Origin of the sequence: Pseudoalteromonas sp. MMG022 (assembly GCF_021654245.1) — a bacterium.
Taxonomy (GTDB): Bacteria; Pseudomonadota; Gammaproteobacteria; order Enterobacterales; family Alteromonadaceae; genus Pseudoalteromonas; species Pseudoalteromonas amylolytica.
The window spans coordinates 1-57,671 of the sequence record NZ_JAKFZQ010000025.1; the positions used below are offsets into that span (position 1 = coordinate 1).

Annotated in this window: 54 protein-coding genes (1 of these 54 running past the window's edge); 15 read left to right on the forward strand and 39 right to left on the reverse strand. The window is 44.0% G+C overall.

Going from position 1 to position 57,671, the window contains the following annotated elements:
• Window positions 1-323: 323 nt before the first annotated feature.
• On the forward strand, window positions 324-794 hold the full coding sequence (locus tag L1070_RS17725) for an RNA-binding protein (RefSeq protein ID WP_070987969.1): 471 nt from the start codon (window positions 324-326) through the stop codon (window positions 792-794).
• Here L1070_RS17725 and murI read toward each other — a convergent pair.
• Both murI and L1070_RS17735 read right to left on the reverse strand, forming a co-directional pair.
• Window positions 784-1,560: a glutamate racemase gene (gene murI, locus L1070_RS17730; RefSeq protein WP_237126566.1), complete on the reverse strand. Its 777-nt coding sequence runs from the start codon at window positions 1,558-1,560 to the stop codon at window positions 784-786. The genes L1070_RS17725 and murI overlap by 11 nt on opposite strands.
• 69 nt (window positions 1,561-1,629) lie before the next feature.
• A complete protein-coding gene (locus L1070_RS17735; RefSeq protein ID WP_070987965.1) occupies window positions 1,630-2,724 on the reverse strand; it encodes a DUF5610 domain-containing protein in 1,095 nt (364 codons plus the stop codon).
• A gap of 187 nt (window positions 2,725-2,911) precedes the next feature.
• Between L1070_RS17735 and trmA the strand changes: the two genes are divergently transcribed.
• Window positions 2,912-4,009, forward strand: coding sequence for a tRNA (uridine(54)-C5)-methyltransferase TrmA (gene trmA, locus L1070_RS17740; RefSeq protein ID WP_237126567.1), 1,098 nt, complete (start codon window positions 2,912-2,914; stop codon window positions 4,007-4,009).
• A 61-nt stretch (window positions 4,010-4,070) separates the two neighbouring features.
• Here trmA and L1070_RS17745 read toward each other — a convergent pair whose 3' ends face one another.
• The 4 genes from L1070_RS17745 to ccoG all read right to left on the reverse strand — a co-directional run bounded on the left by L1070_RS17745 (window position 4,071) and on the right by ccoG (window position 7,835).
• The gene (locus tag L1070_RS17745; RefSeq protein ID WP_070987961.1) at window positions 4,071-4,700 is read right to left on the reverse strand and encodes a thiol:disulfide interchange protein DsbA/DsbL; all 630 of its coding nucleotides are present in this window, start codon (window positions 4,698-4,700) and stop codon (window positions 4,071-4,073) included.
• Window positions 4,701-4,715: 15 nt separating this feature from the next.
• Window positions 4,716-5,348, reverse strand: coding sequence for a thiol:disulfide interchange protein DsbA/DsbL (locus tag L1070_RS17750; protein WP_070987959.1), 633 nt, complete (start codon window positions 5,346-5,348; stop codon window positions 4,716-4,718).
• Window positions 5,349-5,366: 18 nt separating this feature from the next.
• On the reverse strand, window positions 5,367-6,341 hold the full coding sequence (locus L1070_RS17755; RefSeq protein ID WP_070987957.1) for a serine/threonine protein kinase: 975 nt from the start codon (window positions 6,339-6,341) through the stop codon (window positions 5,367-5,369).
• Window positions 6,342-6,407: 66 nt separating this feature from the next.
• Window positions 6,408-7,835: a cytochrome c oxidase accessory protein CcoG gene (ccoG, locus tag L1070_RS17760; RefSeq protein WP_237126568.1), complete on the reverse strand. Its 1,428-nt coding sequence runs from the start codon at window positions 7,833-7,835 to the stop codon at window positions 6,408-6,410.
• A 260-nt stretch (window positions 7,836-8,095) separates the two neighbouring features.
• Between ccoG and L1070_RS17765 the strand changes: the two genes are divergently transcribed.
• Both L1070_RS17765 and L1070_RS17770 read left to right on the forward strand, forming a co-directional pair.
• A complete protein-coding gene (locus L1070_RS17765; protein ID WP_237126569.1) occupies window positions 8,096-8,455 on the forward strand; it encodes a hypothetical protein in 360 nt (119 codons plus the stop codon).
• Window positions 8,455-8,658, forward strand: a complete 204-nt coding sequence (locus L1070_RS17770; RefSeq protein WP_070987953.1) for a hypothetical protein — start codon at window positions 8,455-8,457, stop codon at window positions 8,656-8,658. Before L1070_RS17765 ends, L1070_RS17770 begins: the two co-directional genes overlap by 1 nt.
• Here the strand turns inward: L1070_RS17770 and L1070_RS17775 are convergent.
• From L1070_RS17775 to gspC, 13 genes are all read right to left on the reverse strand, one after another.
• Entirely contained in the window at window positions 8,655-9,242 is a 588-nt protein-coding gene (locus tag L1070_RS17775; RefSeq protein ID WP_237126570.1) for a UPF0149 family protein, read from the reverse strand. The two genes, L1070_RS17770 and L1070_RS17775, sit on opposite strands and share 4 nt — an antisense overlap.
• Window positions 9,243-9,250: 8 nt before the next feature.
• Window positions 9,251-10,009, reverse strand: a complete 759-nt coding sequence (locus tag L1070_RS17780; protein WP_237126571.1) for a type II secretion system protein N — start codon at window positions 10,007-10,009, stop codon at window positions 9,251-9,253.
• 1 nt (window position 10,010) lies between these two features.
• Window positions 10,011-10,487, reverse strand: coding sequence for a type II secretion system protein M (locus L1070_RS17785; protein ID WP_237126572.1), 477 nt, complete (start codon window positions 10,485-10,487; stop codon window positions 10,011-10,013).
• Window positions 10,484-11,692, reverse strand: coding sequence for a type II secretion system protein GspL (gspL, locus tag L1070_RS17790; RefSeq protein ID WP_237126573.1), 1,209 nt, complete (start codon window positions 11,690-11,692; stop codon window positions 10,484-10,486). Before gspL ends, L1070_RS17785 begins: the two co-directional genes overlap by 4 nt.
• Window positions 11,689-12,669 (reverse strand): type II secretion system minor pseudopilin GspK, encoded by a 981-nt coding sequence (gspK, locus tag L1070_RS17795; protein ID WP_237126574.1) that lies wholly within the window; start codon window positions 12,667-12,669, stop codon window positions 11,689-11,691. Before gspK ends, gspL begins: the two co-directional genes overlap by 4 nt.
• Entirely contained in the window at window positions 12,666-13,370 is a 705-nt protein-coding gene (gspJ, locus tag L1070_RS17800) for a type II secretion system minor pseudopilin GspJ (protein ID WP_237126604.1), read from the reverse strand. Before gspJ ends, gspK begins: the two co-directional genes overlap by 4 nt.
• The gene (gene gspI / locus L1070_RS17805) at window positions 13,370-13,777 is read right to left on the reverse strand and encodes a type II secretion system minor pseudopilin GspI (protein ID WP_096348972.1); all 408 of its coding nucleotides are present in this window, start codon (window positions 13,775-13,777) and stop codon (window positions 13,370-13,372) included. The genes gspJ and gspI overlap by 1 nt, the downstream gene beginning before the upstream one ends.
• Entirely contained in the window at window positions 13,777-14,373 is a 597-nt protein-coding gene (locus L1070_RS17810; protein ID WP_237126575.1) for a prepilin-type N-terminal cleavage/methylation domain-containing protein, read from the reverse strand. The genes gspI and L1070_RS17810 overlap by 1 nt, the downstream gene beginning before the upstream one ends.
• A gap of 6 nt (window positions 14,374-14,379) precedes the next feature.
• The gene (gspG, locus tag L1070_RS17815; RefSeq protein WP_070987940.1) at window positions 14,380-14,805 is read right to left on the reverse strand and encodes a type II secretion system major pseudopilin GspG; all 426 of its coding nucleotides are present in this window, start codon (window positions 14,803-14,805) and stop codon (window positions 14,380-14,382) included.
• Window positions 14,806-14,873: 68 nt separating this feature from the next.
• Window positions 14,874-16,100 carry a type II secretion system inner membrane protein GspF gene (gspF, locus tag L1070_RS17820; protein ID WP_070987938.1) on the reverse strand — a complete coding sequence of 409 codons (1,227 nt, stop codon included), beginning with the start codon at window positions 16,098-16,100 and terminating at the stop codon, window positions 14,874-14,876.
• Between the two features lie 2 nt (window positions 16,101-16,102).
• Entirely contained in the window at window positions 16,103-17,614 is a 1,512-nt protein-coding gene (gspE, locus tag L1070_RS17825; RefSeq protein WP_237126605.1) for a type II secretion system ATPase GspE, read from the reverse strand.
• A gap of 55 nt (window positions 17,615-17,669) precedes the next feature.
• Complete coding sequence (gspD, locus tag L1070_RS17830) at window positions 17,670-19,739, reverse strand: type II secretion system secretin GspD (protein WP_237126576.1); 2,070 nt, start codon at window positions 19,737-19,739, stop codon at window positions 17,670-17,672.
• A 27-nt stretch (window positions 19,740-19,766) separates the two neighbouring features.
• Window positions 19,767-20,675 (reverse strand): type II secretion system protein GspC, encoded by a 909-nt coding sequence (gene gspC, locus L1070_RS17835; RefSeq protein ID WP_237126577.1) that lies wholly within the window; start codon window positions 20,673-20,675, stop codon window positions 19,767-19,769.
• Window positions 20,676-20,884: 209 nt separating this feature from the next.
• On the opposite strand from gspC, the gene hslR reads away from it, so the two are divergent.
• The 5 genes from hslR to hemN all read left to right on the forward strand — a co-directional run bounded on the left by hslR (window position 20,885) and on the right by hemN (window position 27,721).
• Window positions 20,885-21,295, forward strand: coding sequence for a ribosome-associated heat shock protein Hsp15 (hslR, locus tag L1070_RS17840; RefSeq protein WP_237126578.1), 411 nt, complete (start codon window positions 20,885-20,887; stop codon window positions 21,293-21,295).
• 11 nt (window positions 21,296-21,306) lie between these two features.
• Window positions 21,307-22,152 (forward strand): Hsp33 family molecular chaperone HslO, encoded by an 846-nt coding sequence (hslO, locus tag L1070_RS17845; RefSeq protein WP_237126579.1) that lies wholly within the window; start codon window positions 21,307-21,309, stop codon window positions 22,150-22,152.
• A gap of 252 nt (window positions 22,153-22,404) precedes the next feature.
• Window positions 22,405-23,943 carry a phosphoenolpyruvate carboxykinase gene (locus L1070_RS17850; protein WP_070987929.1) on the forward strand — a complete coding sequence of 513 codons (1,539 nt, stop codon included), beginning with the start codon at window positions 22,405-22,407 and terminating at the stop codon, window positions 23,941-23,943.
• 258 nt (window positions 23,944-24,201) lie between these two features.
• Window positions 24,202-26,232, forward strand: coding sequence for a methyl-accepting chemotaxis protein (locus L1070_RS17855; protein WP_070987926.1), 2,031 nt, complete (start codon window positions 24,202-24,204; stop codon window positions 26,230-26,232).
• A 118-nt stretch (window positions 26,233-26,350) separates the two neighbouring features.
• Window positions 26,351-27,721, forward strand: coding sequence for an oxygen-independent coproporphyrinogen III oxidase (hemN, locus tag L1070_RS17860; RefSeq protein WP_237126606.1), 1,371 nt, complete (start codon window positions 26,351-26,353; stop codon window positions 27,719-27,721).
• A gap of 39 nt (window positions 27,722-27,760) precedes the next feature.
• Here hemN and L1070_RS17865 read toward each other — a convergent pair whose 3' ends face one another.
• Window positions 27,761-28,213, reverse strand: a complete 453-nt coding sequence (locus L1070_RS17865) for a TerB family tellurite resistance protein (protein WP_237126580.1) — start codon at window positions 28,211-28,213, stop codon at window positions 27,761-27,763.
• Between the two features lie 60 nt (window positions 28,214-28,273).
• On the opposite strand from L1070_RS17865, the gene L1070_RS17870 reads away from it, so the two are divergent.
• Window positions 28,274-28,654 (forward strand): hypothetical protein, encoded by a 381-nt coding sequence (locus tag L1070_RS17870; RefSeq protein ID WP_237126581.1) that lies wholly within the window; start codon window positions 28,274-28,276, stop codon window positions 28,652-28,654.
• A 31-nt stretch (window positions 28,655-28,685) separates the two neighbouring features.
• On the opposite strand, the gene L1070_RS17875 is transcribed toward L1070_RS17870, so the two are convergent.
• The 14 genes from L1070_RS17875 to fabR all read right to left on the reverse strand — a co-directional run bounded on the left by L1070_RS17875 (window position 28,686) and on the right by fabR (window position 46,711).
• Window positions 28,686-29,105: a globin family protein gene (locus L1070_RS17875; RefSeq protein ID WP_070987918.1), complete on the reverse strand. Its 420-nt coding sequence runs from the start codon at window positions 29,103-29,105 to the stop codon at window positions 28,686-28,688.
• A 239-nt stretch (window positions 29,106-29,344) separates the two neighbouring features.
• Complete coding sequence (locus L1070_RS17880; RefSeq protein WP_237126582.1) at window positions 29,345-29,941, reverse strand: hypothetical protein; 597 nt, start codon at window positions 29,939-29,941, stop codon at window positions 29,345-29,347.
• 92 nt (window positions 29,942-30,033) lie between these two features.
• The gene (leuD, locus tag L1070_RS17885) at window positions 30,034-30,633 is read right to left on the reverse strand and encodes a 3-isopropylmalate dehydratase small subunit (RefSeq protein ID WP_237126583.1); all 600 of its coding nucleotides are present in this window, start codon (window positions 30,631-30,633) and stop codon (window positions 30,034-30,036) included.
• A gap of 5 nt (window positions 30,634-30,638) precedes the next feature.
• Complete coding sequence (leuC, locus tag L1070_RS17890) at window positions 30,639-32,033, reverse strand: 3-isopropylmalate dehydratase large subunit (protein WP_237126584.1); 1,395 nt, start codon at window positions 32,031-32,033, stop codon at window positions 30,639-30,641.
• A gap of 57 nt (window positions 32,034-32,090) precedes the next feature.
• Window positions 32,091-33,167 carry a 3-isopropylmalate dehydrogenase gene (leuB, locus tag L1070_RS17895; RefSeq protein ID WP_070987911.1) on the reverse strand — a complete coding sequence of 359 codons (1,077 nt, stop codon included), beginning with the start codon at window positions 33,165-33,167 and terminating at the stop codon, window positions 32,091-32,093.
• Complete coding sequence (gene leuA, locus L1070_RS17900) at window positions 33,164-34,711, reverse strand: 2-isopropylmalate synthase (RefSeq protein ID WP_070987909.1); 1,548 nt, start codon at window positions 34,709-34,711, stop codon at window positions 33,164-33,166. The genes leuB and leuA overlap by 4 nt, the downstream gene beginning before the upstream one ends.
• Before the next feature lie 337 nt (window positions 34,712-35,048).
• Window positions 35,049-35,681: a PKD domain-containing protein gene (locus L1070_RS17905; protein ID WP_237126585.1), complete on the reverse strand. Its 633-nt coding sequence runs from the start codon at window positions 35,679-35,681 to the stop codon at window positions 35,049-35,051.
• Between the two features lie 14 nt (window positions 35,682-35,695).
• Complete coding sequence (locus L1070_RS17910; protein ID WP_237126586.1) at window positions 35,696-36,754, reverse strand: hypothetical protein; 1,059 nt, start codon at window positions 36,752-36,754, stop codon at window positions 35,696-35,698.
• A gap of 53 nt (window positions 36,755-36,807) precedes the next feature.
• Entirely contained in the window at window positions 36,808-38,274 is a 1,467-nt protein-coding gene (locus L1070_RS17915; RefSeq protein WP_070987903.1) for an internalin, read from the reverse strand.
• A gap of 10 nt (window positions 38,275-38,284) precedes the next feature.
• On the reverse strand, window positions 38,285-39,115 hold the full coding sequence (locus tag L1070_RS17920) for a GEVED domain-containing protein (RefSeq protein ID WP_237126587.1): 831 nt from the start codon (window positions 39,113-39,115) through the stop codon (window positions 38,285-38,287).
• A gap of 10 nt (window positions 39,116-39,125) precedes the next feature.
• Window positions 39,126-40,385, reverse strand: coding sequence for a hypothetical protein (locus L1070_RS17925; protein ID WP_237126588.1), 1,260 nt, complete (start codon window positions 40,383-40,385; stop codon window positions 39,126-39,128).
• Window positions 40,386-40,425: 40 nt separating this feature from the next.
• Complete coding sequence (locus L1070_RS17930; protein ID WP_237126589.1) at window positions 40,426-42,450, reverse strand: Hint domain-containing protein; 2,025 nt, start codon at window positions 42,448-42,450, stop codon at window positions 40,426-40,428.
• A gap of 105 nt (window positions 42,451-42,555) precedes the next feature.
• Complete coding sequence (locus L1070_RS17935) at window positions 42,556-45,813, reverse strand: GEVED domain-containing protein (RefSeq protein ID WP_237126590.1); 3,258 nt, start codon at window positions 45,811-45,813, stop codon at window positions 42,556-42,558.
• Window positions 45,814-46,105: 292 nt separating this feature from the next.
• Window positions 46,106-46,711: an HTH-type transcriptional repressor FabR gene (fabR, locus tag L1070_RS17940; protein WP_070987893.1), complete on the reverse strand. Its 606-nt coding sequence runs from the start codon at window positions 46,709-46,711 to the stop codon at window positions 46,106-46,108.
• Between the two features lie 107 nt (window positions 46,712-46,818).
• Here fabR and L1070_RS17945 point away from each other — a divergent pair, with 107 nt between their 5' ends.
• Both L1070_RS17945 and sthA read left to right on the forward strand, forming a co-directional pair.
• Complete coding sequence (locus L1070_RS17945; RefSeq protein WP_070987891.1) at window positions 46,819-47,964, forward strand: fatty acid desaturase; 1,146 nt, start codon at window positions 46,819-46,821, stop codon at window positions 47,962-47,964.
• A 35-nt stretch (window positions 47,965-47,999) separates the two neighbouring features.
• Window positions 48,000-49,445 carry a Si-specific NAD(P)(+) transhydrogenase gene (gene sthA / locus L1070_RS17950; protein WP_237126591.1) on the forward strand — a complete coding sequence of 482 codons (1,446 nt, stop codon included), beginning with the start codon at window positions 48,000-48,002 and terminating at the stop codon, window positions 49,443-49,445.
• Between the two features lie 33 nt (window positions 49,446-49,478).
• Here sthA and L1070_RS17955 read toward each other — a convergent pair whose 3' ends face one another.
• A complete protein-coding gene (locus tag L1070_RS17955) occupies window positions 49,479-50,714 on the reverse strand; it encodes a hypothetical protein (protein WP_237126592.1) in 1,236 nt (411 codons plus the stop codon).
• On the reverse strand, window positions 50,701-51,339 hold the full coding sequence (locus L1070_RS17960) for a methylamine utilization protein (protein ID WP_237126593.1): 639 nt from the start codon (window positions 51,337-51,339) through the stop codon (window positions 50,701-50,703). Before L1070_RS17960 ends, L1070_RS17955 begins: the two co-directional genes overlap by 14 nt.
• A 185-nt stretch (window positions 51,340-51,524) precedes the next feature.
• On the opposite strand from L1070_RS17960, the gene L1070_RS17965 reads away from it, so the two are divergent.
• Window positions 51,525-53,567 (forward strand): glycoside hydrolase family 97 protein, encoded by a 2,043-nt coding sequence (locus L1070_RS17965; RefSeq protein ID WP_237126594.1) that lies wholly within the window; start codon window positions 51,525-51,527, stop codon window positions 53,565-53,567.
• 230 nt (window positions 53,568-53,797) lie between these two features.
• Complete coding sequence (locus L1070_RS17970) at window positions 53,798-54,469, forward strand: LiaF domain-containing protein (protein WP_237126595.1); 672 nt, start codon at window positions 53,798-53,800, stop codon at window positions 54,467-54,469.
• A gap of 40 nt (window positions 54,470-54,509) precedes the next feature.
• Here the strand turns inward: L1070_RS17970 and L1070_RS17975 are convergent, their stop codons facing one another.
• Complete coding sequence (locus tag L1070_RS17975; protein ID WP_237126596.1) at window positions 54,510-55,031, reverse strand: GNAT family N-acetyltransferase; 522 nt, start codon at window positions 55,029-55,031, stop codon at window positions 54,510-54,512.
• Entirely contained in the window at window positions 55,031-56,221 is a 1,191-nt protein-coding gene (locus L1070_RS17980; RefSeq protein WP_237126597.1) for an MFS transporter, read from the reverse strand. The genes L1070_RS17975 and L1070_RS17980 overlap by 1 nt, the downstream gene beginning before the upstream one ends.
• Before the next feature lie 100 nt (window positions 56,222-56,321).
• On the opposite strand from L1070_RS17980, the gene L1070_RS17985 reads away from it, so the two are divergent.
• Window positions 56,322-57,215: a LysR family transcriptional regulator gene (locus L1070_RS17985; protein WP_237126598.1), complete on the forward strand. Its 894-nt coding sequence runs from the start codon at window positions 56,322-56,324 to the stop codon at window positions 57,213-57,215.
• 24 nt (window positions 57,216-57,239) lie between these two features.
• On the opposite strand, the gene L1070_RS17990 is transcribed toward L1070_RS17985, so the two are convergent.
• On the reverse strand, window positions 57,240-57,671 hold the 3' end of the coding sequence (locus L1070_RS17990) for an MFS transporter (RefSeq protein ID WP_239032332.1). 753 nt of this gene lie beyond the right edge of the window; 432 of the gene's 1,185 nt are visible here — the last part of the coding sequence; the start codon falls outside the window, past its right edge; it ends in the stop codon at window positions 57,240-57,242.

A 57,671-nucleotide genomic window follows, 5' to 3' on the forward strand; every position in this document is an offset into this window, starting at 1 on the left:
TAAGTTTTTCTTGGTAAGAAAGAAGCAAAATTAAGTTTTACTCGACGCTGACTCGTTGTTGCTTTGCTTATTCAGCGTAGCGCTCCGTGTCAGTGGGGTCGCATTATAGGGCGATCCTTTTTTTGATCAAGCTTTTTTTTTAAAAACCAACTCGTTTGCTCACTTTACACCCAAAACCATCAAAAAAGCGATTTTTTGCTTATTTTTAGTGCAATTTCCTACTCTATATCTATTTTTATTATTGCGAAGTTTATTAATCTCGTTAAGATAGCTTCTTTATTTGTTAAATTAATGTATATCCTCTGTTTATTGGTAACTCTATTATGAAATCATCGTCCCAAAAGTCTTTTCTTATTACAGCGGCACTCGCAATTGTAGGGTTTGTCGTGATGCAATTTTTGCTTTCAAGCATCCAGATTAGCGCACCACTATTACTTGCCCTTGGTATTGTTATAGGTGGCTTAGCGGTTATCCTTACAAGCCCTAAACAAGCACAAGACGACACACTAGAAGTAGCAACAAAAACGCTTTATGTTGGTAATTTGCCTTATAAAGCAAATGAAGGCGTTGTCCGCGATCTTTTTGCAGAACAAGGACAAGTTTTTAGCGTCAGACTATTGAAAGATAAAAATACAGGGAAACGACGTGGCTTTGGCTTCGTCGAAATGGCCGAAAAGGATGCTGACCACGCTATTGCTCAGCTGAATGATAAAGAATTTCAACAGCGCACTCTGAAAGTGCGTGCTGCAAAACAAAAGCAATTTGATAACGAAGAAGAAACGACTAACAGTTAAGGTCAATTGCTCTGCAAGTAACACCTTCTTTATTGGTCATTCCACTTGGTGCCGTTGCAAAAAATTGCAGCGGCATTTTTACACCACTACGATTGGATTGTTTACCTTCGAGTAAAAACTGTACTCGCTTAGCAATCGCATGACCCGAGTCAATGAGATCTACGTGGGAGCCATAAAATTTTTCTAGTTGTGTCCTAAGAATTGGGAAATGAGTACACCCCAAGACAATACAATCAACTTCTTTATCTATATTAATGTATTCCAGTTCATGCGTTAATTTGTCGAGATCTAATGTTTGCTGCCAGTAATAATGTTCAGCCAAAGCCACCAGTCTGGTTGATTTATGTAAATCGACTCGACACCCCTTAGCATGTTCAGCAATCAAACTATTTGTATACGCATTATTTGAAGTAGCCGGTGTGGCAAGCAGCGCTATACGTCGGCTCTTACTCTGTGCTGCCGCAGGTTTAATTGCGGGAACCACACCTACAATCGGAATGGATGTCAACTTTCTCGTCGCGGCAAGTGCTTGTGTAGACGCGGTATTGCAAGCGATCACGATAAGATCAACCACGTGTTCAAAATCGTTAATCCTTTTTATCAAACAGGCTAGTCTAGATTGAATCGTTTGTTCTGATTGTAAACCATAAGGAAGCAGTGCATTGTCCATTACATAGCTATATTGGGCAGTGGGAAGTAAAGACTGAATGTGGCTCAGGACACTGGTACCACCTACCCCTGAATCAAAGACCAAAATATGTGGCAAAACACCGCGACCCTTCTAATAAACATGAGTCGCAGTGTGCCATGGTGAACATGAAAAATAAATTAATTATTAGCTGCCTTCATCACTATTTAGCTTGCCAAAGAACCCTTGGATATAATCCATAAACTCATTAAGACGAGCCTGGCCATCGTTTATCCACGCCATAATATCGGGTAACTGCTTTTCAATACCTAACTTCTTACCTTGCTCATGGATATTCTCCAACTGCTTATCCAATGGCTGCAAAGATTTTTCTATCTCTTTTAAAGGATTTGATTGTTGATACTGGCTAATCGCAGCTGATGTTTTTGTTTGACGTAGATCCATAGTGAAGTTAGCTATCTGATCATTGTCTATGTTCAGCTCTTTAGCCTTTTCAAACGCGTCATCATACTCTCCTGCAAAAAAGCTATCACTCACATTGCGAACATCTGCCATCATTTCGTTGATCGCTTGTTGTTCCTCTTGGTTTAACTCACCATTTACCACGATGGCAAAGCTTACTTCGTGCCGAGTTTGTTGGCCAACAGCCAAGCCATGATCGTTACCCTTTTGGCTGTAGCTTGCAGCATTAGTTTGTGAACGTGCATCACTAAATGTAATTTTAACTTCATCACCTTCTGCGGTTGTGAAACTATATTCAGCCTGATTAGACAAACTGGCAAACTGAGCCTCACTCACCTGTACTGACTCAGGCTTGGGATCAAACAAAGACTCTTCAAATTCATCGAGTCCTTTGAAAATGCCTTCTTTGGCTTTCTCTATGCCCTGCTCAATATCATCATTAAAGGCATTAACACCTTTAAGTTCCTCAGTGGCCTCGTCTATTCCCATTTGCACACCTTTACGAGCAGCGCCAAGCATCTCTTTTAAGGTATCATCGTCTTTGCCGTTCACTTTCGCTTTGTTGACCGCTGCCGTTACAAAGTCCAACACATTTTTTGTGATAGCCTCGAAATCAAACAAAGGTTTCTCTTTGTCTTGCTTTTTTTCTATGCCCAAAGCCTGTGCAAGTTTATCGTCAAGTACCATTGCAGCAAGCTTACCCTTGTCACCAGAGTAACTGTCTACGTTAAATTTTGCACTTGGGAGTAACATCCCATGTTTACTCGCTTTATTAATCATTCCAGGATTAAGTAGTTGATGTATTTGTCCAATTTTCATGTTCTGGCTCCAAATATCGCGTTCAGCCGGCTGTTAATACAGCTATTCGTTCCTTGTTATCGGCTAAAACTCACGAAGCTATAGTGTATTTAGTATAAAAAAGAAACAATTTTTATGCGATAAACTGGACAAATCCACAATGCTCCCTAAAATAGCGCGTCTCTATTTTGCAAGGTACTTTCTAATTATGGCTGTCATTCACATCGATACTTCCACTTATACACAGCAACTGAACGAAAAACAGTTGCGCATCAGCGAGCAATTTGCCCGCTTTAACGCACCTAAGCTTGAAGTATATGATTCGCCAAAAACACAGTACCGCCAAAGAGCTGAGTTTAGAGTGTGGCATGAGGGAGAAGACTTATTCCACATTATGTTTGATCAACAAACCAAACAAAAGATCCGCGTTGATACATTTGATCCTGCTGCGCCACTCATTTCAGAAATCATGCAAGTCATGATGGATAAGTTACGCCACAATGAAGTGTTGCGTCGCAAGTTATTCCAAATAGATTACCTTTCTACACTTAGCGGTGAAATCTTAGTAAGCCTGCTTTATCACAAAGCACTTGATGACAACTGGCAAGCCGCTATGGAACAACTGCGCACTGAGCTACAACAGATCTATAAAATAGATTTTATTGGCCGAGCACGTAAGCAGAAAGTAGTTTTTGGCAGTGACTTTGTCACCGAAGTGTTAAACGTCAATGGTAAAGAATATACCTATCAACAAGTAGAGAACAGCTTTACTCAGCCCAATGCTAAGGTCAATGAGAAAATGCTCGCTTGGACACAATCAATTTGTGAACCTTTGCAAAATGATCTATTAGAACTGTATTGCGGCAATGGTAATTTTTCTATCGCCTTAGCAAGTTCGTTTGATAAAGTGCTGGCTACTGAGATATCTAAGTCCTCTGTGCACTCTGCACAATACAATATCGCCGCAAACAATGTAGAGAACCTTGATATCATTCGTATGTCGAGCGAAGAGTTTACACAGGCCATGAAAGGTGAGCGCAGTTTTTCAAGACTCAACGGTATCAACTTAGAAGATTATAACTGTCAGACCATTCTAGTCGATCCGCCTCGTGCAGGTATGGATGAGTTGACCTGTCGCCTAGTAGCAAACTACGACAATATTATCTATATCTCTTGCAACCCAGATACGTTAGAGCGCGACTTGGAGTTGTTATGTGAAACGCACAGCATTTCTCGTATCGCTATTTTCGATCAATTTCCATACACACATCATGTTGAATCTGGTGTATTTTTAAAGCGCAAGTAAGTTAAACAATCAGTAATAAAAAAGCCCCGTAGTAACGAGGCTTTTTTATCTAACCAGAAACTTACTTAGCTGCTAAGTAGTTGATCAATGCACTGATCTGTTCAGGCGACGTGGTATTTGACTCACGAAGTAACAGTTTATATTTACCATTTACGATAAATGTTGGTACGCCTGTCAATGCGCCCTTTTCCTGCATCTGCTCTTGCATACGTGACATCTTCGACGCTTTAGTACGAACAGAGAAGCTCTTGTAAAGCTTATCAAACTTTTCGGCATCAACGCCCTGAGAAACAAAGATGTCTTTCAGATCAGCCACTTCATTAATTTTTCCACGTTTAGTATGGATATGTGTGAACAATGCAGAAATGATCGCGTCTTTTTGTGGTAATACTTCAGCTGTTGCCAAAGCATTTGCCATCATCTTCTGCACTTCTGGATCGCGCGACCCTACAAAGTCCACATGGCTCTTTTTGAACTTAACATCTTCATCTAGCTTAGATTTAAACTGAGCTATTAGCGGTTCAAAGGCATTACATGCAGGACAATAAAATGAAAAATACTCTGTCACTTCTGGTTTTTTAGTCCCTCTCTCTGAGACTACCTCATAGTGTACACCTTCTTCATACTGTGCCGCATTGGCAAGCATTGGTAACATTAAGGCAACTACCGCTGCTTTTACTAACTTCAACATATAATTCTCCAATTCTTATTTTTGTAGCAGATACTGAACTAATTCTTCTAACTCAGCTTGGCTTTTAAGCTCTTTCATATTCACTTTATATTTGTCATTGACAATAAAAGTCGGAACGCCTCTTAATGCACCTAGCTTGCTAAATAACTCTTGTTGGTCCTGCATCTGCTTCTCTTGTGCAATAACCAGCATACTACTCAAACCGTCATCAAACTCTTTTTCACTGATACCATTAAGTGCAAGTAGCTGCTTTACATCTTTAATATCGTGCAAATTCGCTTTTTTAATATGAATGCTTTCAAATATTTGTGCTGCAACCTCTTTCTCTTTGCCCGCTTGCTTTGCAATGATGTATGCGTAGCTCAGGTTGCTTTGTATCTGCGCCGATGCACCGCGTAAAAAGTTTACATGGCTTTTTTCAAACACAGCACCTTCTGGAAGGCTGGCTTCCAGTGATAATGCGACTGGTTCAAATTGGTAACAGTGAGGGCAATAGAAAGAGAAAAACTCTGTAACTTTAGGTGTTTCACTTTTTTTATTTTCTATGGTTTGGTAGTGCTTGCCGTCCGAGAAATCAGCTGCATTTGCAGCAAACGCCAGTAAGGGAAGACACATTATCAATAAAGTTTGTTTTATCGTTTTAAACATGGATATCTCTCAATTTTTTTATGGAATTAATCTAAGCGCAGGTTCATGTAATGTCGCAAACTGTTCTTTTAAAGCCAAAATCTGTTGTTCCCAGTATTTGTCAGTCGCAAACCACGAAAAGTTCCGTGGAAAAGCAGGATCTTGCCACCTTGTTGCCAACCACCCCATATAATGAACCATGCGCATCGCCCGCAACGGCTCAATCAAATTAAGCTGTCGCTGCTCGAACGAATTAAACTCTTCATAACCTGACAACAAAGTATCAAGCTGTATTACCTGCTCCTGCCTATCGCCATTTAACATCATCCATAAGTCTTGGATCATAGGCCCTTGTCGACAGTCATCTAAATCAACAAGCATTAAGCTATCACCGGCCCACAGAATATTGCCAGCATGACAGTCTCCATGCAAACGGATCTGATCAACTTGATAATAATCTTGCTCTGTTTTTTTGATTAGCTGCTCCAAAATAGTCATGAATGCGGTTTCAAGGTGCATAGGAACCATCTGGCTTTCTACTAGCGCGGCTTTAGCATTGTGCAAATAATCTTGACAGTTAACAGTAGGCCGATAGCTGAATGAAGTCGCACCCGCAACACTATGCATACGTCCAATATACCGCCCTAGAACCTCCAATTGATCGAGGTTATCCATTTCGAACTGTCTACCACCAACACTTGGAAACAGCGCGAAACGGTAGCCTTGAAAGTGAAATAGGCTTTCACCGTCTATTTTAATTGGCGCAACAACCGGCACTTCTGCAGCCTCTAGGCTAAATGCAAATTGATGTTCTTCTCGTATTTGCTCATCACTCCAGCGCTCTGGCCGATAAAATTTCACCACATACCGGCGATTGTCTTCAGCTTTAAACTGATACACTCGATTTTCATAACTGTTTAAAGCCAACAATCCTGACTCGGGATATATCGATATACTTTCAACCGCATCCAAAATAAAGTCTGGTGTTAAATTAGCAAAACTGAATTCGCTCATAAATTTTCTCTGTTATAAAAAAAGCGGGAAACCCCGCTTTTAAGTAATAAGCCTTAGTGTACTTAACTATTTGCCTTTAAAAAAGTTTGTGGCTTGCGTCAGCTTTGATTGCGGCTGATCTATCGGGTAGATAGCAAACTCAAATTCTGTTATTGGCTTTTTAAGCTCATAGGGGTCAATAATTAAGGACAGTGGCACATCCAATGCGCGACCGGCCCCAACCGTTACTTGCTGCTTACCTAGATACTCAAAATGCGTTAAACCAAGCACTTCAATATGAAATGTTTGTTCTTTTTGTGCCTTGTTGATAATTTTTAAGGTATAGGTATTTTCAACCAACCCTTCGAAGTTGACCCGATAAAGCTGGTTTCTATCACGAATTATATCCAACTCCATAGGTTTGCGCATGGCAACATTCGCGACCAGAGCACCAGTTAAGACCAGCAAAATACACACATAACCAACCAATTTTCCGCGTATTGGCTTAGTTTTTTCAGCTGATGCTTCAAGGTTGCGCTCCGTGGTATATGAAATAAGACCGCGAGGATAGTTCATTTTGTCCATCACACCATCACAAGCGTCAATACAAGCACCACAATTGATACATTCATACTGCAAACCGTTACGAATATCGATACCTGTGGGGCAGACCTGCACGCACAAGTTGCAATCAATGCAATCACCCAGCTCTAACTCATTACGATCCTGCTTACGCGAGCGAGGGCCACGCTCCTCACCACGTTTAGCATCATAACTGACCGTAAAGGTGTCTTTATCAAACATGGCTGACTGGAATCGTGAATAAGGGCAAATATGCAAACACATGATTTCCCTCATCCACCCTGCGTTACCATACGTACACACAGCAAACACCAAAATACTCACCGTTGCATAGCCACTTGCAGAAAAAGTGAGTAGATCAGGTAACAGCGTTCGGATTGGAGTGAAATACCCTACAAAGGTAATTGCGGTGTACAAAGAAAATAGTATCCAGCTACTATGCTTTGCGGTTTTGCGCCAAAGCTTGTCGAAATCCATTGCACGTTGATCAAGTTTCTTCCGCTGATTTGCTGAGCCTTCAAACTTTTCTTCAAACCAAATAAAGATAAAAGTCCAAACGGTTTGAGGACACGTATATCCGCACCACACTCGACCATAGAAGGTTGTCACCAGAAATAAAGCAAAGGCAGCTATCATTAAAATAAATGCCAGAATCGTTAAGTCTTGCGGCAATAATGTCAGCCCAAAAATATTAAACTTCTGTTCAAACAAGTCAAATAGTACCGCTTGCTGTCCGTTAAAACTCAGCCAAGGCAGCAACATAAATGCAAGCATACCGACGAAACCAATCTGCTTTCGTAACAATTGATGCAGCCCTTGAACAGCACGCACATATATTCGATTTCGGGGGTTAAACCTATCAGGTTGCAACTGTTCAGGTGGTTGAATTTTAACTTCTGTAGGTATGTTTTTGACTTTAATTTGATTGTCCATCGAAGCTCCTTAGGCCGCTATGATCGACAGGTACTTGCTCAAGTAACCTTAACTAGAATAGGGATATTATACGCAAGCTTGCCAGTTGATTGATACCAACAAATGCCACATTTAAGTCATTAAACAACGAGCAATTCAAAACAACGCCAATCTCTGGAGTTGCTTATTACAGCAAAAAACTGCCAGACTTGCTTTTCACTATGCTATTTTATTACACTCCAAGCGACATTATATTTATTGAGATCAAAGTAGCTGCAATTATGAAAAAATTCCTAATTTTTGTAGTGGTTATTGTCGCACTGTGCACAACAGAAATTGAGCTGATTAAACAACCCAGAGAGCAGTTTATTACAAATTTGATCTCAATGCTAAGCAAGTCAACCAAGGTACAACGTCCAACGGCTGCATCGCTCGCCCGTGCAAACATAGATACACAAGTATCACTTAGTGAAGAGCAAGCTGCTCATCTAGACGAAGAATTGGCTAATGACCTAGCTATGAGACAATTTTTTAAACAATATTGTTTAGAAAGAGAGATGAGCCTTTATTTTTTCACGGACAAGCTCGAAAATATCTGCGATATTGTAGAAAATGCGATGAAAAAAACAGGAACTTTGTAATGGATTTTAGTCAACTTAATAAGCAGCGTGCTGCTTCGTTTAACAAACAAAAGCAGCTACTTAAGAAACTGAGTGCAGGGCAAACCATTTGCTGTGAGCAGTGCCAAAAACCACTCAAACTCAACCTTGCTGTTGATGCCGCGCAAAAAGGTCACGTCTGTTGTGATAAGGGTTGCACCTATATCGAACTAGAAATTGCTTAGAAAGCGTCCTCATCATCATACAAGCCGCTGTCCACTGCAACCACTTCTATTAACTGTGCAAAGCCTTTGGCAAACTCACCTGCCAGTTCACTTTGCTGAGTCAAAAACTCCGTTTCATCGCAATTGATTTGTTGGCAGTACTCACTTACCTGAGACTGAGACAGAGAGAAAAAGGCCAGTTGTTCTGTTGCAACTTGCAACGCTTCTTTGAGTTCGTTACTTAGTTTTTCAGCCGTCAAAATAGCCTCAAAGTAAGGCTGTGCCGCTGTTATAAAACCAACACTCCACTGGTGACGTGACTGGTAGTCACTGTGCGCCGTCCATGGTAATTGATAATTACCAGCAAAAACCTGCTCGCTGATCTGATGATGCAAAGCCATAAATGCAAACACTACAGACTCGTCCATGTTGTCATCAGCCGCGCTGATATCATGCAACCATTGCTCAACCTCAACCGCGTTTGGACCACAGATTAATGCAAATAAGTATCCTTTGGTCATCGCCAGCGACATAGCCTCGCTACGCGCAGCCAAATAATCCGCTAGCAATTGTTCATGTTCAACTGTAAAACTAAAATCAAGCATAGTTATCTTTATAAATTAACCGGATAACGACCGTCAGCATCTGGACGACCCAAGAACTTAACCGCATCATGAACTTCTTTGGGTAGTGAGGCATCAGGCTTAATGTTACCCGCTACGCGAAACTGGAAGTTCTCTGCCAATACAGCATCTGCTTGTAACCCTAAACGATTTTCAGGGTCTACTAACACAGAGATATCACCTGACTTGCAGCTCAAGCCTCCGGCTAACTGGCCAATATCAAACCAGCCCGTTATCCCTTCAACGGTAATACCTGGACTGCGGATCTCTCCCACTAAGGATTCACAGTACGGCATACCACTTTGGTACTGGTCGATATCGAGTAGTACGCGTCCCTTAGCGTTCACGGGAAGCGGCAGAGTAACCTGTGACATAGCCTGCTCAACACTAAAACGAATAGACGCATCAGACAGGTTCACTGAATGATCAAATAGCCCTAATGTGAAATCTCCCATGCCTGATATCTCAGTTTTTTCACGCGCATTACCAAAGCGAACATTACCTTGCATATCCCCCATCAGCAAAGCCGGCGCATCAATGCGCCAACGCACGTTGTTCAATTGTAAATTACTGACTCGTACTTCACTCACTTGCCCTTGCCACAAAGTGCCCGACACCGCACCTATCTGTAGACTCGGTGGAATTTGCTTATTTGCTAGCTGTAAGGCAACTGAAGCGGGCATGTTATACAAAGTAAACAGGCTAAAAGCGATGATAAAAATAAGTATTAAGCTAACTGTCTTTTTCATATTAATTCTCTAACAACAAGCGGCTAACGCGTACGTATCCAGGTGAACTATCTTGCGCCAGATCGAGGCTCTCAATTTTTACACCATATTTATTAGTCAACTCGTCCAACCAAGCAACCAACTTATTAAACTCTACTGAATCTATGGTCAATCTAAGTGCTTGGTCACTTGGTTGCATTTTGCTTATATTAATCTGATATTGATTGCGAGTACGGTTTACTAACGCTGATAAGTTGCCAGATTGCATAGGCTTAGCACCGGATGCACTACTTTTTAGTTTACCCACACTACTGCTAACCCAAGCGGCAAGCTCTTGCTGGCGCAATTTGTCACGCTCTGCTTTTTCTACCGCCGCATTAAGTGGTCTGAAAACCCCCATCACTAATACAAATATGGCGAATATGACCGCAGCAACAATCAGTAGTTTCTGTTCTTGCTCCTTAAGCGAGTGCCAGTATTTTAATGCTTGCTGCTTCATGCATCACCTCTTAGTCGGATCTCACCGATCACCACATCACCATCGTTATTTAATGAACCTTGCTGTACACTCAAGCCTCTTTGTTCAAGAATTGCTTTCACTTGGCCGAACACTTGGAACCCATCCGCTCTTGCACGAATGCGAAGTTCGTTACGGCGGCGGTCATAACGTAGCGTCTCTGGTGTAAAGTTTTCGACCTCACTGTATACCGCCACAAGATGGTTGGTCAGCTCCAAAAAGCCACCGTGCTCTGTACCGCTTAGACTGTCCAGTTCACTCTTGATCTGATTTCTTAGAAGGTGTGGGCGAACAACCTTACCTGGGAATGCCTGTTGGTAAGTAGCCACCGCTTGAGCTTTAAAATCATCAGCTTGTTTTTGTAACATGACCAGCTGAGTGCCTTTGACTAGCACAAAGCACCCTACCGCAATGCTTGCTGCCAACAGGCCACTGCGCCAATCTTTCCACCACTGAGGCTGCTTCTTCTTCGCCGCAAAGATACCTTGTCTTAAGTTAAACGACACTTTATCTAGCTGTTTTGCAAACAGCGCCAGTGGTAAATCGTACTCTGCTTGTTTAGCTTCTTTTGGCGCTATCTCTGGTAATGCATCCGCAGGGCTGTAATGAACAATTTTGCTCGGCTGTAACGCATAAAGGTAATCCGCGCCCCAGGTTTTTTCGATGGCACTGATATGCCATTGTCCAAAACGGCACAACCACTGTTGACCTAACTCAATTACCGATAACTCTTTTTCCTGCTGCTCTGGTAGCAACAGCGCATCAGGCAACACTCGAGCAGGTTCAATATCATGTTCATTAAACAAGGCTAACCAATCTTGTAGCCACTGCTTATTACAAATGGCTACTTCAATACTGTGTTGCTCACCTTGTAGCCCCGGTTGGCCAACCGCGATAAATAATTCATCAATATCACAAGCGACCTGCTCTTCGAGCATAAACGGCAAAGCTTGCTCTAGCTTGCGATTCCATTTTGCTGGAAGTAGCACATTCTTTAATTGCACTTGAGATGCGCTCAGTAGCAGCGTCACTTCTCTATTAACTGCCTTTTCAGCTAACTGTGGCAACTGCTCTGCGCTGTCTAATTCTCCACTGGCAATAATTTGCTCATCTGTTGATGAGAAAATCAGCCAATGTATTGGGTTATTATGTGACTGACCCACTCGGATCATTAATTTTTCTGTCACTGTACGCCTCCAAATTTTCGCGCCAGTATGGTTGCTTGACCTTGATTTATTTGAATAATTGAGGTCATTGAAAAGCGTCTTTCATCAAACAATGCTTTTGCGCGTAACTTAAAATAATTACTATCTACGGTAAATAATTCTTCACTGGTTTTATCTACTTTTGCACCTTGGTTTCTCGCCTCAATGAAAAAGTCTTCAACACTATCAAACCCCTTTTCTGGACGAGCGGAAATTACTGCTTGTGCACCAGACTCACTCAGTCCATCCAATAAAGCACTGAGCAACAAGGCTTGATCGGCTATAACTGTATTGACGTTAACCTTAAGCTCGGTATTTCCTGGGATCACACACACATAAGGCTTTATCTTTTCCATCACTAAGGGATTAAAGCCCTTTATCACCCGTAACTCAGACTCTGACGCAAACAGGTTATTAGCACTGAGATAAGGAGTTGTACGCGACATATATTCATCTTCTTCCGCACCTGAACGAAAGGTAATGCTGTCCTCGTCGAGCCAGTCGTACACGCTATCAGCCAGTGCTTCTTCGCTTTCGTCCAGCGGTAAGTCTTCAATATTTGTTAGCAACGACAACAACGCTTTATGCGCGGGATTCGTATCAGTACTTGAAGCCCCTTGTTTTTTGGGCGCTCTTAATGCGTTCAAATTGAGGCAAGCCTGTAAGTCACTCACTTCGCCACTTAAAGTACCATGATCAACAGGGTAAGGGACCTCACTCAGCGCCCAAGGCTGATCAAGGTGGACCTTTTCTGGCTCATCTTTTTTACTCTCAAGCAGTACTTTTTTCACTAACTCTTCAGCGCCGTAGCTATACCACTTGGCTTGCTGGTGAGTTTGAATATTCTGCGCTCTTTGTACTTGTACCATCAAATCGGCTGCCATCTGTGCAGCCAATGTCGCAGCCAGTGCGACAATGAATAGAACGATGATAAGCGCTGCACCACGCTGTTGGCTCATCCTCGCCCTCCCCTATTTCTCTCATTTTGAGTGCTATCTTGCTCTCGTCGTTGGCTTTGCCCCGTTGAGTTACTATTTCGACTGCTCGATGCTTGCTGCTCTTTACCATCTCCCGGCGTTAAAAACAAACGTCTGATTGAGGGCGTATCTTTTAGTTGCAAGGTAACCGCAACAGCCAACGGCAGCGCCTTTTTATTCCACTCTTCTTGCCATTTTTGCTTATCATCAAGAAACTCAAACTTAAGCTCCTCAACATTTTTTATTACCACTTGTGAGCGAGGCTCTGCACCGTCCAGCTCATCAACGTAAATTCGATAAATTCGTTCTAAATTGTCATCAATTACACGATAACCAACCGCTTGTAGCTCTGAACGTGGTAACAAGCTGATTGGATTCGTCCAACCATCTCGTACGAAGGCAATACCATCATATTGACTTTGCAATTCGAAGCGGCCATGCAGCACATAGCTTGGGTTGGTATCGCCCGCCTCATTACGCACTTCGCGCTTGGTCATTTGGCTAAAATCTTGGTCCATCAATCGAAACGTGGTCTGCAAAGATTCCAGCTCTGCAATGGTTTCTTCAGATGCTTCTTTTGCTTTGATGGTTGAATCTAGGATCTGATGTGTTGCCATCACGACAAAAGCCAGTATTCCCAGTGCAACCATTACTTCAAGCAACGTAAAACCACGCTGGCGCATCATGACTTATCCTTGAGCATGAAAGTTGTTAGGTCATACACTGAGTATTTAAGACCTTCATCACTAAAAATCTCTATATTAACTTTCACAAAACTGGGATCCGCAGTTGCCGTTACCTTTTGCTGCCAATACCAGACTCGCTCTGCTAATTCTTCTTCGCCTTTGAGGCCATTTTTACCTTGCCAGTCGCTGCCTCCGGAGCGCATTTCGACCAGTCGGTTCTCTGCAACCCAAGAAGCATATGTTTGCTCCTCAAGTGTTGAGATATGAGTAATGTGCTCCCCCGTCACCTGCATCGCTGCGATTCCGGCCATGGCGCAGATGCTCATTGCCACCATCACTTCCAGTAACGTAAACCCTTTCGCTGCGTTACCCGCTATATTTTTTACCAGCCCAGTTACGCGCATCATTCTTCAGGTTCCTTGCGCAGCTTAACCGGCGCCATAAACTCGCCTTCAATGAAATAAACCGGTTCGCTTTGCTGTGCCAACTCTATTGTCAATTGAAACGCACTTACTTCACCAGAAGATAAAATAAGCACTTGAGGCACTTTGAGTTTTTTCAGTTCCAGTAAACTTTCCTCGTCACTGGTCCCCATTAACTCGCGCCAATTTGATTGCTCTAATAAGTTATCTTGCGCCCACGCTAAATCTTCAATGTTGAGGGCAACTCGGTATTCTTCGCCGAATTCTATTGGTTTGTATAATTCTTCAGCTTCAAACGTTGCCCATTTATCACCATCAAATACCAACATCTCAAGTACATTTTTATCAAGATGAAAACCCAGCTCTACCTGATTCAAAACTGCAAACTCCGATGCCATATTGATCACACCATGCGTTCTGAGTGCTTGTTTTTCCAGCTCTTCCTCGATATCGCCACCAAAGCTATAGGTCACCATTTTGGTAGCAAATGCGATGATCACGATCACCACGAGAATTTCTATTAAGCTAAACCCTCGTGGTTGAACCAAAGCGGTATGTCGACGTGATAAAGACTTCATATAGGTTTAACGCTGTGTCTCGTCGTCCCAGTTACCAATGTCGTCATCGGTACCTACTTCGCCGTCTGGACCCATTGAGAAGATGTCGATTTTACCCATTTCTCCTGGGCTCACTAGTTGGTATGGATTGCCCCATGGATCTTCCGGAAGCTTAGAGATAAAGCCACCATCAGGGAAACGTTTTGGTACTGGGTCAATGGTTGTCTGATTGACCAGTGCTTCTAACCCCTGCTCAGTAGTTGGGAAGGCCTTGTTTTTTAGCTTGTACATATTCATTGCATCTTCTAATTGCTGAATATCTAACTTAGCTTTATCCAAAGCTGCTTCTTCTTGTTGGCCCATAATGTTTGGTGCCACGATAGACATGATCATACCAATGATCACCAGTACTACCATTACTTCTAGTAATGAAAAACCTGCTTGCTTTTTCACGATATTTTCCCTCAAAAGTTAAACTCTGTGCAGCATGAGTGAGACATGCTGAAATGTTTGTTAGGGGCTTATAAGCCCACTGCTTTATTCATCGCCATGATTGGCTGTAATATTGCCATTACAATGAACAACACGATTACCGCCATGCTTGCTATCATAGCGGGTTCCAGTAACTTTAACGATACGTTGACCATGCTTTCAAACTCACGATCTTGGTTATTGGCGGCACGCTCTAGCATTTGTTCCAATTCACCCGATTTTTCACCACTGGCTATCATGTGCAGCATCATAGGTGGAAACAACTTGGTTTGATGCAACGCGGCTCGTAAACTTGCCCCTTCACTGACTCGTGTTGCAGCCTCAGCGACAGCGGCTTTGATTTTTTCATTCTCAAGCACCTGCCCTGAGATTTTCATCCCTTCAAGTAATGGCACTGAACTGGAGGATAGGATACTCAATGTGCGCGCAAACCTCGCAGTATTAATGCCTCGGCTGACTTTACCAATGCCAGGTAGCATCAACATTTTGCTATCAAACCAAAAACGGAATTTCGGTTGCGTTAACGCACGTTTGAACAGCACCATACTGCTGGTTAACACCACTAAGGTGATCAACCAATAGTCCTGCACAAAATTACTCGCAGCCATCACCCACTCTGTGGTCCATGGCAAAACCTGCTTTGATTTCTCAAATGTTTTCAATATCTTTGGCACAACCGTGCCGAGCAAAACCGATACGATTGCAATCGCAAAAATTACCAAAATGGTGGGATAAACCATCGCCTGCGTAATTTGGCTACGCATATGCTGGCGCTGCTCGGTGTAATCGGCAAGTCGGTTCAGTACCTCATCAAGGTGTCCAGACTTTTCACCCGCCGCCACCATTGAGCGATACAAGTTATCGAAAACATGTGGAAACTCAGACATACCGTCGGCTAGGGTATAACCTTCTACAACCTTTGAGCGCACCGACATCAGCATTCGCTTCAGTCTTGGCTTTTCGCACTGCTCCGCAACGGCCATCACTGCCGCTTCTACAGGTAAAGAAGACTGGATCAAAGTCGCCAATTGACGTGTGATCAAAGCAAGATCTGCCACCGACGGCTTGTAGCCTTGAAACAACTTAAAGCCCCCACCACTTTGCTGCTTGTCTTTTTCAGCAGCAGGCGAGACTTCCAGCGGCATCATCGCCTTTTCACGCAGCATTTGCCTGACTTGCTTGGCGGTATCAGCTTCTAAAATCCCTGATTTTTCTTTGCCTTTTCCATCTAAGGCTCGATACTCAAACGCCGCCATAACTAACCTTCCTCACGTGTTACACGCAATACTTCTTCCAAGGTAGTTTGACCTTTGAGTACCCTTGCAATACCGTCTTGGCGAATGCTTGGGCTGTTTTTGCGAATGTACTTTTCTACTGCCTGTTCACCTTTACCGTTGTGAATAAGCTCACGAATGGTTTCATCCACCACCAGTAGTTCATGAATACCTGTACGGCCTTTATAACCATTAAAGTTACACTCTTCACAACCTACCGCGCGATAAATCATGACCGGTTCGTCTTGCGATACGCCAAGCAACTCGCACTCACGTGCATCAGCCTGATGTGCTTCTTTACAGCTTGGGCATAATGTTCTCACTAAGCGCTGTGATAACACACCCAATAGTGATGATGACAATAAGAATGGCTCAACACCCATGTCTTCCATCCGCGTAATGGCACCCGCTGCCGTGTTGGTATGCAGGGTAGACATTACCAAGTGACCAGTTAGTGATGCTTGTACCGCAATTTGTCCGGTTTCTAAATCTCGGATCTCACCGACCATCACCACATCCGGATCCTGACGTAAAATCGCACGTAAACCTCGTGCAAATGTCATGTCGACCTTAGTGTTTACCTGAGTTTGACCGATACCTGGGATCTCATATTCAATCGGGTCTTCAACCGTCAAAATGTTGCGATCTTTTGAGTTGATCTGGCTCATGCCCGCGTACAAGGTGGTACTTTTACCTGAACCTGTTGGACCTGTCACAAGAATAATACCATGAGGCTTGTTGATGATGTCTGCGAACAACTCACGGTTGCGCTCCGTCATACCTAAGTCTTCTAGGTTTAGACGAGCATTGTTTTTATCAAGTAGACGCAGCACCACACGCTCACCAAAGCTTGAAGGCATGGTTGATACACGCACATCAACCGCACGTCCCGCAATACGTAGGCTAATACGGCCATCTTGCGGAATACGCTTTTCCGCGATATCCAGTTTTGCCATAACCTTGATACGAGAGACCAATAGTGATGCCAGTTTTCGATTTGGTTTGAGAACTTCTTTTAGCACACCATCAACACGGAAACGGATCACCAAAGATTGCTCAAAGGTCTCAATGTGAATATCCGACGCCCCTTCTTTGATGGCTTCGCTGAGCATGGCGTTGATCAGCTTAATAATTGGCGCATCGTCATCCGCCGCCAACAAGTCTTCGGTTTGGGGCAACTCTTCAGCAAGCGAGAATAAATCTACCTCGTTGCCGATGTCTTCCATCATCTGTTGGGTTTCAGAGCTATCTCTTTGATATGACGCCTCAAGTAATAACTCAAACTTATCGTCATCTAGTTGCTCTAAAGTAAATGCTTCGCCCGCAACGCGTCGCACCTCAAGTAAGGTGGCCACATTCAGTTCACCGCGATAGTAAACAACCAGACCATCCGGTTGTTTACTCAATAGCATTCCTTCTCGACGTGCATACGCAAATGGCAGTCGCAGAGGCGAGTGCGCCACATGCTCAGAGTGCTCTAGCACGTCCGCTGGCATTTCTTGTGTAGATAACTCACTAACAGGCACTTCAGTAACTGCCTCTACCTTGCTATCAGTCATCATTGCTACGCTCATTATTATTTTGCTTGTCTAGGTACTCTTCGTAAGTAGGTGGCAATACCAGCTCATCATTCCACTCAGGTAGCACAGGTGTTTGCTCAAATGGCATAAGCTCGATGCCATCCTCTTGCTGGATCTGCTGCTCAGTACGAATAAAGTTGTACTTAGAGTGGCTTAGCTTGTTCATACTGCGGCTATCACGAATGATAGTCGGACGAATGAACACCAATAAGTTACGCTTACGTTTGGTGGTACCCGTTGATTTGAACAAGTGACCTAATACTGGAATATCACCAAGTAGTGGTACCTTAGAAACACTTTCTTGTACGTCTTCATCAATCAAACCACCTAAAATTACCATGCCGCCATCGTCGGCAATTACCGTGGTATTAATCGCACGTTTGTTTACTGCAATATCCACCGCCGTGGCACCACTGACGCTTGACACTTCTTGTTCAATGGTAAGCTGTACCGCCGAACCATCGTTAATTTGTGGCGTGACTTTTAATTTAATACCCACTTCTTGACGGTCTACCGTTTGGAATGGGTTAGAGTTGTTATCACCTGAAGTAGAGCCAGTGATCACCGGTACTTCCTGACCGACAATCATAGACGCTTCTTCATTGTCCATGGTGGTTACAGAAGGCGTAGCAAGAATGTTTGATTTGGTATCACTAGAGATGGCTTGAACAATCGCGCCCCAGTCGTTTTTGATAATCCCCATGGCCAAACCATTTACGCCGCCGAGTAACTGGCCGAGAGGCCCTAGGTCACCTTCAACAGTTTCAGTATATGCCGTTGCCTTGCCACTTTCTTGACCAATGACATTTTTAGTAATTTCTTTGTCTCTCGCCTGCTCCGCAGCAACCGCCAATGAGCCAATAGGTACAGCACTGCCGTTGTTAAACTGCAACATGCCACCCTTTTCTGAGATCCATTGCAAACCAAAGTTAATACCATCGCTTTCCAGTACTTCCACCACGATGGCCTCAACCAATACCTGTGCACGACGAATATCAAGCTGTTCAATGACCTGTGATAGCGAACGCATGGTGTCAGGCTGGGCGGTAATCACTAATGAGTTTGAATCTTGATGCGCTTCGATGCTGGTTTCATTTTTATTGGTGCTTCTGCGGGTATTATTGGCGCCACCCTGTGCATCTTCTTGTAGGGTTTTGCTCACACCTTGTAGAACTTTTACCAAATCTTCTGCTTTGGCGTAATTAAGGTAGAAGACCTTGGTGTTACCTTGGTTTTCCAACTCATTATCAAGGCGTTTGATTAAATCTGTTGCACGACTACGCGCCTGAGACTCACCACTGACGATGACACTGTTGGTACGGCTATCAGCCACCACTTTGGGGATCAAAAAGTCAGGAATAGCCCCCTTGCCGCTATCTTTATAGATATTTTCAACAACCGATACCACGTCATCGGCGGTCGCATGGTTAAGTTTTACGATATCAACACGCTTATCGCCGGCTTGGTCAACCGACTTGATGATATCGACTAAGCGGTTTACTGACGCTGCGTGCCCCGTCAACATCATCACGTTTGCTGAGTTTAAGTTAGTAACATGACCACCGTCTTTTTGGTCACTGAATTGGCGAATAAGCGGACCAAGTTCTTGTACGCTTACATTCTTAACGCGTACCACTCGGGTGATCATCACATCTCCGTTGCCCATTTCTTCGCCTTCAACCAGCGGTACGTTACCTTTTTTGCCGTCAGAGCTACGTACAACCTTAAGCACGCCACTTTGCATCTCAGTAACCGAGTAGCCATAGACTTCAAGAACGTTTAAAAAGAACTGGTAATACAGCGACTCATCCATCAACTCGTAACTACGCACATTAATGTTGCCACGCACGTTCGGGTCAATAATGATGGTTTTATTCAAGTTCTTGCCAACGATATTAATAAACTCGTTAATATCGGTTCCTTTGAAGTTGGCAGCATACTCAACAGCAGATACAGAAAGCGACAATCCAGCTGCTAACATCAGAGCCGCATATCTAGCTAACCCTTTTTTGATTTTTGTGAGGTGTAGCTTTTTACCCATTATTTTTAAACTCCAAATTTACTATTGTTACAGGCTAAATTGTACGCTCATGACTTGGCCATCACGCTCTATGGTAATGGTTGCATCTGTGCTGTTTCTTAGCTCATTCATGGCTGACATAGCCTGTTTCATATCCGTGAGTTGATAGCCATTGATAGCAACAGCTAAATCATTATTTTTTAGACCCATTTTGCTGAACAAGGCAGGGTCTTTGCCAGGGCTCAAGCGGTAGCCTAATAACTGGCCTGCGCTGCGATGTGGCGTGATGCGAATATAATCGAGTAGTTTGCCTGGGTCTTTCAACAGCTCATCTTTTTTCTGTTCTAGTTCACTTGGAACCTCACGACGAACTAATTGAGAACCGCCACTTCGAGATGGACGCTCCTGCGCTGAAGATTTAGGCGCCACAGGCATCGCTACATTCGTGGAGTATTCAAGCCCATCGAGCATGAGCGTTTCAAAACGGCCACTCACATCTAGAATAACGCGATCCGGTAGCACTTGGGCCAATTTAGCACGCGTGCCTTCAATCGCTTCTTGAACTTCGTAAGTGGTTTGTCGACCTTGAGATTCAATAATGGCAAGGCCTGCTCTGTCATTTAAACTCACTGCGACTATCCCCGTTAAACGCACATTGAGTGCAGTTTGAGGCGCATCAGAAACAATAGCTTTGGGTTGTTCTTTAGGCTTACTACCAGCATCACCAAATAAGTTTTGTTGAATGATTGATTGGCTATTCACAGCTGAACTGGTTGAGGCATAAACCGAAGACATTGAAGGTAATGGCTGCGTGACAGGCTGAGGCCAAACCAACCAAAAAAGCTGAGACATTAAATAAGCGATATAAACAACAGCTAAATAAACCACTAAACGACTGAGTTTTGCATGGGGTAGCCCAAGCAATACTTTTTGTAACTGTTGTATTTGTAATTCCATATCCGTCTTTTCTTATTCTATTGAGCGTCCCAGTGTACCTTTTCAGTGTAAATTCAACAAGCGCACTAATATGACAGTTTGTCTGCACTGAGTGGTCAGCGGGCATCCCTTTGAACACAATACATCGCGAGAGTTCCACGACCTTTTTTTGAACATTGAAATATGCTAAATTTGTCGCATTATTCCACATTCTTTATGGTTAATAAATTGTGACTAAAAAAACCCTTGAACAACCACAGCAAAATGGTGCCGTCAGGCTAGACAAATGGCTATGGGCTGCACGATTTTACAAGACTCGAGCGATCGCTCGAGAAATGGTCCAAGGGGGTAAAGTACACTATAACGGGCAACGCTGTAAACCCAGTAAGTTAGTTGAACTTGGTGCCACCATTAAGCTAGCACAAGGGTTTGATGAAAAAGAAGTGACTGTTTTGGTGTTACTCGACAAACGTCAAGCAGCGCCAATTGCCCAGCAATCTTACCGAGAATCGGAACAAAGTATTGAAAAACGCGAACAAAACGCAATAGCGCGCAAGAACAACAGCTTTTTTGCACCACATCCTGTTAACAAACCGGACAAAAAGCAAAGACGCGAATTACTCAAATTGAAATCAAGCTAGGATTTAAATAAATGCAACCTGATTTACTCCACCGCTATATTTTCGAAAAACTCGATGTACGCGGCGAACTGGTACAAATAGATCATACCTTTAATGAGATCATTGCTGGACATGACTATCCCCAAGCAGTGCAAGCATTACTGGGTGAGCTATTAGTTGCGACCAGTTTATTGACGGCCACTTTGAAGTTTGAAGGTGACATCGCCGTACAGTTACAAGGCGACGGCCCAGTAAAGTATGCGGTTATCAATGGTGATCACCAGCAAAACATGCGTGGTGTTGCGCGCTTACAAAGCGAAGTTGCTGGGACCACAATCCCAGAGCTAATGGGTAAAGGGTATATGGTCATTACCATTACACCAACCAAAGGCGAGCGTTATCAAGGTATCGTGCCTCTCACCTCTGATTCTTTGGCTGAGTGTCTAGAAGATTACTTTACGCAATCAGAACAACTTAAAACTCGCCTGTGGTTTGCAACCAGCACCGAAGGGGAACGTGTTAAAGCTGCGGGTCTATTCTTACAGGTACTGCCAGTTGATAAAGAAAAGTCACAAGAAGACTTTGTACATCTTGAAGCGCTGAGCAACACCATTAAAGATGAAGAGCTGTTGGATTTAGACGCGCAAACCGTACTGACACGTTTATATCACGAAGATAATCCGCAATTGTTTGAGCCACAGGAGATTAACTTCGTGTGTGGTTGTAGTCGCGAAAAAACAATTAATGCTTTGGTGAATGTAGGTCAAGAAGCACTGCTTGCGGATATTGAAAAGCAAGGTGAGATCAACATCAGCTGTCATTACTGCTTGAAAAACTACGTTTTCAGCAAAGACGATATTAAGGCAATATTTAACTAAATCTACTTTAGCGAATGTTTCCATAATGAAGCCGTCAAAATGACGGCTTTATTGTTAGGAAAAAATGACACCGGTATCACAAATTTAGTAATTTTCATGACACCGGTATCATTGAAATTATTTAAGTTTTTTGACGTTTTTATGCCTTTTTAGCGCCTCCAAAAGCTCGAATATCTCAAAACCATCTGGTACTATAAATTCAGCTTAAGAACTCAGAGCTATCCCGTTCAATTCTCACATTTAGGTAATAACATGACTTCAAGCGCTACTCGTTTTGTCGATTTAACTGCAGCCGAACTTGTCGAACACGCCATTAGCCGTGGTGAAGGCACTTTAGCCGCAAATGGGGCTTTCGTAGCTAAAACTGGCCGTCGTACAGGCCGTTCACCAAGTGATCGTTTTATCGTAAAAGAGCCAAGCACTGAAAACGACATCCAATGGGGCAACGTTAACCGCCCATTCGATGCTGAAAAATTTAATGCACTATGGGCTCGTGTTGAAGCACACGTACAAAGCAATGACCACTTCGTCTCTCACCTTGAAGTGGGTGCAGATCCAGAGCACTATTTACCAGTTGTAGTAACTACTGAAACTGCTTGGCACCATATTTTTGCTAAAAACATGTTTATTGAACCTGAGCGTTATAATGCAGCTGACTTACCTCAGTGGCATGTAATGAATGTACCTTCATTTGTTTGTGACCCAGAGCGCGATGGCACCAACAGTGATGGTACCGTGATCATCAACTTTGCAGAGCGTAAAGTACTGCTTGCTGGTATGCATTATGCTGGTGAAATGAAAAAATCAATGTTCTCGGTACAGAACTTCCTGCTTCCAGCCAAAGGCGTATTGCCAATGCACTGTAGTGCAAACGTGGGCGAAGCAGGCGACACTGCGCTGTTCTTCGGTTTATCTGGTACAGGTAAAACAACCCTATCAGCTGACCCTACTCGCTTCCTAATCGGTGATGACGAGCACGGCTGGGCACCTGGCAGTGTATTTAACATTGAAGGGGGTTGTTACGCTAAGTGTATCGACCTATCACAAAAGAATGAACCTGTGATCTGGAACGCTATCAAGTTCGGTACCATCTTAGAAAACGTCGTACTTGATGAAAACCGTGTACCTGATTTCAACGACACGAGCCTAACGCAAAACACTCGCGCAGCTTACCCGCTTGAGCACGTAGAAAAGCGCAAAGTAGAAAACCGCGCTGGCGAGCCAAAGGCTGTAGTATTCTTAACCTGTGACGTAAGCGGCGTATTGCCTCCGGTATCTGTACTGTCTGAAGAAGCTGCGGCTTACCACTTCCTAAGTGGTTACACAGCTAAAGTAGGTTCAACTGAAATCGGTTCAACCGCTGACATCGAGTCAACGTTCTCGACTTGTTTTGGCGCACCTTTCTTCCCGCGTCCAGCAGGCGTTTACGCAGAACTTCTTATGAAACGCGTACGTGAGTTTGGCGCAAAAGTTTACTTAGTAAATACTGGCTGGACTGGTGGTCCTTACGGTATTGGTAAGCGTTTTGATATTCCAACCACACGTGCCGTTGTAGATGCTATCGTATCTGGCAAATTGGCTGACGTTGAAACCACTCATATTGAGTCGTTAAACCTAGACGTACCAGTAGCGGTACCTGGTGTAGACAGCGCCTTACTTAACCCAATTAATACTTGGGAAGACAAGGGTAAATACGCTGAATATGCCGCTAAACTGGCTGCGGACTTTAAAGAAAATTTCGAAAAATACGATGTTTCTGACGCCATCAAGCAGGCGGGTCCTCGCGGCTAATTACCGACTCGGTAAACCATTCGGTATACCAATTCCTTTATCAAAAGCGCCCCTTGTTGGGCGTTTTTTTGTTGTCTTATCTATTTGCCTGCCTTCTTTAATTACACATATACCAACCTTACCTACATAGCGCTTTTGTGTGAAATAATCCTGACAATCAGCCATACTGAAAATACATCGCTCAGCGCAAATGGTAGCAAAGCAGAAACAGATATGGTTTGATTATAGTTTGCGCATTACCAAGAAAAAGAACATACCATGCTTGAAAATTTATCTCTGAGGAAAAAGATCCTCCTGCTTATAGGCGGCACAATTTCAGTGTTGTTGATTATTGCATCGGGCTATTTTGTGAATCACATTGCGACTTTGTCGCGACAAGGTGTGGAGCGCGAGGCTCAAAGCTACTTACATGGCGAAAAACTTTCGATGGAGTCATTTTTCGCACAATACGGTAAACTGGTTAAGTCATTTATTACCAGCCCGCATATGATTGCCTTTTTTGAGCAATACGATACCCGAGAAAGCGACCTAGCCTCATTTGCAGGCTATGAAAATATCAATAAAGATTTCATTCGCATCAGTAGCGACGATGAAAATGTGCTATCAGCTTTCTTTGGCTCTGCCAAAACAGGCGAGTACTTCAAAGAAAATGAACGCACGTCAAAATTCGCCGATGGTAAGCCTTATTACACCTATAAACGAGGGTGGTGGCAAGACGCACTAAGCAACAATGGCTTGTACGTAGGTACACCTACGGTTGATATTAATACCGGTGCCGTATCTGCGGTAGTACAACAGCCGGTGCGTAATAGCCGAGGTGAATTGGTGGGTATTGGCGGTGTGGATTTACAAATTAACCGTATCAGTGCACTGGTAGAAGACATTCGCTTTAATAATCAAGGCTATGGCTTTTTGCTAGACAGCAACTTTAAAGTCGTTCACCTGTCGAAGCGAACCGGTCATGATCTATCAATTACCGACGAAGGCCCAAATGGTAAAGAAGGCCTAGAGGCGCTGGAGCAGCGCTTTGCCGATACTCACGGTTTTAGCCAGCTTAATCAGAAAATGAAAACTAACAAGTCGGGCACCGCCCTTGTTACCCTCAAAGGTAAAGAATACTACGCGCTATTTAATAGGGTAGAGCTGGAAACCCCAATTTTAGATTGGCATTTGGGCATTCTCATTCCAGTCAGTTTAATTGAAGAACCGGTAGAGCAAGCGGTAATGACCACCATCACCGCTGTGATCATTATTCTTGCTATCGTTGTCGCCATGATCTGGTGGGCGACACATATGATAGCTAAACCGATTACTATGTTAACCATGACCATGCGCGATATCGCCTCGGGCGATGGTGACTTGACCCAGCGTATTAATATCACCAGCCAAGATGAAGTGGGTCAGCTGGCTCATCACATGAATACCTTCATCGATAAACTACGTGCCATGATGTTAGACACCGCAGCGCAGGCATCACAATTAGGTAATGCCGCAGCGCAATTGAGTGAGGTATCATCTAGTACCAACTCTGAAATTCAACAAGAAAAAGAGCAGGTAGACAGCGTGAGCGCAGCGGTTACTGAAATGGCTGCCACGGTAACGGAGATTTCCCGCAATGCTCAAGAAACCAACCAAGCGGCCGAAACTGTACAGCGCATGACCCAAGATGGGGCTACTCGCTCAAACCAAGCACAACAAGTGATGACCGAGCTATCGGCGCACATTGGAGAAGCAGCCAAAGTGGTTTCTGGCTTAGAGCAAGAAACCAGTAACATCGGCGCGGTTATTGATGTGATCAATGGTATTGCCGAGCAAACTAACCTGCTGGCATTGAATGCCGCAATTGAAGCAGCACGAGCGGGTGAGCAAGGCCGAGGCTTTGCAGTGGTTGCCGATGAAGTGCGTTCTCTGGCAAGTCGTACACAAGAGTCTACCGATGATATTCGCAACATGATCTCACGCTTACAACAAATTGCTCAGCAAGCGTCCGGCATGATGCAACAAGGTCAGGAGCAGGCACAAAGTACCGTAGAACAAACGCAAGGGGTACTTGACTCATTAAGAGAGATTGCAGACTCAGTGACAACGGTACAAGATCAAAGCCATCAAATCGCAACCTCAACCGAAGAACAAACCGTGGTCGCCGAAGACATCAACAACAGTCTTAATACCATTAATGATTTGGTCAACAGTACGGCACACCATGCGCATACACTGGCCGGTGAAGCCAAAGAGTTAAATGACCTAGCAAAAGCACTCAATAGCACGGTTAATCAATTTAAGCTTTAACCCCATGTGATGTGCTCTTAAGGGGCACATCACAACCTTGCGGCAGATCAATAACCTGCTATCCCCTTCATTTTATACTCACACTCCCAACTTATACGTGAAAAAGTGAGTGCTTAACGTGATTAATCTACCAACTTGGGATGACTCCCTGATCAAAAAGTATAATGTGTCTGGTCCAAGGTATACCTCGTACCCAACGGCTTTATCTTTACAATCTGGCTATGATGCCACAGCGCTGCGTGCTGCGGTTCAATCCTCAAAGAGTCGTTCACTTTCACTGTATATCCATATCCCGTTTTGTCATCAGCTTTGCTACTACTGTGGCTGTAATAAGATTGTAACCCGACATCAACACAAAGCGGATACCTATTTAGACAACCTAGAATTAGAAATTCAGGCACAAGCGCCATTATTTGCGCACTATGATGTTGAACAATTACATCTAGGTGGAGGTACGCCCACTTTTTTGAGCGCGAAGCAAATGAGCCGCTTAATCACTATGCTAGAGCAACATTTTGCTTTTACACCTAAGGCGCAGCGCAGCATTGAGATTGACCCGCGATCATTGGCAGAAGGCATGCTAGGGCACCTACAACAACTTGGTTTTAATCGCATCTCCTTTGGCGTACAAGATTTTAACGACCTAGTACAAGAAGCGGTTAATCGCCCCCAACACATGGAAGATGTGATAGCTTTATTAACGCATGCCCGTGAACTAGGCTTTAAGTCAATTAATGCAGATATGATCTATGGACTTCCTCATCAAACACCTGAGAGCTTTGCAAACAGCATCGCTAAGCTCATCGAGCTCAGTCCTGATAGAGTCTCAGTGTTTAACTATGCCCACCTGCCCGATAAGTTTGCCGCTCAGCGTAAATTGAAAGAAGCTGATATGCCCACTCCTGCGCAAAAGCTCACGGTGTTTAAAAACACGCTCGCGCAAATGACAGAGGCGGGTTATCAATTTATTGGTATGGACCATTTTGCCAAAAAGACCGATGAGCTGGCCGTTGCGCAGCAATTCGGCAAGCTTCACCGTAATTTTCAAGGCTATACAACCCATGGGGAATGCGATTTGCTGGGTCTGGGGGTGTCATCTATTTCACAAATAGGTGATGCAATTTTGCAAAACGAAAAGGATCTTAAAGCCTATTATGAAGCTGTAAACCTAGCGGGATTTGCTATTGCCAAAGGCATGAAATTAGATGAGGAAGACAAGCTTAGAGCAGCAGTGATCAAACAGCTTATCTGCCACTTTGAACTGGATATTCCGCAGTTTGAAGCCTCATACAATCTAGACTTTAACACCCACTTTTCTGAGGCGTTGTGTGCACTCACACCACTAGCTGAGGATGGCTTAGTAGAGATAACCCCAGATAAAATTATGGTGACCAGCAAAGGCAATCTGTTTATTCGGATCATCTGTATGTGCTTTGACGCGTACTTACAACAGCAGTTGAAAACCACACGCTTCTCTCGTGTTATCTGAGCAAGTGCTACCGCCTCACTTGAACGTTTTCAGCTGAGGCTAGTCTGGTAAGGCATCTTGCGCCGCAATTTTAGCGGCAATAAAGTCAACATGTGCAACATATAACAAACCAGATATCTTACGTATTATGTGATCTTCATGACTGTCTAAATGACCGTCAGCAAACGCCACATGCCACAGTAGCTCAATGATCTCAATGCGTTCAACATCAGAGGTTTGACGATTTATTTGCTTAACAAACGCGTATAAATCTATGGCCTGATCAACCTGTTGCTGTGCCTGCTCAAGTAGCGTCTCAACCTGCTCCCCCTCCAACTGACACCGACTTATGAGTATATTACGAATTTTATTCAACTCACTTTCTAATGTTTTACCATCAGAGCGCATCACTTCAATCATTAATGCTGCTAGTGCCGTATTAAACTCCAGTTCTAGTGGCTTCGGAGCGGATGCCGTGGCGTTTTGCAATAACTTCTTTAGATGATTTAACAACGAGATACCCCTGTCTATGTTAGACTTAATATGGTTTAAAAATTTAAGGACCAAGCATACATGGAGTCAAAAAGATTAAGTAGTTATAACAACCAATGTTTAGCCAGTATATTGGTTATATTAAGTATACTGCTGCTGAGTGCTTGTCAGAATATCAAAGCCGTGCCAGGCAAACCCGAAAAGCACTATGACTTTGATCATCAAGTTCATTATGAACAAACCAAGTATAATAATGCCCACTACTTATTGCAGATAAAATCGGATAGTTATCGACATTTTTTGCAACAAAGTGTGTTTTTGCTGCGCCACAGCCAACGCTTGTGCCAAGGGAGCACCCCGCAGATCACTTTACAGCAAGGCGTGCAAGGCTTTGAAAAGCTACCCACTTCTCCCAGACCGTACCAACCAGATCTTGTCGCACAAGTGCGCTGTATCAAGTAACTTTAAAGCGCCTAGCGGGCGCTTTTCAATGTCACGACTCATTGAAGGAATGGGCTTTCATGACATCAGCCACCAAATGAATTGTATCAACCCAAGCCTGGCGCAGTTCACTATCCCACTCATCTCCAAGCCCGACTTTTAGGGTATGTAATAAGGCATTACCTACCGGTGTAAAGTCTTTAGCTTCAACACCATAACCAACATGACGTTCAGCAAGGCTCTGGAGTACAGGTACTAGCTTTTCTAGATCATCCAGCCCTGCGACTGCCAGTTTCAGTGTTGCCATGAGCTTTTGGCCTTGAGCCTTGATGCTTGTTTTGAATAATGGCTTTAGTGATGGGTCGTATTCGAATAAGGTTTTGTAGAAAATATCCGCGGCTTGCTCAGAAATGGGTTCCACTTTTGCAAAGCTACTTTGTACCAGCTGTTTTTGTCGTTCTGTTATTGCCATAGCGCTTCCTTTAGCATGTAACGCCGAACCTGTTCGGCGCATGAGTGACCACCTAAAAAATAGCCACTAAAATCCAGAAGCGCGAATAAAAACCTAATTAACCTCTTGCGATTTTAGCATCCAATGATGATATTTCGCTCAATATCAAGGCATTTTTGCGAAGTAATAGCGCGCTATTACAAGTAAAAATAACGAAGAAAGTGTGCAAAATAGCTTTATTGGGCTAATTCGCTTGTTAACTATTGGTCTTTGTAGCCCCAAGGCGCTGCTGGGGGTTTAATAGGTTGGGTCAAATCAAAATCTACCCGAAACTCTCTGCCCTCACGGACCATGCGGTAGCTAAAGGTTTCCTCGTAAATAAACATTTGCCAAGTGTTGCCAGCAGATTGCGGAATACCTTGGCGCACGAATAACTCTTTGGAATACTGATCGGCTGGAAATGATTGTACATTGTTATATCCTGCATCAACTGTATGTCCTCCGTACATAGTTGAAGCATCATCGCTGCCGTCCTGATGACGATGATCATGCTTTAAACTCAAACCGCTGCCAGTTTTGCTAATGATCCACGTTCGTGAAGCGTCATCTCCCACGTGAAAAGGCACTTGCAATTGCTGCTCTGTACAGTGGCGCACATGCATAACAAGCTTTTTATCCGCAAAACTACTGGGACCTTGTGCATTGTCTACAGACACCTCGCCTTCAAATGCCTTACCACAATGCTGGGCAATCTGATTGAAAAATGCATCATGAGTCGCAATTGACACCAATGGCGCAGGACGAGAAAAAGCGGCTATGCTGGTCAAAGCCAACGTGCTAAGAGCAATATATTTCATTATCTAAATGCCTAAAATAAAAAACCAAAGAGTAACCAGCTCTTTGGTCTGTTGCAATCAAATACGTTTAAACTGGCGATAGGTGATGGTTATTACTGCCACGGACGCTGCGTTGCTAGTTGCTGCTCAAACGCGTTAATCTGCCCATTGAGCTGCTCCGTTTCGCCGATAAAATCAAGACCACTGAGTAATCGAGCTTTAATATCCGAACGTACGTCAAAGTCAATAACATCGAAATATTGACTGCGTAACTGCTGTTGCTCTAAATCCACTTCCACTTGAATATCTTCATGTTTTTGAGTCAGTTCAAAAAGCATATCCAAGGTATTGGCCGGTAGGGCAATGCATAGCATCTGGTTATTACCACAATTATTAAAGAAAATATCAGCAAAACTCTGCGCCAAAATCACACTAAAGCCATACTGCTTAAGTGCCCATGGCGCATGCTCTCGTGAAGAGCCACAACCAAAGTTATCACGTGTTAACAGTACTGATGCTCCCTGATAACACGCGCGGTTTAACACAAAATCTGGATTCGCTAAGCCGTTGTCTAAATAACGCCAGTCATAAAACAACGCCTTATCAAAACCATCTCGACTGGTCGATGTGAGAAACTGCTTAGGAATGATCTGATCCGTATCTACATTATTTTTGTCTAGCGGAGCCAACAGCCCCTGATGATAACAACTCATTAAACTTACCCTCGAATATCGGTAAAATAGCCCGTAATTGCAGCCGCCGCCGCCATTGCCGGACTGACCAGATGCGTTCGACCACCGCGCCCTTGGCGGCCTTCAAAGTTTCTGTTAGATGTTGATGCGCAACGTTTGCCAGCCTCAAGACGATCGTCATTCATTGCCAAACACATTGAGCAGCCCGGTTCACGCCATTCAAAACCCGCGGCTTTAAAAATATCAGCTAACCCTTCTTGCTCTGCTTGCTGTTTCACTAGCCCTGAGCCTGGCACTATCAGCGCTTCCACTCCTTGAACAACCTGTTTGCCCTTTACAATTTCAGCCGCCGCACGTAAGTCTTCGATACGACTGTTGGTACAAGAGCCAATAAAGACGGTGTCTACTTTGGCATCCGACAGCCTCTGCCCTGCTTCAAGACCCATATATTTCAACGCACTGCGAATAGCATCAGCTTTAATCAAATCTGGCTCAGCGTCTGGGTCTGGCACCAACTCATCGATGCCAATCACTTGCTCTGGACTAGTTCCCCATGTCACCTGAGGTTGAATTTCTTGTGCATTCATTTCAACCACTGAATCAAATTGTGCGTCTTCGTCTGATTGCAGAGTTTTCCAATACTCAACGGCCGAGATAAAGTCTTCCCCTTGTGGCGCAAAAGGACGCCCTTTTAAGTATTGGAATGTGGTTTCATCTGGTGCGATTAACCCAGCCTTGGCTCCCATTTCAATACTCATGTTACACAGCGTCATACGCGCTTCCATCGACAGGGCCTCTATTGCGCTGCCACAAAACTCTGCAACATACCCCGTTCCTCCTGCCGTGCCCAATTTGCCAATCACCGCCATAATAAGATCTTTGGCTGTGACAGTGGGCCGAAGCTGTCCATTTATTTGAATTTTCAATGATTTTGCTTTTTTCTGTTGCAGTGTTTGAGTTGCCAGCACGTGTTCAACTTCTGAAGTACCAATACCGTGTGCCAATGCTCCAAAAGCGCCATGCGTTGAGGTATGGCTATCACCACACACTATGGTTGTGCCGGGTAAGGTGATCCCCTGCTCCGGGCCTATAACATGTACAATTCCCTGATTAATCGAGTTTAAGTCATACAAGACAATGCCGAACTCTTCACAGTTTTGTGCCAACGCCAGCAGTTGATTTTTAGATACTTCACTTGCGGCATCTAACGAGCGGCTTTTGGTCGATACGTTATGATCCATCGTCGCAAAGGTTTTGTCAGGGCAACGTACCGTGCGGTTTTTCTCACGCAGTCCAGCAAAAGCCTGAGGCGATGTTACCTCATGGACCAAGTGCCTATCGATATAAAGTAAGTCGGTTTGTTCATTAATTTTTGCAACCACATGTGATTGCCAAATTTTGTCGTATAAGGTTTGTGCCACTTGCTACATCCTCAGCTTTGTCGGTAGCCTGACGAAGACTACCCACTCAAATTAACATTAAATTCTTGCGACGATTGCCTGCGCTACATCTTGAGTCGTGTAAGCCGCATTTGGGAAAATATCAGGAGTACCAATACCTGATGCCACCGCCTCCGCCACCGCTTTTTCTATACTACGAGCAGCTTCATCCTGACCAAGAGAATATCTGAGCATCAGCGCTGCACTGAGTATTTGCGCAATAGGATTTGCAATTCCCTTACCTGCGATGTCAGGTGCCGAGCCACCAGCTGGTTCATACAAACCAAAGCCCGATTGGTTCAAACTCGCTGAAGGCAGTAATCCCATAGAGCCTGTGATCATGGCGCATTCATCAGATAGAATGTCACCAAATAAGTTGTCACATAACAGCACATCAAATTGTTGTGGCTGCTTCACCAATTGCATTGCGGCGTTATCGACGTATATGTAATCAAGTGTCACTTCAGGATAATCTTTACTAACCTCAGTAACCACCTCTCGCCACAATACACTGGAAGCCAACACATTGGCTTTGTCTACAGATGTAACATGGTTGCTGCGCAGCTTAGCAGCTTCAAATGCAAAGCGTGCTATACGCTCAATTTCCGCTCTTGAATAACGCTGAGTGTCGTACGCAGATTCTTCCAACCCTGTACCCTCTCGGCCTTTTTCACCGAAATAGATCCCCCCAGTCAGCTCACGCACACACAAAATATCGAAGCCTCGCTCACTAATATCAGCGCGCAGTGGCGAAGCCTTACTTAAAGCAGGAAGTAGCTGCGCTGGGCGTAAATTACAGAATAAGCCAAAGTGTTTGCGAAGCGGTAACAGTGATGCACGTTCAGGTTGCTGATCGGGTGGTAAACTTTCCCACTTTGGTCCCCCAACCGAGCCAAATAAAATTGCATCAGCCGCTTCACACGCAGCTAATGTGGACGGTGGTAAAGCTTGACCATATTGGTCAATTGCCGCGCCGCCAATGGCGTGATGCTCACGCTCTAATGTGAACTTAAATTTGTCGCTGACCGCATCGAGTACGCTCAATGCTGCCGACATCACTTCAGGGCCAATGCCATCTCCTGCGAGTACGGCAACTTGGTAACTTGCTTGGCTCATCCTGCTTTCCTTTGTTGTTTTAAACTTGAGACTTTCTGTGCTCTGTCTATTAGATTGTAAACGCGGACCATCGCTCGTACTGACGCTTCGACGATATCTGCAGCAAGACCCGCACCGTGATACTGGCGACCATTATACTTAGCTATGATGTCCACTTGACCAAGAGAACTTGCCCCTTGCCCCGTTGCATCCAAATTATATTCAATGACTTCTACTGCCATACCTGTAATACGCTCGATTGCCAAGAATGACGCCTCAACAGGACCATTTCCTGTGGCGGCTTCTTGCTTAGATTGCTGACCTACCGTCATGCCAATGGTAGAGCTAGCCACTGACTGGGAGTTAGAGGTAGAGTTAACAAACTCTAACTTGTAGTGATCTTCTTCGTCATTGATCTGGTTGAAATAAATCATGGCTTCTAAGTCATAGTCATACACAGTGCCCTTTTGATCCGCCAATGCTAAGAAGCTTTCGTATAGGCTATCCATATCATAATCAGACTTTTGATACCCCAGCTCTGTAAGGCGGTGTTCAATGACGTGACGCCCAGAGCGTGAGGTCATATTGAGTTGATTGTTAGGCACACCTACGCTTTCAGGCGACATGATTTCATAAGTATTCTGAGCTTTTAATACTCCATCTTGGTGAATACCAGAACTGTGTGCAAAAGCATTTTCACCCACAATGGCTTTGTTCGGCTGCACCGCCATGTTACAAATCTTTGCAACCTGACGAGAGGCTCGGTAGATTTCTTCACTATGAATGTCGGTATGTACTTTTAAATGGTCTTGACGCATTTTCATGATCATCGCCACTTCTTCTAGTGAGCAGTTACCCGCCCGCTCACCAATACCGTTGATGGTGCATTCTATTTGTCTTGCCCCCGCTTGTACCGCCGCAATAGAGTTGGCAACTGCCAAACCTAAATCATTGTGACAATGCACACTCAATCGTGCCTTATCGATATTTGGCACGTTGTTCATCAAATGGTGGATCATCGCGGCATATTCATCTGGCGTTACATAGCCCACGGTGTCGGGTAAATTGATGGTCGATGCGCCAGCATCAATAGCTGACTCCACAATGCGACAAAGATCACTATGTGGTGTGCGCCCTGCATCTTCACATGAAAATTCAACGTCATCAGTATACTTTCGCGCGAGCTTGATAGACTTCACTGCCATGGCTGTGGCATCGTCCAAGCTCATTCGCAGCTTATGTTCAAGGTGCAAGGGGCTGGTGGCAATAAAGGTATGAATTCTGCCACGCTCTGCTGGTTTAAGGGCTTCCCCACAGGCCTCTATATCCTTACTCACCGTACGAGCTAACCCACAAATAACTGGGTTTCGCACTTCAGTGGCGATGCGTTGTACCGCTCTAAAGTCTGCAGGACTAGAAACTGGAAACCCAACCTCCATTACGTCCACATTCAAGCGGCTTATGGCATGTGCTAACTGCAATTTATCATCTTCGGTTAGGCTTGCTTTTAATGCTTGCTCGCCATCACGCAACGTAGTATCAAAAATCCAGACTTTATCCTGCATTACTTGTTCCTCATCCCCAAAAATAAAAAAACCCCGCTAAGTGCGGGGTCCAAAGTAGTAGCTCAATTTACGCGCACTACACCCCACTCTCACAGTTAATCAGTAAGAGGTTAAGCAGTAGTGACAAAAGCGTGATGTTATTCATTGAGCATATTCGTCCTGTTGATGGATTGGCTATGTTTTAACATGGGAAACAAACTCAAATCAAGCATAAAAAATCCACAAAAGCACAACTCTTGAGATAAAAAAAGAAACCATAAACCAAAAAGCAACGAGAAAATAAAAAAACAATTCAACATCACATATCAAGCGCAGAAATTAACTAATGCATCAGGTATTACTGAGTAAATTTGTTAAATGAAGTTTTTCTCAAAATCACAGCAAATAAACACAAAAACAGCACAAAATATAGCGACCCACCACCGTCTGCATCATCCTCGGGGTTATTCGGCTCGGCAGTGTTGTCACTGTCATCTTGCTCAGTAATGGTTATCTGCATGTTTTGCTCAGAAATGAGGGTCTGGTCAAACTTCGCCTGCAGAGTAATTTGATACGAACCAGCTTGCTGCGGCGTAAACGCAAACTGCCTCCCTTGATGACTCTCACCGCTGGATGAGAGCCAGTAATACTGTAAATCCAGCTCAGCTTTAGCATCTAAGTCGACTTGATAGGTTAAATGTTGCTGGACAGTCCCAGTGTCTGGACCAAGGATATTCATGGCCAATACATTCGGTGTGATCAAGTCAACCATCTTAAGCTGTTCAGCTACTTGTTTGCCATTTTGATAGGTAAGCTTTCGTACCTGATAAATTCCTGGCTTTTGGTATTGATGTAATGGTTGTGCTTCGTGAGAGTAGTTTCCATCTCCAAAGTCCCAAAAGTACTGTTCCGTGGCGTTCGCGATTGCACTACCATGCCAAGATAACAATACAAACACAGGGACTACTATCTTCCTTAACTGCTTAAACACTTTATTACTCCTTATCAACATTGAGGCTGGTTAGGATCAGCAAAACAAGTCGTTCGTAAAGCTTCCATTTCCTCTAAGTTAACTTTTGCCGCATCTAATTGCGCTTGTGCATCTGGCTGTTCATCCTCAGTAGCTACGGCTAAAAACGCTTCATAACGCTGTACATCACGTACCGCCTTACCATAACGTTCATCAATACTGCGCCAAATATCCTCATATTGTTCGCTACTGCTTATTCCTTGTTGCGATAACAATTCGTAATGGCCCGAGTCCTGATAGGATTCTATCATGATACTGCGAGTCACTTTTGGCAAGTTATTCAAATCCGCACTCAGTGGACCACCAAAAGTATAATCCGCCAGCTTTTGTAGGGTATCTAAACACGGTGTAATACTGCTTCCTCGGCAATGCTTTGGGTTATTCGCCATGATTTGCGTAAGCCCAGCTGGTAAATCACCATTGGAATTTACATCTATCGACAATACCGCGTTAGCTGCAAACTTTTCGATTTCTTTTATTTTGGTTTTGGTTTTCTTAAAAAACAGCACTCGGATTTTAATTTTGGTGACAAACTTTTTGTAATCTTCCTCTGTCCGAAAATGTAACCGCGCATTTAAAAACAAATCTCTGCCGTATCTAACTTGGTAAACAAAGTCATTTCCACAAGATAAATCTTCATAACCCGCAACAACTTGCCGATTTTCCAGCGTACTATATCCCAGCTCTAATTGCAGATGTAACTGCGAGGTCAAACTTAGGGTATCGGTTGCATTTCGGTGCGTCATAGATGTTGATACACTACCTGCTATGATGAACAGGTTAACTCCACCATGTAGCTCACCAAATGTCCGTCTGCGGATCTGCGTTTCATTCTGACGCTGCAAATAATCTAACTGCCCCGAGCTTACCGGCGTATGAATAACCGTGCCCGTTAAACACTTATCACCTACTTTATGAGTTTGTACAGCAAATGATTTTCCCAAATCCTGCTCGGAAAATTGCTCACTGTAATATCGCTGTGCCGATGCACCCACACTGAAACAGACCAACACCCCATACAGTATCGTTCTCATATTCACTCCTTGAAATGAGCCAAAACGCATGCACGTTTTGGCTCATAATGGTATTAACCCGCGTTAAACGCGCTGCCGTATGTGCTCAATGCAGCTTCACATAAACGCCAGTTCAGAACGCCTCTAGCCGGTGCACTTGCATCAATAAATGTAGGTGCCCATCTCATGTTGCGATATTTCACACTTTCGTCTTCAATCACCGCGCCTGAGCGCACTGCTTCTTGACGCGCTATTTCGCACTGTTTCCAGTCTAGACGATCCGATTGCGGTAACTGTAGCTGGGTCGCATCATAGTTTGCAGGACATGTTTTACCACGACGAGTACAGTCATCTTTCATCTTTTGAAGTTCGTCTTCACATGATGTACCGAATGGATTATCTCTACAGAACTTGGCTGCATTGTAGAGGAACCAAGCATTGTCATAGGCAAGATCTTTAATTTGCTCTACAGATGTGCGCTGCTCTTCTGGTAGATACGCGTAGTAGCTAGTGAGTAAGTTAGTCGCACGCTGTTCATCAAGTACTGCTTGCTTGAATTCATCTTCAAGTTCAGTGATCAACCATTTAGTTGCGTTACGAATCGTTAGGTACTCAGGTACCAATGGACGTAATGCTAACGAAGAGCTGTCATAACGCGTGGTGTAATAACGCACTACGTTGTAATCGCTTAACGTGTTCAACTGACTTCTAAAGCCATCTTTGGCATATTTAACCGCTTCATAAAACATATCGAAACACGGCGTAGGGTTATCCAAAGAACAGGTAATAATGTTGTTTGGAATAATCGTCAGCAACTGCTTCGGATCACCACCGTGCTGAATCGCGCGTACGGTGATTTTTACGGATGACTTAGTATCATCTTGTAGATATTTAAGTTGACCACCAACATTAAATACACCACCGTATAGGTCAACATCCAAGTAACCACCAATTTCTGATTTATCACGGTTGCTACCGTAATCAATCTTAAGGTTAACCATAATGTTTGCACCGTATTCGATAGCCGATACAAATTCATCGCCCGCTAGTTGCTGAATTTTTGCCTGATGATTCGTTGCAATCTCTTGACCCGCTTGCGATAGGGTATAACCCACATTGCTGTCTTGAGGTAAAAAGAGTCGCTTTTTCGGCGTGCTACTTGCACTAAAAGTATATGAACTTGAGTAAGTACTTGATGCCATTTCCTTTGCTAGGCTCGCGCCCGCAGACACTCGCACAACAGGGAAATTCACATCAATATCAACACTACCATTTAAGGTACTCAGTAGGTCATCATAGCTCATATCAATGCCGGTTTTAAATTTCAGCTCAGTATTACCAAACGTTTCATCAATACGTCCCGCAACAGGTTGTACATTTAAAAATCGCTTTAACTGACTGTCGTAAGCTGTACCAATCGCAACGTGATCGTTGATTAAGCCAGATATTGTTGAACCAGTAGTTGCCGTGCTAATGTCATTCGCTACTGCCGCTGAGCTGCTAAGTCCAAGCAGTAACATGTATGAGTAAATAGGTTTCATTGCTTTGTCCTTAACGAATTGTCACCAAATAATCTTCCACTTCACCGTACAAGGTGCGCTTACAGGCATCATCTGAGCCACCACCAGCATCGCTGGCAACACGCATCAGAGTTACCCCATCTGCGGCATCTGTCGGTACATCAAAAGTGAATTGAAACGGCGCATCAGAAGCCGACTTATAGACGATTTCATTTGCGGCAAGTTGACCATCTTGGTTCCAATCAATCCACACGCGTAGCGCAACATAAGATGGGTATTGAGGATCTTTGTTGCCAGGTGTTACTGACATTTTGACTGTGCGCCCCGCAGGTAAGGTAATTACTTTACCTGACACCGCCGTGTAGTCATGACTAAGAGACTCATGTACAAAGTCTTCTACTGTCACTTTTTCTATCCATTCCCACTCGTTATCAAAGCTCTTATTGGCACAATACTCGTGAGTCAGCTGCGTAGTTTGTAATGCAACAGGAACATATTCAGGCGGCATAGTGCTACAAGCTTGCGCGTCACTGTTGCCAGCTTGCCAACCATACGGATTGGTGAAATCACTATTTGCGAACGTCAAATATTGCGCTTTATCAGGCGTTAGCCACAAGGCTTTTAATTGGTTAAGTTTTTGCTCTTTAGGAACAATCTCTGTGGTGTTATACATCTGCTCCCAGACTTCCACCAAGAGACCGTCATAACATTTTGCAAGCCAGTCAAAGCGACCTTGTGCCTGAGATACCGTGAGTAAATCACCTAATTCATTATAATTTGCTTGCTGTGCGATATCTTCGTTAGCATGTCCATGCATTGCAACCCCCATCATTGAGGCTGCGACGAATACGAATTTATTCATTGTTCTATCCTTACTTTAATACATCACTGTAGACGCTGTAATCACGGTAATACGCCATGTTGGCAGCTTCATAATCGATACAGTAGTTCCCTTCTGGGTTTGCCTCACAGTAATCCACCATGTCTGCAAACAGGTTGGCATTATTGCGGCTGAAAGATTCGATTTCACTCAATTGATCTAACTGCTCAGTAGTAAACTGCGCTGCATAATAACGCTGTAGATTTTTTGCTCTACGATACGTTAAGCGCTCTTCAATCCAACGAGCTGTAAGCTCCTTGACGACTAGCTTAGTTAAATAATTTGCCTGTACGTAGCCCGTGTCTGGTACTAATTGTTGAAGGCCTGGACCTGCGTCCACATAATCGCTGATGTAAGCTTCTGTTACGTTGTAATCATCCAGTGAATCAAACTGGTTGATATAATCTTGCTTAAGGTAGTTAACGGCTGCCTCAAACAAGTTGAAGCATGGCTCAGGGTTAAGTAATGTACACTGCATAATACCGTTTGGAATGATGCTTAATAAACGGTTAGGATCTCCCCCGCTTTGATAGCCACTGATGGTGATTTTCACCGATTGACGCTTTTCTTCATCAATCTTCTGCAATTGACCATCTACTTTAACTTTACCAATCCAATCAACGCTCAGATAACCGCCTATTGAACGCTTATCTTGCTCATCTCGGTAATCAATTTTCATATTGATGACCACATTTGAGCCATACGCAAAGCCAGAAACAAAGCCTTCACCTAGGTTGTTTGCTTTGTTGCCAGGTTGTGCGGTTGCTAAGTCAATGGCCGCTTGGGTAGGCTGAAAACCACTGGCTGATGTCGGCAGTAGCACTCTAGATTTTGGCTTTACCGATGAGTACACGGTATAGGTGCCCGTGTATTTGTCGGCACTAATATCTTTGGCATAGTTTGCCCCCGCATCGACACGAACCGCTGGGAATTTAAAGCCAATGTCCACTTTACCATCAATCAATTTCAGTGCTTGCTCGTAGGCCAAGTCTACACCGACACGAAAGTCGATATTGGTGTTACCCAAATGCTCCGCTTGCGTACCCACCACTGATTGTAAACCTAGATAAGAATCACCCGCTCGCTTATAGGCAGTGCCTAAAGGAACAGCGTCAATCATTTCCGCCATTTGCACATCTTGCTTGCTTTGCGGTTCACCTTGCTTGTCTAAGAAGTCGTAGGGGTTTTGCGCTGCATGACTTGATGTCGCAAACAATGCACACATAATGCCGCTATAAATAAAAGTTTTCATATTTTCACTCCGTGATATGGCCCCGAAGGGCCAGTCCAACTTATCGTTTACTATTTAGGTAATCTTTGTGCCAACTTTCTGGCAGACGGATAAGTACATCCTGCTCAGTTTCAACAACTTCTTTGAACTCATTAGCACTTTGTGTTGCTAAGTCACCAACTTGAACGCTGTTCGCGAACATGCTGAATGTTTCATTCACACGGTGCTTCGGATCATCCTTAGTACGACCTAGTTTCAGGTTGTAAACCGCATCATTGTATTTCACGCGTTCAACCTTAGTGATGAATCCAAACCCACCATGCATCTGAATTTGATCAGCTACTTTGATGTCTTTCGCCCATACAGGCTGACCCGCCTGTGTGATCACAGGGTGAGACTCTGTTAACAACAACGTTTTACCTTCACGTGTTGTTAGTTTCACCATAGGAATGGCTTCAACACCAATAGAGATGTCTTTGATTTCAAGCGGTAAACGAATGTTAGGGCTGTATTGACTTGCGCCCAATACCGTGTCACCTACGCTCAATTTCTCGATTGGCATTTCAGAGCCATCAGGTAGCAAGATCATGCTGCCTTTCGCCAAACAGCTGTAAACGATTTGCATTGGTGGATGGTCTAAGTCTTCCCAAGTGCCCATGCCTGTTGAGCCGATAACAATAGTTTCAAGCCTTGGCGCTGAACCTGGACGCGGTTCGTTAGCTACTGCAATGTTCATGATCCAGTTAGCATCTTGATAACGGCCATACAGAGTCGCATCGCCAAATACACCTTCGTTACGTGTGATATTCCAATGCAACCTAGTCAATGTACGTGTGCGATATGGGATATATTCCACTTCGATGCGGTCCGCGAAGAAATTCTCGATTTCGCTATAAGGGTTACCTGCAATTTCTGTTGCACCACCGCCTTCTTTGGTTTGAATAAAGATGTTAGAACCACGCTCTGCCTCAGCAGGTTTAGTGATTTTTTCACCCACTTCTAGCGATAAACTACCATCTGTATTTTCAACGACGTTTAGTTCTGTCCAGTCTGGGCGATAAATCGTCTTAACTTTACCCATGATCACGTATTCACCAATGAATGGAACTTTTAACTTCATATCGCCATTAGGTGTATTTGATGGATAAATATTTTCATAGTCACAGTCACCATAGTTTCTGTTCAAACATACGATGATCTTGGGTTCTGTCTCGGTACCTGTCGCAATATCAGCAGGGTGAGTAACATTTGATCCAATTGGAATAGTAGGCGCTGGCATTTCAGCGAATGTGCTCGCACCGATACTCGCTGTCGACATTAAACCTGGTTCTGTTTGCAAGGTTTCGTCAGGCTCAATGTAACCTAAAATCGCAAGTAATGTTTCGCGTGGGTACTCCACTTTAGAGTTTCTATCTTCAATGACTTCATTGCCGTTAGCATCTTCATATACCACCGTCACCCAAGCATCCGCGTAAATACGCTCTGCATTTTTAATGGTCTCAATAGCGCTGTCTACTTTAACCGCTGAGTAGATAGATTTACGCTTTTGTTCTGTACCATCACCGAAAAACTCAGCATAACGAGGTAAAGTGATCGAGCGGCCATTTTGGTCTACCAGCGTCAGGTCAATAAACGTGTAGTTAGTAGGTACTCGCTCACTATTAAGTGCAGATACGACCAAGTATTTTTCTGTTGTACCAGGTAATGTTGCTACTTCAAAACCCATATGTTTGAAGAATGAACAAACATTCGACGGGTGGGTTTCGCAGTTCTCAGTCGTGGTCGCTCCATAACTTTGCGCTACGACGCCTGACTCTGAGTACTTGTCTTGTTGATACAGCTGATTATCAATCAGGTTATATAGGTGCGGACGATTTTTTTTCGTCAAACCATATTTAGCCAAACGTGCTTTTAAGCGAGCATTGTGCGATTTATTCACCAAGTTTGAACGCACGTAAGATGCAGGCTCAATTTGTATATTCGGCTGCTCCACATTGATCGGATTAGCTAAGTGAGGTACAGAGGTCTGAGCTAGCGCTGAACTTGCCCCCAGCGCCAGAGCTATTGATAAGCTTAAGATTTTCATCGGTATTCCTTTAGTTTATATTTGTTGATCATATTTTTTGAGCGCGCGCTCAGGAGTCCCATGTATCCTGTACATGGGAACCCTTACTGCGATTTATAAAAGTGATTACTGAATAAACAGTTTTAGGTCGGTAACTTCACCATATCGGAAGTCCTTGCATCCGTCAGAGCCCAATGTGTAACCCGGTAGCTCTTCAAGTTTTGCTCTTAGTACCGTGTCACCGCTTTCAACCTCACTTACATTCAGTGGGATCGACTGACTAGCCTTGATGCGGCACTTGCCCGTCACATAGGAGCAGCTCTTAGCATAATTCCATGTTGGGTTAGATTGGTTATTTTCACCCGCTTCGAACATGCCATTTTGGTTTTTATCAAGCCAGATGGTAAAGCGTAGTCGGTCATTCACATCTCTCAAATACCAGTTGGCTGTGCTCCAAGCTATCTCATTACTATGGATATCAATATTTAGCTCATTACCGGTATTGAATCTCAAGTTAGTGTTGAATTCATCATAGCCCTGTGTGGTATATCCAGAGGCTGGGTTATCAAAACTATAACTTAACCCACCGGTACGAATTGAGAGTTTGTCTATGTAGAATGCTGAAGGATCACCCTCTGACATAACCTGCGACGTACAACTTGGCACTGGAACAACCACCGTTTTTGTGATTTCATCCGAAGTGTTAGTTCCATCGTTATACGTAACCGTTAGTTTTACATCATAGCTTTTACCCGCTTGCGAATAGGTGATCACCCCAGGGTTTTCATTGGTAGATGTTTTACCAGCATCACCAAATTGCCAGAAGTAGCTTGGTTGGCGAGAACTGTTAACAGTTGAGGTATTAGTGAATTGTACTTGGTTGCCTTCCAAAACTTCATAGCCAAAATCCGCTGACAATGGCAGCTCCGGCGTTTCAATGTTAACTTTAACATCGAATGCTTGCGCTCCTCTTGCATAACCACACGTATCGTAGAAAGCGTAGTCAGTGCCCACGGCTACTCGAAGCAAACTTACTCCATCAGAAAGCGCATCAGGCAATGAGAAGGTAACTGTCCCTGTGTTCATGGTCTGATTATCTACCAGCATTTCTTCTGCACTGAAGATACCATTGCGATCCACATCAACCAGCACGCTCACTTTCTTGTTAATAACGCCATCGCCTAAGTCGATGTTGTGCTGATTGTTACTGTTAAGGGTAATCGTGTTGTCCAATAAACTTTGATAGGCCTGATCTGCCAAGGTAAATTGCTGACCATTGATAGCTGCCGATGTAGTATGAACAGTTGCAGGGCTAAACTGTGGACCACAGGACGCTTTAACCTCACGACTAAAGAAGTGATTGAAGCCATGCAACACTTCACCATTTGTTTTCTGAACCTGTAGATTCAAGCGCAATAGTTTGCCCGGTTGAACCTGCTTCTCTCTAAACAAAAATGGGTAAATTGCCGTGCCACTGCTTCGCTGCCATGTCTCAGTGCCGATATCTGAGTCGCCCCAGTCAACCGATATAGACTCGATGTCATCCGCTTGTGTGGCACTTAAATCATAGCCCATAGTGTCATATTTAATGTCGCTGCCAAATTCTAATGTTGTTAAATCAGAGGTTTGTGCGACGATACCAACAGAGTGCAGGGTTTCATCGATTTGCTTACGCACTTCTTGTGCATTACTCAAATGCGCAAAGCTGTCAGCCTGTTCTAATAAACAATATCCCGCATCTTCAATTTTTGCCCCTGTGAAGAAACAGTTGACGTTGGCCTTAAGAAACAATTTGAAAGCATCTTGAATAGACCAACCCTGTCTTTTTACCAGCTCATAAAATGCTTTTCTCAACACACCCGCAGTTGCATAGATAGACTGACCTGCCTCGTAATCCTTGAAGTGGTCAATGCTTTTTCCATCCCAAGATGGCATTTCGAAGAATCGCGTGCCAGAGCTTTGGTAGAGCACATCCCAACCATACCACCACTTTCGATTTGCGCCGTAGCCACCGTTGTCATCTCGGGTCCAATCCAAATATGGTGTCGTTGTGGTAAAATTACCTGAAGCATGTAGGGTTAAGTAATCTAATAACGCTACGCTGGCCATGTCAGAAAATGCTTCATTAATCGCACCATCTTGGCCATTTGCACCCAAACCACTGTTCCAATATGTGATTGCATGACTCGCTTCATGGGCAACAATACTTAAAGTAGTGTGGTAGTAATGAGTCGCACCATAGTTACCAGTCCCGTAGTTGACGAACTCGTTATCCCAACTAGCCTGAACATTACCAAAACTGTTGTTACCTACTTTTTGCTTTAACTGGCGTAAACAATAGCTACCTGACTGACAGTTAGGGTCTTGATTAAACAGCTCTTTGAGTAAAGTATGGTAATACTGCATCACCAAACCACCATTGAAATGCGCATCATTCACACCTGAGTAGCTGAAGTAACTCGTGTACGAATCATCAATCGCATTTTTATCGAAGTTCTCATTCCCAGTGGCACAGTTATAGCTGGCTGCATCAGTTTGATTACTCATATAATCAATGGTTTGTACGTACGGGTTTTCCAAATGACAGGTGTCACCGGACTTTGTCACGACAAAAGGATAACCAGAAAACTCGCTAAAAATAGCACTGCCAGCAGCGTTGAACACCAATTCTTGTGGCTTATCCGTAAAACTATCATATTGGTACTGCAGACAGTTTGTCATGCTATTAGGTGAAGGCGAATAACAGATGCCACCTAACTTTTCGTTACCACCGATACCGCCACCAGCAACGAGCGTATCACCTGCCAATCCATTTAACCCATTTTCTCTTTTTAGAGTTTTTAATGTCAGCGCATCCAATACATACTGATGTATTTTATCTGCGTGCGTAGCCCGAACTTGTAATACTGGTTTGAGCTTGTCGAAGACCAGCTGGTAAGCTCTTTGCACACTGACATTCGCGTCATCTAGTTGCAATTGTGAAATCACTTGTTGTTCAAGTGCTGAGTCACTCAGTTGAAAACGTTTTGGAACCGTTATTTGCTCACTCTGCTCAGCGACGATTATTTGCCCTAAACCTTGGGTAATATTCCCCTGCTCGTCTTTAATAACGACAAAGCGGCTATCCAGTACCGGCCATTGGTCAACATACACTTGATAGTGTAAAAAGCGCTTTTTTGTACCCTTAGTGTCTAACAGCTCGTACCGTAGCTTTGGTGTGTTAGAACGTGTATCGGCTATTTGAAAGCCCTCACTGGTTGAAGACTGGAACTTAAGCAAAGGCCAGTTTTGACTTTGATTTGCGAGCGAGTGTTGCTGGGCGGCTTGAGCACTGCCTACGGCACAGACAACACCACTCACAAATAAAGCGGTAAGCTTGTTCATATCTACTCCTTGAAACAAAATGTTGTGATTTCCTTAATCACAGCATTCATAGAATTATTGTCGGGTTTAGAGTAATACATCGAACTTTACAATTAAATAACAATAAAGTGCGAAGTTATTTACCTTATTCCCACAACTTTGAAATGAATGGAATTTTTAATTCCTTTGGATTTGAGTCTTCAAAAAAAGACCTAATAAAGGAACGGTGACTTGGTTAATAAGTATGAGTTGTTTACCACACTAATGTGAAGAACCGAGTGATAGCATTATACCGCCAGTCGGTATTAATTAATTACTGGCCCCCATAATGGTTTGCACCACGGGCAATGTAACGTAATTGCCAGATTAGTCTTTCTGTTAACTCACCGCGCTGTTGAGCATCCTGATCTAGCGCCTCGGCACCTGCGTTAAATACTAAAGTAACCATAGCTTCTGCCTGCATATAAGCATGATGTTTATCACAGGGAGTTTCTGTTTCAAGATAGTGCGCCAACTCAAGAATAAAATGTTTGATCTCACGCGCAACTGCTGCACGAAATGCTTTGGATGTACCTGAGCGCTCCCTCAGCAGCAATCTAAATTGGTTACTCGAGGTGTCTATAAACTCCATGAACGTTTCAACGGAAGTGATGATCACGCTCCCCCCACTGGCTATGCGCCTGCGAGCTTGGCGCATGAGTTGCCGTAAAGTGAGCCCCGCCTCATCAACCATCGTTAGCCCTAATTCGTTCATATCTTTAAAGTGTCTATAAAATGACGTAGGTGCAATCCCTGCCTCACGCGCCACTTCACGCAAACTAAGGTTAGAAAAACTGTGTTCTGCACTGAGTTGGTTAAAGGCAGCTTCAATTAATGCTTGCCTAGTTTTTTGCTTTTGTTGTGCGCGAACACCCGACATCCTGAACTCCAATCGCGATTTTTTAAAACGATCTCAAGTCTAATACTTGACGGCGATAGAATGAAATATTATTTTAGCGTACAACTGTACGCTGAAATTAATAAATTATGAAAAAACCACCCTTAATCTGGACCAATGTATTATTTTTTAGCCTGTCATTTTTGGCGGCGATAACTTTAGTGCCTTGGTATGGCATAACCTACGGCTTTACCACCACCCACTGGATTGCCTTCGTTGCTTGTATGTTCTACGCGGGATTGTCGATCACTGCGGGCTATCACCGTCTGTGGGCACACAAAGCCTATGATGCTCACCCTGCAATACAATGGATTTTTGCGTTTGGTGGCGCCTTTGCCCTACAAAACAGTGCGCTGCATTGGAGTAGCGATCACCGTATTCACCACGGACAAGTAGATGACCCTATCAAAGACCCTTATGCGGCAACTAACGGCTTTTGGTACAGCCATATTGGCTGGATGCTGAGGGATTATCAGGGCGACAGCTATAGCGATTACAGTAACGCTCGGGATCTACAGCGTAACAAGATTGTAATGTTCCAACACCGTTATTATCTTACCCTAGTACTGCTTACCAATATTGGTATTCCTTTGCTATTAGGTGCTATTTTCTCTAATGGTTGGTTGGAGATATTAGGCATGCTGATATTAACTGGGGTGTTACGACTGGTATTGAGTCAACATTTTACCTTTTTCATCAACTCACTGGCACATATTTGGGGGACTCGACCTTACACAGAAAAAAACACCGCACGTGACAATGGCTTTTTAGCACTGTTCACCTATGGTGAGGGATACCATAATTTTCACCACATCTTTGCCAGCGACTACCGCAATGGCGTTCGTTGGTATCACTACGATCCAACCAAGTGGATGATACGCGCTCTGGCAGCTATGGGGCTTGCAACAAAGTTGAAACGCACACCCATTGAGCGAATTGAAAAAGCAAAAGCTGAAACTTTGCTATTGAAAACCAAAGTCCGTCTAGCAAAATTGCCTTTGGCGCAAGATAAGCTTACATTGTTACATCAAGAGTATGAATTGCTTCTAAAAAAGCTTCAGACCTTTTGTACTGTACAAAAACAGTTAATTGAAGCGAAAAAAGACTCTATGCTTGAACACTGTGATAAGTCAGCACTCATGAAACAATATCAAGAGTTGGAAGCGGCTTGGCAAACACAAAAACAAGCATGGTTAGCATTAAATGCGAGGCTGCTAAAACCCTCTTTTAGCTAGGAGTTGGCGGCCTCTTACAAGAATGAGGAGAGGCCGTGGCTAAGCCAAAAACTAAGTCTGCAAATAGCGCTGAAACAGCCGCAGAAACATTTCAGTATGATGCAATCATAATCGGCACAGGCCCTGGAGGTGAAGGGGCCGCGATGAACTTGTCAAAAAGTCACCAAAAAGTTGCTGTAATTGAGCGCCAGCAAGCGGTTGGTGGCGGTTGTGTACACTGGGGAACCATTCCTTCTAAAGCACTTCGCCATTCCGTCAGCCGTCTTATCGAGTACAAGGCAAATCCGCTGTACCGCTTTACCGAGAAGCCACAGCGCCATACTTTTCAAGACATACTCAATCACGCCAGTACCGTTATATCAAAACAGTCGAATTTACGTAGTAGCTTTTACGAGCGAAATCGTATTCACCTCTACCAAGGTGATGCCAGCTTTGTCGATAAACACACGATAAAAGTACAACATATCGATGGCTCACAAGAGCTACTCACTGCGCGCACCATAGTGATTGCCACCGGCTCGCGCCCTTATCGGCCACCTAGTGTTGACTTCTCACATCCAAGAATTTACGACAGTGATACGATTTTAAGTTTGCAACATAACCCTCAGCGCGTTTTAATCTACGGAGCGGGTGTCATCGGCTGCGAATATGCTTCTATTTTCAAAGGGTTGGGCGCAAAAGTAGACTTGATCAATACCCGAGACAGGCTACTGGCATTTATGGATGCCGAAATATCCGATGCCTTGAGCTATCACTTTTGGAACAGTGGCATCGTGATCCGTCACAATGAAGACTTTGCAAAAGTCGAAACCCGTGATGATGGCGTGATCTTGCATCTAAAATCAGGTAAACGCGTAAAAGCGGACTGCATTTTGTTCGCTAATGGTCGCACGGGTAATACCGACGACCTCAACTTAGAAGCCATTGGCCTGCAAGCGGATGGTCGTGGCCAGCTAAAGGTCAACGAGAACTACCAAACTTCGATTGAAAATGTATACGCTGTGGGGGATGTGATTGGCTATCCAAGTCTCGCGAGCGCAGCGTTTGATCAAGGCCGAATCGCGGCCGATGCCATAGCCCATGGTGAATGCGCTGCCAAACTCATCATTGATATTCCTGCGGGGATATATACCATCCCAGAAATGAGCTCGGTAGGTAAAACGGAACAACAATTAACTGCGGCTAAGATCCCTTATGAAGTTGGCCGAGCCCAGTTTAAACACTTGGCACGTGCACAAATTACAGGAACGGAAGTGGGCAGTTTGAAACTGTTATTCCATGCTGAAACAAAAGAGTTACTGGGCGTTCACTGTTTTGGCGAACGTGCTTCTGAAATTGTGCATATCGGTCAGGCCATCATGGAACAAAAAGGGCCAGGTAATAATGTCGAATATTTTGTCAATACGACCTTTAACTACCCAACCATGGCCGAAGCATACCGAGTTGCAGCGCTAAACGGTCTAAACCGTTTATGTGACTAACTCAACAACGAAAAGCGCCAAATTGGCGCTTTTTTAAAACTGATACTGAGCACTGACACGCCAGACTTGCTCATTCAAATCTAGCGGTAGATAGGCCATAGGTCGAGATTCGGCTTCATAATCGATAAACTGAAACTCTGCACCCACTTGCCAAGTTTCAGAGAGCGTCTTCCTCACGTTTAATGTAATCCCCTGTGTAAAACTGGCATTTGGGTCAAATGCCCAAATGTCCTTATCCATCACTTTTGACTGCTCGACTCGACCACTTATGCGATAATCATTGAATGTGTGACTCAACATGACATACCAACTGTAAAAGTCGTTATCAACTCCACGCCTAGGTCCCATCGCGGTGTTTCCATACATAGCCTGTGTAATAAACTGGGTTTGCGTACTCACTTTGGAGCGCCACGCTAAAGACCAAAACTTTGTATCCCAAGCATATTGCTTTGTGTTGTAATTAACCGCACTCGGATCACCATTATTATCATACCAATAGACCCGTAGGTTATGGCGTTTAAGATAGCTCCAGTGCGCGCCAATGTAATACCCAAAGCGACCATCTACTTCACTAAATGGATCAACATATTGGCCTTGGAACCTAAGCTGTGGTGCATAAAGTGATTTAACCCGCGCAAAGGCAATACGCTCATTAAATACTGATTGTCTATCGTGAGGCACAAAGCCACGCCATGCGAGCAACGTCCCAGCGGGGTCATTGCCCTTAAACAATGCTCCGATAACGCTGACATCATGCTTGGAACGGAATCGTCTCGCTGCACGCTTAAGCTCAAATTCCGCGCCGAATGTACGCACTTCCTCCCCCAGCCACGCATTAAGGCCAGAATAATTGAACGTATAGGGAGAAGACCAACCAAACGCCGGATTTTCTAGCGACATACGCGGGTAGAACCCGCCTATTTTTGAACTAAACTGATAACCTCGAGCCAAAGGCTGATAGTGAATATAGGCTTCAGTGAAGCCCAGTTTGTGGTCAGGTTCAGGCACATATTGCGCTACGGCATGAGCCGACCAAGCAGAACTGAAGTCCATTCTGCCAGTTAATGCCGCTCGACTTACATTAAATACATCGCTGTCAGCATCAAATCTGGCGACTCCCCAGCCTTGTCGCAACCACGCTAGATCATCACTGGTTTTGGTAGCGGTGGCCTCAATCAAACCGTGAAGTTTTCCTGTGATTTCCTGAGCTTGCGTGAATTGGCTCAACATAGTGGCGACAGATATGGCCACGACCCTACTCATATTCATCTGTATCATCCGTTAAAAACTCCAGTCTATCGAGCAGTGTTTGTTGAATTTGATAGTTCACAACTTGAGATACATGAGTGATCGTCAGCAACTGGCTTTCTGGGCTGTCTAGGTTTTCAAAGCGCTCATGCCATACATTTAACTGCGCATTACCTAACTGTGAGCTGTCCAGCGCCAATTGCACCTTGCCTTGCTCATCACTGACACCGTATACCCCTGAATTAACTACTAAAATGTATCCTAACATCCAATCATGAATGTTACAGCCTAACTCTACTACCCCCTGCTGAGTGAAACTGACTGGTGCTAAGGGTTTGTCTCTGTAGAGCTTTAGTTCAAACGACTTCGCCTTTGAAAAAGAGTAAACGTGATGCAGTATTGAGTCGAAGTTTGGAAAATCCGCCAACGTGCCACTGGGAACCACCAAAGTGTGCGGTACAAAAGCACGGTCTTTTTGACCCATGCTATATACTTTTGCTTTTTGCTCACTCGTCGCCTGCCATTTGGCGCCTGTTAGCCACACCGCAGCTCCCTTGATAGCATTACCTTGGTCATCACTGACAACGACTTCAAGCGCCTGGCTAGAAAAACAGATAAAACCCAACAAAATTATTATTTTCTTCATGTGTAGTCCGTACGCATTCTTTGCAGTTAAGTATAGAGCATAGCCAGGAATAACCGCTGCCAATCAATAAGACCGATGATAGCTGCCATCCCTTTCAAAATGAATACGTATGCAGATATTTCCGCCTTCTGTACTCATCACAGTATGCTAGTAACGCATCATTCACCAACTAAATTAGGGATCCCATGCGCTTACTAAGCTATCTCACACTTTCCAGTGGCCTGTTTTGTTCTGCCATCCAAGCTGCAAGCTATTCGGTTAACTCTCCTGATGGTGCTATCAAATTCACCATCTCCGATAGCCAGTCTCAGCCTCAGTACAACGTCTCGTTTAACAACAAACCACTACTGAATACCTCTAAACTCGGTTTTGAATTCAAACATGCAGCACCGATGAAAGAGAATCTGGAAATAAGCGCTAGCGCCACCAGCAGTTACCAACAAACTTGGCAGCAGCCATGGGGTGAGGCCCGATTAGTCACCGATCATCACAACGAGCTGGCCGTCACGTTTAAGGATAAAGACAGCAAAGACACAGCCTTTACACTTAGAGTCCGAGTATTTAATGATGGCTTAGGGTTTCGTTACGAAGTCAACCAAAGCAACGCCTTGTACATAACCAAAGAGTTAACTGAATTCAACTTTGCCGACAGTCATAATAGTACAGCTTGGTGGATCCCAGCACGCGGCTGGAATCGCTATGAATACACTTACAACACAACTCCCTTACAACAGGCTGCGCACGTACATACTCCGTTCACGCTAAAAAATGCTGATGGCGTGCACGTTAGTGTGCATGAAGCTGCCTTGCTTGATTACGCAGCGATGACCCTCAATCAACGTCGCCCGGGGACGTTTGTCGCGGATCTAACCCCATGGTCAGACGGTATTCGGGTCAAAACAAACGGTAAATTTAAAACACCTTGGCGTACGCTACAAATTGGTGATGAAGCCATCGACCTCTTGAATTCTCATTTGATCCTGAACTTAAATGAGCCGAATAAATTGGGTGATGTATCATGGGTCGAACCCGGTAAATACTTGGGGATCTGGTGGGGTATGCACATTGGCAAAAATACTTGGGGTAGCGGAGAAAAGCATGGTGCTACAACAGAGCAAACTAAAGCCTATTTAAGTTTTGCCGCAGAACATGGCTTTGATGGCGTACTTGTTGAAGGCTGGAATATAGGCTGGGATGGAGATTGGTTCTACAACGGTGATGTATTTAGCTTTACGCAGGCATACCCTGATTTTGATATGAAAGCCATCAGTGAGCACAGCAAACAAGTGGGCGCTCGTTTGATAGGACATCACGAGACCTCAGGCAACGTCAGCAACTATAGAAAACAAATGCATGATGCTTTTGAGCTTTATCAGAACTCGGGAGTGCGTCAGGTTAAAACAGGTTACGTTGCCGATGGCGGAAATATTAAACGTATTGATGAGCGCGGTCATCCCCTCTATGAATGGCATGATGGTCAATTCATGGTGAATGAGTACCTTGATAACGTTAAGCTGGCAGCAAAATACCAGATCAGCATTAATACTCACGAACCTATCAAAGATACAGGACTACGCCGAACCTATCCGAACTGGCTAAGCCGAGAAGGGGCAAGAGGTCAGGAATTTAATGCTTGGGGTACACCGCCTAATCCACCAGAACATACGCCCATGCTAGCCTTCACCCGCATGTTGGCGGGTCCTATGGACTTTACACCTGGCATTTTTGATATGAGCTTCAATGGTTTAGGAGACAAGACCAATCGCCCACAAACCACGCTGGCTAAACAGCTTGCGCTTTATGTCGTACTTTACAGCCCAATCCAAATGGCTGCTGATTTGCCAGAAAATTACTTAGCAAAGCCTGACGCTTTTCAATTTATTAAAGATGTACCCACAGATTGGGAGACCAGTATCGCTTTGGCTGGTGAAGTCGGCGATTACGTTGTTTTTGCCCGCCAAGAAAGAAAGCGTGGCCAATATACGGGGAATGATTGGTACTTAGGGGCTATCACCGACGAGCATGCCCGTAGTATTGACATCAAACTAGACTTTTTAGAATCCAACAAAAAGTACGAAGCACACATCTACCAAGATGGCGAACAAGCCGAATGGAAACACAATCCTTACGACATATCGATTAACAAGCGCATTGTTAGCGCAAAAGACAAACTCACACTAAAACTTGCCACCAGCGGTGGTACAGCCATTCGCTTTAAGGCGATTTAAATTCCCCATGAGAGGCAGTACAAATGTGCTGCCTTTCATTTTTTAGCACGACAAAACGATTGCTTTAACGGCATACTAATTAGCTAAATGATACGAAAGTTAGTCAATCTCACTAATTTCACTTCCTGAAAAAAATTTAACCATATGATATTTAATATATAATTTCTTTGGTTCAGTAATTGCATCCAAAGTCGTACTCTCTTAGTCAATATGCTTTAAGGAAAATGACAATGCCAGTGCCAATCAATGACCGTCCTTTAGAAACGGTACGTGAAGAAGTTATCGATCAGCTGATTTTAAATTACAGCCATGGCGAGCTATCTGCAGATGCATTTGAGCGACGGTTAGACAAAGCCTATCAAATTGATGAACAAAGTCAGTTACAAGAACTGGTTGCCGATCTTCCGCTACAATCAGACCCTCGCTACTACAGTGAGAAGCAAGCGCGTATGCAGCCAAAATTTACCGCATCACATCCACATCAAGAATCTCTGACCATCACATCGATTCTAAGCTCAGATCATCGTGGCGGGGACTGGGTGGTTCCTAAGCACATTCGCTTAAATAACTATTTCGGTAGCACAGAGTTAGATTTTAGAAATGCGGTTTTTACTCACCCTGAGGTGATCATCGAGGTCAACTGTATAATGGGCAGCGATGAAATTATCATTCCTGAAAATATTGATGTTATTACCAATACAACTAATATCATGGGTCATGTCAGCAATAACCGCTCCCAGTTATCTACCAATACTCTCACCAAACAACGTCCTCGGTTATATATTCAAGGAAAGGTAATCCTAGGCAGTATTGATATTTACGTGAAAAAAACTATGCAAGAGAAAATGAAGCAGTTTGCCACTAGTTTAAAATCAATGTTTGACGAAAGTAAACTGGGCTAAATGCCAATGAAAAGTTGAGAGGGAAGCTTCCCCCGTTACTTTATTCACGACACAGCCCGTAGTAATAAGCATCAGCTCGTTGTGTAGTCAATTGAAAGTGACGACGTAAGTGCCCCTCTCTTTGCATACCGAGCTTTTCCATTAATTTCCATGAAGCAGTATTTTCAGTCGCACACAAAGCGGTTATTTTCATCACCTCCTGCTCGACAAAAAGGTGCTCAATAAACACCGAGACTGCTTCATACGCATATCCTTGACCGATATAATCTTTATGTAACCTATAGCCTATTTCACCGATCAAACTCTCCTTGTTTACGTACTTAAACATTAACTCCCCAATCAAGCGTTCATTACTTTGCAACGTAATGGCTAAGGCGAGGCGTTCATTTTCCTGTGCATGCCAAGGTTTACATCCCTCAAGTAAACGTTGCTTAGCTTGCTCATAACTTGCAGGTTCGCCAATATACCGAGATGTGAGCGCACAACTTCGGTGCTCAAAGCTTGCTGCCAAATCATCGGGCGTCACAGGTCTTATTACCAATCGCTTCGTATTAAACTGCATTACATACTCCTTGCTCGTTTATCTAGTAAAAATCTATGCCATGACCACTTGCTCAAGAACAAGGTCAACCACGCCCAGCCCAATAATACCGCCATGAACCAAGTGATCCATGCCATATCGCTAGGCACATCTATAAAATAACTGTTACACGCTACAGCTAGCACAGTGAACAGCAACAACTCACATGCGCCTATTAGTGCATTCGCACTACCCGCATGTTCACAAAAGTGTTCACTGAGCATTTGAATATAAATGGCAAAATACCCGCCAAACATCACCATGACTAGTCCGTAGGCGAACAGCGCATTCAACAGCGTAAACGACATAAACATGTAGCAAACACCACTTAACACTAATAATGGCCAAAACATACCTGTTACCCACGCCATATTTAAATGCCGCTGCAGCTTGCGACTTAGCAAACTCCCCACTAGTAAACCAGCCATGGGCAACATCATGACACTACCAAATTGCGCTTCGCTCAGTGCGAATTGCTGCTGTAGAACAAATGGAAAATACAGCTGTGTCGTCATGTAGATAAATGTTGGTGTCCACTTAAACAAGGCGATGGCTACAAATTTAGGGGCGCTAAGCAACGCCAGATATTGTTTAAATATGTGATGAGGATACAACGATACCGCCACGTTACTACTTAACTCAGTAGGTAATAGCCAGTACCCGATCAAGGCGACGATCATCAAATAGGCACTCAATGCCCAGGCAACAAATTGCCAATCAGCCCAACTCGCCAGTACTCCACCAAACCATGGCGCTAAAATAGCCACACAACTGGCAACCATTGCAAGGTAGCCTAATGCCTCGCGTAACTGCGAACCACGGTACACCGCCCCTAGAATGGTACGACTGATGAGTAAAGGTGCTGCTGCACCCAACCCTTGCAGCAAGCGCCCAAGCGCAAAGCACTCAGTATTCGTAGCCAAAGCACAGCAAATACTTCCTACAACAAACACTAACTGCCCAGCTAAGAAGACCTGCCTATCTCCATACTTATCTCGTAGTGGGCCAACCACGAGTTGCGATAAACCAAGGCATATAAAATAACCTGTGATCATCATTTGGCTAAGTCCCTGACTCATCTGAAGGTCTGCAGCAATCTGTGGTAATACCGGGAAAAATATTTGGCTAGCGAGCTGTGAACTAGACAGTAATAACATCGCGATGATCAACATGATTTATTTACCTGTGTAAATTCTGTGATGACTATAGGCTTTACTTTGCTGACAAAAAACCCTGTAATGGGAATAACATTATGTCCTCATAGGAATAAATATGGATTGGCTTAGTGCAGCTAAAAGTTTTATATTAACCGCTGAATACGGCAGCTTCACACAAGCTGCTGAGGAACTGAATATTTCTTCATCCGCGGTGAGTAAACGTATCGATTGGTTAGAAAAGCAAATGGGGCTAAGCTTACTGATCCGCACAACAAGGCATGTTCAACTTAGTGAAGCGGGTCATTTGTTGTTGCCTAAAGCGCAATCACTCATCGCTCAATTTGACCATATTTTAGAGCACTCACAGGAGGTCAATAAAACCCCTTCGGGAACGCTTAAAATAGCTGCGACATTAGCGGTTGGCAATAGCCTCCTCATGCCTAGTATTCAGGCTTTTCTAGCACAATATCCTCAGATCAAGATTCAGCTCAATGTACTAGCACCCGGTACCCTACCCGATCTACACCATGATCTCGTTATCACCCGCCATTATAATGAGTTTGATTCAGTCGCCCACAAAGGGACCTGTTTACTGGAATATCAAATGAAACTGTTTGCTTCGCCTTGCTATTTGCAACGCCATAGTGCCATTAAAAGTGTGGACGATTTAGCCGGTCACAAAATGTTGCTAAGTAGTTACTATCAAAAGAAAGGCCATATCATGCTCAGTGACAATTCTATTTTCACCTTCAAAGATTACAACTTTGTGTCCGATCACCTTGATGCCATGCTTGAGGCTGCGATACAAGGAATGGGACTGATGTTAATCTCCGCGGGGTATATTCATAAACAACTACAAGAGGGCACACTAGTACCTGTACTACCACACGTGAAATCCGCCAATAAGCAATTATGGGCGTATTACCCTAACAGCGCATTCATTCCTATAAAAACTAGGTTATTTATCGATCACCTCAAACAGCAACTGGCCACGCAGCACACACTGTAACCGCGGGCCATATTTGATCATCGGCTAAAGAGGCGCACTCATTTGGGGTTGATGACGCCTTAAATGCCAGCCAATAAACTGACTCAACAACAATGAACAGCCCGCCAGAGCTGCACCAAAATAAAATACCAAGGCGCTATCATAGAGCCACACTACACCAAAGCTTGCAGGAATAATCACCGCCGCGATGTGATTGATGGTAAAGCTGACCCCAGCCGTCGACGCAATATCTTGAGGGCGAGCAATTTTCTGAAAGTAAGTTTTTAATGCAATAGCCATTGCAAAAAACAGATGATCTACCACGTATAAAGCGGCCGCCAATTGGGCAGACTCAACTAAAGCGTAACCGGTAAAGACTAACATCAAGCCTGTGTATTCTATGGTCAAAGCTTTTTGTTCGCCTATTTTGCCGATCATCCTACCAATAACAGGCGCTGCAAAAATGTTGATAACGTG

Excerpts from the sequence above, each read along its gene's own strand:
- L1070_RS17755 (WP_070987957.1), bottom strand. The coding sequence starts at position 6,341 with ATGAGCGAATTCAGTTTTGCTAATTTAACACCAGACTTTATTTTGGAT.
- gspD (WP_237126576.1), bottom strand. The coding sequence starts at position 19,739 with ATGGGTAAAAAGCTACACCTCACAAAAATCAAAAAAGGGTTAGCTAGA.
- fabR (WP_070987893.1), bottom strand. The coding sequence starts at position 46,711 with ATGTCGGGTGTTCGCGCACAACAAAAGCAAAAAACTAGGCAAGCATTA.
- gspI (WP_096348972.1), bottom strand. The coding sequence starts at position 13,777 with ATGCGCGTAACTGGGCTGGTAAAAAATATAGCGGGTAACGCAGCGAAA.
- L1070_RS17965 (WP_237126594.1), top strand. The coding sequence starts at position 51,525 with ATGCGCTTACTAAGCTATCTCACACTTTCCAGTGGCCTGTTTTGTTCT.
- gspE (WP_237126605.1), bottom strand. The coding sequence starts at position 17,614 with ATGCCAGCGGACGTGCTAGAGCACTCTGAGCATGTGGCGCACTCGCCT.
- L1070_RS17980 (WP_237126597.1), bottom strand. The coding sequence starts at position 56,221 with ATGTTGATCATCGCGATGTTATTACTGTCTAGTTCACAGCTCGCTAGC.
- trmA (WP_237126567.1), top strand. The coding sequence starts at position 2,912 with ATGGCTGTCATTCACATCGATACTTCCACTTATACACAGCAACTGAAC.
- hslO (WP_237126579.1), top strand. The coding sequence starts at position 21,307 with ATGCAACCTGATTTACTCCACCGCTATATTTTCGAAAAACTCGATGTA.
- leuD (WP_237126583.1), bottom strand. The coding sequence starts at position 30,633 with ATGAGTTGTTATCATCAGGGGCTGTTGGCTCCGCTAGACAAAAATAAT.
- gspC (WP_237126577.1), bottom strand. The coding sequence starts at position 20,675 with ATGGAATTACAAATACAACAGTTACAAAAAGTATTGCTTGGGCTACCC.
- L1070_RS17920 (WP_237126587.1), bottom strand. The coding sequence starts at position 39,115 with ATGAATAAATTCGTATTCGTCGCAGCCTCAATGATGGGGGTTGCAATG.
- L1070_RS17875 (WP_070987918.1), bottom strand. The coding sequence starts at position 29,105 with ATGGCAATAACAGAACGACAAAAACAGCTGGTACAAAGTAGCTTTGCA.
- L1070_RS17745 (WP_070987961.1), bottom strand. The coding sequence starts at position 4,700 with ATGTTGAAGTTAGTAAAAGCAGCGGTAGTTGCCTTAATGTTACCAATG.
- L1070_RS17810 (WP_237126575.1), bottom strand. The coding sequence starts at position 14,373 with ATGAAGTCTTTATCACGTCGACATACCGCTTTGGTTCAACCACGAGGG.
- gspJ (WP_237126604.1), bottom strand. The coding sequence starts at position 13,370 with ATGCGCCAGCGTGGTTTTACGTTGCTTGAAGTAATGGTTGCACTGGGA.
- L1070_RS17930 (WP_237126589.1), bottom strand. The coding sequence starts at position 42,450 with ATGAAAATCTTAAGCTTATCAATAGCTCTGGCGCTGGGGGCAAGTTCA.
- L1070_RS17750 (WP_070987959.1), bottom strand. The coding sequence starts at position 5,348 with ATGTTTAAAACGATAAAACAAACTTTATTGATAATGTGTCTTCCCTTA.
- L1070_RS17985 (WP_237126598.1), top strand. The coding sequence starts at position 56,322 with ATGGATTGGCTTAGTGCAGCTAAAAGTTTTATATTAACCGCTGAATAC.
- L1070_RS17960 (WP_237126593.1), bottom strand. The coding sequence starts at position 51,339 with ATGAAGAAAATAATAATTTTGTTGGGTTTTATCTGTTTTTCTAGCCAG.
- L1070_RS17910 (WP_237126586.1), bottom strand. The coding sequence starts at position 36,754 with ATGAGAACGATACTGTATGGGGTGTTGGTCTGTTTCAGTGTGGGTGCA.
- L1070_RS17870 (WP_237126581.1), top strand. The coding sequence starts at position 28,274 with ATGGAGTCAAAAAGATTAAGTAGTTATAACAACCAATGTTTAGCCAGT.
- leuA (WP_070987909.1), bottom strand. The coding sequence starts at position 34,711 with ATGCAGGATAAAGTCTGGATTTTTGATACTACGTTGCGTGATGGCGAG.
- L1070_RS17735 (WP_070987965.1), bottom strand. The coding sequence starts at position 2,724 with ATGAAAATTGGACAAATACATCAACTACTTAATCCTGGAATGATTAAT.
- L1070_RS17935 (WP_237126590.1), bottom strand. The coding sequence starts at position 45,813 with ATGAACAAGCTTACCGCTTTATTTGTGAGTGGTGTTGTCTGTGCCGTA.
- L1070_RS17970 (WP_237126595.1), top strand. The coding sequence starts at position 53,798 with ATGCCAGTGCCAATCAATGACCGTCCTTTAGAAACGGTACGTGAAGAA.
- ccoG (WP_237126568.1), bottom strand. The coding sequence starts at position 7,835 with ATGGACAATCAAATTAAAGTCAAAAACATACCTACAGAAGTTAAAATT.
- leuB (WP_070987911.1), bottom strand. The coding sequence starts at position 33,167 with ATGAGCCAAGCAAGTTACCAAGTTGCCGTACTCGCAGGAGATGGCATT.
- L1070_RS17880 (WP_237126582.1), bottom strand. The coding sequence starts at position 29,941 with ATGAAATATATTGCTCTTAGCACGTTGGCTTTGACCAGCATAGCCGCT.
- L1070_RS17765 (WP_237126569.1), top strand. The coding sequence starts at position 8,096 with ATGAAAAAATTCCTAATTTTTGTAGTGGTTATTGTCGCACTGTGCACA.
- L1070_RS17775 (WP_237126570.1), bottom strand. The coding sequence starts at position 9,242 with ATGCTTGATTTTAGTTTTACAGTTGAACATGAACAATTGCTAGCGGAT.
- L1070_RS17855 (WP_070987926.1), top strand. The coding sequence starts at position 24,202 with ATGCTTGAAAATTTATCTCTGAGGAAAAAGATCCTCCTGCTTATAGGC.
- L1070_RS17770 (WP_070987953.1), top strand. The coding sequence starts at position 8,455 with ATGGATTTTAGTCAACTTAATAAGCAGCGTGCTGCTTCGTTTAACAAA.
- L1070_RS17975 (WP_237126596.1), bottom strand. The coding sequence starts at position 55,031 with ATGCAGTTTAATACGAAGCGATTGGTAATAAGACCTGTGACGCCCGAT.
- L1070_RS17925 (WP_237126588.1), bottom strand. The coding sequence starts at position 40,385 with ATGAAAACTTTTATTTATAGCGGCATTATGTGTGCATTGTTTGCGACA.
- L1070_RS17725 (WP_070987969.1), top strand. The coding sequence starts at position 324 with ATGAAATCATCGTCCCAAAAGTCTTTTCTTATTACAGCGGCACTCGCA.
- gspK (WP_237126574.1), bottom strand. The coding sequence starts at position 12,669 with ATGAGCCAACAGCGTGGTGCAGCGCTTATCATCGTTCTATTCATTGTC.
- gspF (WP_070987938.1), bottom strand. The coding sequence starts at position 16,100 with ATGGCGGCGTTTGAGTATCGAGCCTTAGATGGAAAAGGCAAAGAAAAA.
- L1070_RS17850 (WP_070987929.1), top strand. The coding sequence starts at position 22,405 with ATGACTTCAAGCGCTACTCGTTTTGTCGATTTAACTGCAGCCGAACTT.
- L1070_RS17955 (WP_237126592.1), bottom strand. The coding sequence starts at position 50,714 with ATGAATATGAGTAGGGTCGTGGCCATATCTGTCGCCACTATGTTGAGC.
- L1070_RS17915 (WP_070987903.1), bottom strand. The coding sequence starts at position 38,274 with ATGAAACCTATTTACTCATACATGTTACTGCTTGGACTTAGCAGCTCA.
- L1070_RS17785 (WP_237126572.1), bottom strand. The coding sequence starts at position 10,487 with ATGAAGCAGCAAGCATTAAAATACTGGCACTCGCTTAAGGAGCAAGAA.
- L1070_RS17945 (WP_070987891.1), top strand. The coding sequence starts at position 46,819 with ATGAAAAAACCACCCTTAATCTGGACCAATGTATTATTTTTTAGCCTG.
- L1070_RS17780 (WP_237126571.1), bottom strand. The coding sequence starts at position 10,009 with ATGAAAAAGACAGTTAGCTTAATACTTATTTTTATCATCGCTTTTAGC.